The 41454-nt window shown below is 70.1% G+C and carries 39 protein-coding genes; 18 read left to right on the top strand and 21 right to left on the bottom strand.

Features of this window, described 5'->3' with window-relative positions; all coding sequences use genetic code 11:
• Positions 1–1311: protein adenylyltransferase SelO (locus HY68_RS34340; RefSeq protein WP_078864143.1), on the top strand; the 1311-nt coding region annotated here is incomplete at its 5' end.
• Positions 1312–1399: 88 nt separating this feature from the next.
• Here HY68_RS34340 and HY68_RS34335 read toward each other — a convergent pair.
• Positions 1400–1990 carry a DUF2147 domain-containing protein gene (locus tag HY68_RS34335; RefSeq protein WP_198533479.1) on the bottom strand — a complete coding sequence of 197 codons (591 nt, stop codon included), beginning with the start codon at positions 1988–1990 and terminating at the stop codon, positions 1400–1402.
• A 232-nt stretch (positions 1991–2222) separates the two neighbouring features.
• On the opposite strand from HY68_RS34335, the gene HY68_RS34330 reads away from it, so the two are divergent.
• The gene (locus tag HY68_RS34330) at positions 2223–2918 is read left to right on the top strand and encodes a TetR/AcrR family transcriptional regulator (RefSeq protein ID WP_041999377.1); all 696 of its coding nucleotides are present in this window, start codon (positions 2223–2225) and stop codon (positions 2916–2918) included.
• Between the two features lie 8 nt (positions 2919–2926).
• Here HY68_RS34330 and HY68_RS34325 read toward each other — a convergent pair whose 3' ends face one another.
• Complete coding sequence (locus tag HY68_RS34325) at positions 2927–4318, bottom strand: MFS transporter (protein ID WP_041999374.1); 1392 nt, start codon at positions 4316–4318, stop codon at positions 2927–2929.
• Positions 4319–4388: 70 nt separating this feature from the next.
• Between HY68_RS34325 and HY68_RS34320 the strand changes: the two genes are divergently transcribed.
• Positions 4389–4943: a hypothetical protein gene (locus HY68_RS34320; RefSeq protein WP_107070260.1), complete on the top strand. Its 555-nt coding sequence runs from the start codon at positions 4389–4391 to the stop codon at positions 4941–4943.
• A gap of 44 nt (positions 4944–4987) precedes the next feature.
• A complete protein-coding gene (locus HY68_RS34315) occupies positions 4988–5854 on the top strand; it encodes a serine hydrolase (protein ID WP_157874483.1) in 867 nt (288 codons plus the stop codon).
• Here HY68_RS34315 and HY68_RS34310 read toward each other — a convergent pair.
• Positions 5831–8770 carry a LuxR family transcriptional regulator gene (locus HY68_RS34310; RefSeq protein WP_078864081.1) on the bottom strand — a complete coding sequence of 980 codons (2940 nt, stop codon included), beginning with the start codon at positions 8768–8770 and terminating at the stop codon, positions 5831–5833. The two genes, HY68_RS34315 and HY68_RS34310, sit on opposite strands and share 24 nt — an antisense overlap.
• Positions 8771–9121: 351 nt before the next feature.
• Here HY68_RS34310 and HY68_RS34305 point away from each other — a divergent pair, with 351 nt between their 5' ends.
• Positions 9122–9796: a GNAT family protein gene (locus HY68_RS34305; protein WP_042000706.1), complete on the top strand. Its 675-nt coding sequence runs from the start codon at positions 9122–9124 to the stop codon at positions 9794–9796.
• Between the two features lie 14 nt (positions 9797–9810).
• On the opposite strand, the gene HY68_RS34300 is transcribed toward HY68_RS34305, so the two are convergent.
• The 4 genes from HY68_RS34300 to HY68_RS34285 form a co-directional block, all read right to left on the bottom strand.
• Positions 9811–10542 carry a 2OG-Fe(II) oxygenase gene (locus tag HY68_RS34300; RefSeq protein WP_041999368.1) on the bottom strand — a complete coding sequence of 244 codons (732 nt, stop codon included), beginning with the start codon at positions 10540–10542 and terminating at the stop codon, positions 9811–9813.
• Positions 10543–10574: 32 nt separating this feature from the next.
• Positions 10575–11189: a hypothetical protein gene (locus tag HY68_RS34295; RefSeq protein WP_041999365.1), complete on the bottom strand. Its 615-nt coding sequence runs from the start codon at positions 11187–11189 to the stop codon at positions 10575–10577.
• A 175-nt stretch (positions 11190–11364) separates the two neighbouring features.
• Positions 11365–11832, bottom strand: coding sequence for a nuclear transport factor 2 family protein (locus HY68_RS34290; RefSeq protein WP_041999363.1), 468 nt, complete (start codon positions 11830–11832; stop codon positions 11365–11367).
• Positions 11833–11846: 14 nt separating this feature from the next.
• Positions 11847–12809 (bottom strand): pyridoxamine 5'-phosphate oxidase family protein, encoded by a 963-nt coding sequence (locus HY68_RS34285; RefSeq protein WP_041999360.1) that lies wholly within the window; start codon positions 12807–12809, stop codon positions 11847–11849.
• 138 nt (positions 12810–12947) lie between these two features.
• Between HY68_RS34285 and HY68_RS34280 the strand changes: the two genes are divergently transcribed.
• The 6 genes from HY68_RS34280 to rph all read left to right on the top strand — a co-directional run bounded on the left by HY68_RS34280 (position 12948) and on the right by rph (position 20311).
• Positions 12948–13568, top strand: a complete 621-nt coding sequence (locus HY68_RS34280) for an ABATE domain-containing protein (RefSeq protein WP_041999357.1) — start codon at positions 12948–12950, stop codon at positions 13566–13568.
• Positions 13569–13744: 176 nt separating this feature from the next.
• Complete coding sequence (locus HY68_RS34275) at positions 13745–15001, top strand: hypothetical protein (protein WP_052457450.1); 1257 nt, start codon at positions 13745–13747, stop codon at positions 14999–15001.
• Between the two features lie 171 nt (positions 15002–15172).
• Complete coding sequence (locus tag HY68_RS34270; RefSeq protein WP_041999355.1) at positions 15173–15622, top strand: nuclear transport factor 2 family protein; 450 nt, start codon at positions 15173–15175, stop codon at positions 15620–15622.
• Between the two features lie 77 nt (positions 15623–15699).
• Complete coding sequence (locus tag HY68_RS34265; RefSeq protein ID WP_041999352.1) at positions 15700–16317, top strand: TetR/AcrR family transcriptional regulator; 618 nt, start codon at positions 15700–15702, stop codon at positions 16315–16317.
• Between the two features lie 97 nt (positions 16318–16414).
• Positions 16415–17308, top strand: coding sequence for an NAD-dependent protein deacetylase (locus HY68_RS34260; protein WP_041999349.1), 894 nt, complete (start codon positions 16415–16417; stop codon positions 17306–17308).
• Between the two features lie 396 nt (positions 17309–17704).
• A complete protein-coding gene (gene rph, locus HY68_RS34255; RefSeq protein WP_041999347.1) occupies positions 17705–20311 on the top strand; it encodes a rifamycin-inactivating phosphotransferase in 2607 nt (868 codons plus the stop codon).
• 64 nt (positions 20312–20375) lie between these two features.
• On the opposite strand, the gene HY68_RS34250 is transcribed toward rph, so the two are convergent.
• On the bottom strand, positions 20376–21134 hold the full coding sequence (locus HY68_RS34250) for a DeoR/GlpR family DNA-binding transcription regulator (RefSeq protein ID WP_041999344.1): 759 nt from the start codon (positions 21132–21134) through the stop codon (positions 20376–20378).
• A 143-nt stretch (positions 21135–21277) separates the two neighbouring features.
• Between HY68_RS34250 and HY68_RS34245 the strand changes: the two genes are divergently transcribed.
• Entirely contained in the window at positions 21278–21955 is a 678-nt protein-coding gene (locus HY68_RS34245) for an NUDIX domain-containing protein (protein WP_041999341.1), read from the top strand.
• A 48-nt stretch (positions 21956–22003) separates the two neighbouring features.
• Here HY68_RS34245 and HY68_RS34240 read toward each other — a convergent pair whose 3' ends face one another.
• Entirely contained in the window at positions 22004–22867 is an 864-nt protein-coding gene (locus HY68_RS34240) for an NAD(P)H-binding protein (protein ID WP_041999338.1), read from the bottom strand.
• 128 nt (positions 22868–22995) lie between these two features.
• Here HY68_RS34240 and HY68_RS34235 point away from each other — a divergent pair, with 128 nt between their 5' ends.
• Positions 22996–23448, top strand: coding sequence for a MarR family winged helix-turn-helix transcriptional regulator (locus tag HY68_RS34235; RefSeq protein WP_041999335.1), 453 nt, complete (start codon positions 22996–22998; stop codon positions 23446–23448).
• A gap of 43 nt (positions 23449–23491) precedes the next feature.
• Here HY68_RS34235 and HY68_RS34230 read toward each other — a convergent pair whose 3' ends face one another.
• Positions 23492–24616 (bottom strand): NAD(P)/FAD-dependent oxidoreductase, encoded by a 1125-nt coding sequence (locus HY68_RS34230; protein WP_042000700.1) that lies wholly within the window; start codon positions 24614–24616, stop codon positions 23492–23494.
• A 225-nt stretch (positions 24617–24841) separates the two neighbouring features.
• Between HY68_RS34230 and HY68_RS34225 the strand changes: the two genes are divergently transcribed.
• Positions 24842–25195: a VOC family protein gene (locus HY68_RS34225; RefSeq protein WP_041999332.1), complete on the top strand. Its 354-nt coding sequence runs from the start codon at positions 24842–24844 to the stop codon at positions 25193–25195.
• A gap of 93 nt (positions 25196–25288) precedes the next feature.
• On the opposite strand, the gene HY68_RS34220 is transcribed toward HY68_RS34225, so the two are convergent.
• Complete coding sequence (locus tag HY68_RS34220) at positions 25289–25861, bottom strand: TetR/AcrR family transcriptional regulator C-terminal domain-containing protein (RefSeq protein WP_277816789.1); 573 nt, start codon at positions 25859–25861, stop codon at positions 25289–25291.
• Positions 25862–25941: 80 nt separating this feature from the next.
• Here HY68_RS34220 and HY68_RS34215 point away from each other — a divergent pair, with 80 nt between their 5' ends.
• Complete coding sequence (locus HY68_RS34215) at positions 25942–27204, top strand: FAD-dependent monooxygenase (protein ID WP_042000697.1); 1263 nt, start codon at positions 25942–25944, stop codon at positions 27202–27204.
• A 4-nt stretch (positions 27205–27208) separates the two neighbouring features.
• On the opposite strand, the gene HY68_RS34210 is transcribed toward HY68_RS34215, so the two are convergent.
• Positions 27209–27697: a GNAT family N-acetyltransferase gene (locus HY68_RS34210; protein ID WP_041999326.1), complete on the bottom strand. Its 489-nt coding sequence runs from the start codon at positions 27695–27697 to the stop codon at positions 27209–27211.
• Between the two features lie 57 nt (positions 27698–27754).
• The gene (locus HY68_RS34205) at positions 27755–28294 is read right to left on the bottom strand and encodes an FABP family protein (RefSeq protein ID WP_041999323.1); all 540 of its coding nucleotides are present in this window, start codon (positions 28292–28294) and stop codon (positions 27755–27757) included.
• 189 nt (positions 28295–28483) lie between these two features.
• On the opposite strand from HY68_RS34205, the gene HY68_RS34200 reads away from it, so the two are divergent.
• Both HY68_RS34200 and HY68_RS34195 read left to right on the top strand, forming a co-directional pair.
• A complete protein-coding gene (locus HY68_RS34200; RefSeq protein ID WP_241778848.1) occupies positions 28484–29155 on the top strand; it encodes a GntR family transcriptional regulator in 672 nt (223 codons plus the stop codon).
• Between the two features lie 44 nt (positions 29156–29199).
• Entirely contained in the window at positions 29200–30408 is a 1209-nt protein-coding gene (locus tag HY68_RS34195) for an amidohydrolase family protein (protein ID WP_041999317.1), read from the top strand.
• A gap of 138 nt (positions 30409–30546) precedes the next feature.
• Here the strand turns inward: HY68_RS34195 and HY68_RS34190 are convergent, their stop codons facing one another.
• The 7 genes from HY68_RS34190 to HY68_RS34160 all read right to left on the bottom strand — a co-directional run bounded on the left by HY68_RS34190 (position 30547) and on the right by HY68_RS34160 (position 39223).
• The gene (locus HY68_RS34190) at positions 30547–31584 is read right to left on the bottom strand and encodes an oligopeptide/dipeptide ABC transporter ATP-binding protein (protein WP_041999314.1); all 1038 of its coding nucleotides are present in this window, start codon (positions 31582–31584) and stop codon (positions 30547–30549) included.
• The gene (locus HY68_RS34185; RefSeq protein ID WP_052457448.1) at positions 31581–32666 is read right to left on the bottom strand and encodes an ABC transporter ATP-binding protein; all 1086 of its coding nucleotides are present in this window, start codon (positions 32664–32666) and stop codon (positions 31581–31583) included. The genes HY68_RS34190 and HY68_RS34185 overlap by 4 nt, the downstream gene beginning before the upstream one ends.
• Entirely contained in the window at positions 32663–33610 is a 948-nt protein-coding gene (locus tag HY68_RS34180; protein ID WP_078864080.1) for an ABC transporter permease, read from the bottom strand. Before HY68_RS34180 ends, HY68_RS34185 begins: the two co-directional genes overlap by 4 nt.
• A complete protein-coding gene (locus tag HY68_RS34175) occupies positions 33610–34581 on the bottom strand; it encodes an ABC transporter permease (protein WP_041999311.1) in 972 nt (323 codons plus the stop codon). The genes HY68_RS34180 and HY68_RS34175 overlap by 1 nt, the downstream gene beginning before the upstream one ends.
• Positions 34578–36191, bottom strand: a complete 1614-nt coding sequence (locus HY68_RS34170) for an ABC transporter substrate-binding protein (RefSeq protein ID WP_041999308.1) — start codon at positions 36189–36191, stop codon at positions 34578–34580. Before HY68_RS34170 ends, HY68_RS34175 begins: the two co-directional genes overlap by 4 nt.
• A 301-nt stretch (positions 36192–36492) precedes the next feature.
• On the bottom strand, positions 36493–38151 hold the full coding sequence (locus tag HY68_RS34165) for a phosphodiester glycosidase family protein (RefSeq protein WP_041999305.1): 1659 nt from the start codon (positions 38149–38151) through the stop codon (positions 36493–36495).
• Positions 38152–38359: 208 nt separating this feature from the next.
• Entirely contained in the window at positions 38360–39223 is an 864-nt protein-coding gene (locus HY68_RS34160; protein WP_041999303.1) for a LysR family transcriptional regulator, read from the bottom strand.
• 94 nt (positions 39224–39317) lie between these two features.
• Here HY68_RS34160 and HY68_RS34155 point away from each other — a divergent pair, with 94 nt between their 5' ends.
• Positions 39318–40055 (top strand): SDR family NAD(P)-dependent oxidoreductase, encoded by a 738-nt coding sequence (locus HY68_RS34155; RefSeq protein WP_041999301.1) that lies wholly within the window; start codon positions 39318–39320, stop codon positions 40053–40055.
• A 108-nt stretch (positions 40056–40163) separates the two neighbouring features.
• Here the strand turns inward: HY68_RS34155 and HY68_RS34150 are convergent.
• The coding region (locus HY68_RS34150) for a discoidin domain-containing protein (RefSeq protein WP_078864079.1) at positions 40164–41454 on the bottom strand (1291 nt) is incomplete at its 5' end.

Genomic DNA, 41454 nt, shown 5'->3' with positions numbered 1-41454 from the left:
GATTGGCTGGCTTCGCCCGACGGCGTTGGCTTTCTGGCCGGCCAGGCCGTTCCGCCCGGCGCCGATCCCATCGCAACCGCCTATGCCGGGCACCAGTTCGGCAATTTCGTGCCGCAGCTCGGCGACGGGCGCGCGATTTTGCTCGGTGAAGTGGTCGACCGCCAGGGACAGCGCCGCGACCTGCAACTGAAGGGCGCCGGACCGACGCCATTCTCCCGGCGTGGGGATGGCCGCGCGGCGCTCGGACCCGTGCTACGGGAATACATCGTCAGTGAGGCGATGGCCGCGCTCGACATCCCGACCACCCGTGCGCTCGCCGCGGTGCTAAGCGGCGACCGGGTGCAGCGCGAGACCATGCTGCCCGGCGCCGTGCTGACGCGGGTGGCGTCGAGCCATATCCGGATCGGCACGTTCCAGTTTTTCGCGGCGCGCGACGATCGCGATGCAGTCCGCGCACTCGCTGATCACGTCATCGCGCGGCATTATCCGCAGGTCGCCACCGATGCATATCCCTATCGCGCGCTGCTGGCGCAGGTGATCGCGCGGCAGGCGGCACTGGTGGCGCGGTGGATGCACATCGGCTTCATCCATGGCGTCATGAACACCGACAACATGTCGATTGCCGGCGAGACCATCGACTATGGCCCCTGCGCGTTCATGGATGCGTACGATCCCGCCACCGTGTTCTCCTCGATCGATCAGAACGGGCGCTACGCCTACGCCAACCAGCCGCGCATCGCGCTGTGGAATCTGACCCGGCTGGCGGAATGTCTGTTGCCCCTGTTCGATGACGACCAGACCAAAGCCATCGAGATTGCCAAAGAACAACTGGCGACATTTTCCCCAGCGTTCGACGCGGCCTACACGCAGGGCATGCGCGCCAAGGTCGGTTTGTCCGGCGCTGAGGGCGATGATCTCGTCGGCGGATTCCTGCAGCTGCTGGGACAAGACGAAGTCGATTTCATCCTGGCGTTCCGGCGGCTATGCGATGCCGCCGACGGCGATGCCAGCGACTTGCGCACGATGTTTGCCGAGCCCGCGGCCATCGATGCGTGGCTCGACGCATGGCGCAAGCGCCGTAACGACGGGTCGCCGAACGGCGCGGCCCTGCGCCGGATCAATCCCGCCTTCATTCCGCGTAACCACCGGATCGAGGCAGTGATCACAGCTGCGGTCCGCGGCGACTACGCGCCGTTCGAGGAACTGAATGCCGTGCTGGCGCGGCCCTATGAGGACCAGCCGCAGTTCGCGGCCTACGCCGAGCCGCCGCGTCCGGAACAGCGCGTGCTGCAGACGTTCTGCGGGACCTGAGCTCGGAGTGTCTCGAACCGAGCACCATCTGCAGCGTTTGCGGGGGAGCCGTCCCGACATCGCACGGACCGGATCGGCTCCGCAGCAGCTATCGGCTCGCGCGCGCTATGGTCGGCGGCTTTGGCTGAGGCGACTTCACCTGCGAAACCTGCACCCACTCGTTGTCTGCCCGGGGGCCGGTCGGGTCGCCCGTCATGCCCACGAGTTGCCCGGACAGGACATCAATGGTCTGTGTCCAGGTCTGCGACAGGCAGAACACCGACAGCATGCAGCCCTTGACCTTCAGCCGGTCCGCGCTCTCGCGCCACAGCGAGATCTCATACGACTTGCCGCTCTCCGCGTCATAGATCTGGCCGGCGAAATAACCCTTCGGGTTCGGCGCCAGGCCGAGAATGAGCTGGTGCCCCAGCACGGGGCGCGACCGCTTCGCGCGATCCGGATTGTTCTGGTCCTTGAGCGGTTGCCGGTTGGCATCGAAAGGATCCTTCATCCAGACGATATAGCCGCAGACTTGCTCCAGCGCTGATCCGCAACGTTCGACGCGGATGCGGGCGCGGCCGTCTTCAGTCAGCCACGTGCCGCTGGGATCGGCATTACCTGAGGCAAGGCCTGATGTGACGAGAGCCAGCAAGCTCGCCACGCACACGGTATTTCGCATTATCGATGTCATCTGCGTCATCTCCAGTTCCTCGGGGCATGCAGAAGCTGCCGCGCGCGGCTCATGCGCCGCGCTCGCTATTAATCAAACTATATCGTACTATTTATACACTACCGTGCCCCGGCGCAAGCGGATATGCGGGGAAATCGAACGATTGCGATGCGGGCCATCGCGCCGCATGAGCTCCGCAAAGATGACTTGAAGGCGCAAAGATGATTTGTAGCTGCGAGGATGATTTGGAGAGACCACACGGATGACTGCTGCCAAAACGACTGCCAGGCCGTCGGCGAAGGTCAGGCCAGCCAAGGCTGCGCCGCGCAGCAGCGGGCGGCCGACCAAGGAACAGGCCGGCCGCATCACTGACCACATCATCGATGTCGCGATGCAGTTGTTCCTGGAGTCCAGCTTCGAGGCGGTCAGCGTTGACCTGATCGCGGCCACGGCACGGATCTCGAAGCAGACCTTCTATGCCCGCTTCGCCTCCAAGGAGGCCTTGTTTGCGGCCGTCATGCGCAAGGGCACGAACAATCTTCTGGTGCCCCTCACGGAATCCAATCGCGACGACCCGATCGAGGCGACCCTGGTAAGGCTCGGGCTGGAGCTTTCAAAACACGCGATCGCGCCAGCGGCCATCGCGCTCGAACGGCTGATTTCATCCGAAGCGCATCAATTCCCGGAGGTGGCTCAGGCCTACCACGAGAACGCCCTGCATGCGCGCGGGCTGGTCGCGAGCGTCTTCGCCAATGCCATCCGCGACGGACAGCTCCGGCCGGCTGATGCGAGTTTCCTGGCTGAGCAGTTCTCCTACACGGTCGTCGACGGCCCCGTCCGCGCCATGGTGCTGAGCGGCAAGATCGCGAAATCCGAAAAGGAACTGCGCGAACGTGTGGTCAGCGCAGTCGATCTTTTCCTGAACGGTTGCCGCGACCATTCCGCGCGACGCGGCTAGGACCCCGTTCATCCGATCGACGACCGCTCCGCTGCCCCATACGCGTGATGTCCGGCCTGCATCGTCGCGGCCGCAACCGCCGCGCACGCGATCTGCGTCAGTCCGCCCACCGCCATCGCGACGAGCAGTCCGTGCGGCCCTGCCCCGGCCAGCACATAGACCGAGCCGAGCACCGCAACGCCGAATGTCGCACCCGCGACACGAGCAACACTGACCAGCGCGGCCACGGTTCCGGAACGCGCCGCGGCAACGGCGCCGACCGCCGCGCTGGTCAGCGGGCCGAGCGCCATTCCGAGGCCAATCCCCGTCAGCACAAGACCGGCTTCGACCATGATGAGACCGCTGTGACGGGTACTCAAGCCGATCAACAGCAGACCCGTTCCCATCACGGCCACGCCGCCGCTTGCCAGCAGCCGCTCGCCGAATCTTGCGATCATCGCTCCCGTGAACGGAGACACCAGCGCGAACATGACGGCCATTGGTACGAGCGCCAGCCCCGCCCCCACGGTCTCCAGCACGCCGGTGCTCTGCCAGGCCAGCGGCAACACGAACAGCATGCCGTAGCCGCCAAAAGTCATCCCCACCATTGCGGTCATCGCACCGCGGAACTGGCGGACCTGAAAAATATCCAGCGGCACCAGCGCCGCCGCACCCTGCCGCGCTTCGACCTTGACGAACAGCGCCAGCGCCAACAGCGCGACGATCACCGCTCCGATCGCCACACCCGGCGTAACCGACGCGCGGATGGCCGCGAACGCGAGGCCTCCCAGCGCCAGCGCGCCGAGAACCTGAGCTGGTGCATCGATATGCCGACCCCGCGGCGAGGAGGATTCCGGCAGCGTTGGGATCGCAAGACCCAGCGCGGCGAGGCTTAGCGGAACGACGATCAAGAAAACACTGCGCCAGCCGAAGGCATGGATCAGCAACCCACCAGCGGTAGGTCCGACGGTCATAGCCAGGCCGTTGCACGCCCCCCAGATCCCCAAAGCGCGGGCGCGCTCGCCCGGGTCCTGCCACACCACCCGGACGATGGCGAGCGATGCCGGGATCAGCAGTGCACCGCCGAGCCCGGCAAGCGCACGGCCGGCAATCAGGATCGCGACGGAGGGAGCGAGCGCGCAGAGCATCGATGCCAGCGTGAAGACCGCGGCGCCGACCATGAAGATCCGGCGACGACCATAGAGGTCGGCGAGCAGTCCACCGCTCAGCAGCAGGACCGCATAAGCGAGATTGTAGCTGTCGATCACCCATTGCAGGGCGCCGATACCGGCGTCGAAATATGCGCCGATCGGGTGCACGGCGAGGTTGACGATGAAGGTGTCGATTTGCGCGACGACGACGGCCAGACAAAGCGTCAGCAACGTCGCCCACCGCGTCGTGGGGTGAGCAAACCAGTTCATGAGATGTCCCGAGATGTGTTAGTCGCCTGATCGGTTTGATCGCGTTCGAGGGCGCAGCCGCAGCCCGGCCGTGGCCGCCGCACCGGGCCGCGCCGGCGAGCGCACCCGGCTCACCGTCTCCACGGCCCCGACCGCCACGCTGTTGTCCGAGACCGCCGCAGGACGGCTCGACCTTGCGGTGATCCGGCACCCCGCGGTGCTTCCGGGGCTCGGCTCCGGCGCGGTGGTGCTCGTTCCGACCTGGCGCCTGACGCCCGCCCCGACGACTGCCGAGGCGGCGGCTGTGGACACCAGACGGCTGCCTGTCGCGGTACGGCCGCGCGAGGAGGCACCGGCAGCCTACGACCTGTTCGTCGACACCCTCGCCAGCCGCGGGCGCCGGGTGGAGACGGTCGTGGTTCCCGACGAACGCGCGGGGCTCGCCCTGGTGGCGGCGGGACAGGCCGTGCTGGTCACGGCCGACGCCGGGCTCTCGGCCGAGGGCGTCGACCGCACCCCCTCCACCGACCCGCCGCTCCCACTGCGGCTACGGGTGGTGTGGGACACCCGCCGCCCGGACGCCGAGGGAATGGCGTCCACGGCGCGCCTGCTGGCGGACGCCCTGGCCCGGCAGGCGGGGCGGTGAGCGCGGCGAGGCGGGACAGCGACGCACAGCGCGCCATTCGCGGCATGTTCGCGGACGCCGGTGTACGCGGCTGGCTGCACGTGGCGGAGCTGCGCCGGCCGACGGCCTGCGTGACGGTCGACCCCGACGAACCGGTGCCCGTCGGCTCGGTCTACAAGCTGCCGCTGATGGCGGCCTTCTGCCGGCTGGCGGAGACCGGCGGCCTTGACCCCCGGCAGCCGGTGACGCTCGGCGCCGACGACCGCATGCCCGGCTCGACCGGCCTCTCCATCCTCCGGGACCCGATCACCGTCTCCCTGCGCGACCTGGTCGTCCTCATGATGAGCGTCTCCGACAACACGGCGGCGAACGCGGTGCTACGCCACGTGGGCCCGGCGGCCGTCGACGCGCTGTGCCAGGAACTCGGCCTGCCGGACACCCATATCCTCGGCGGTGTGGCCACGACGTTCGAGCGGATGGTCTCGGAGACCGGCACGGAGTCGCTGAGCGCCGCGATGAAACGCCTCACCGACAACGACGCCACGGTGCCCGCCGGGGTCTACAACCCCCTGTCGAAGGCCTCCTCGACGCCGTCCGACATGGCCAGGCTGCTGCGGGCGATCTGGACGGACGACGCGGCCTCCGCCGAGAGCTGCGCCTGGATGCGCGAGACGATGGGCCGCCAGGCGTGGTCCCACCGCCTCGCCTCCGGATTCCCCTACGACGACGTCACCGTCTCGGGCAAGACCGGAACCTTCGGCACGATGCGCCACGAGGCGGGCGTGGTGGAACTGCCCGACGGGGCTGTCTACACCGCCGTCGTCTTCACCCAGGCAGCCCGTGCGGACAGCAGACTCCCCCGCGCCGACGCCGTCATCGGCACGGCGGCGCGCGCCGCGGTGGAGGAGCTACGGGGCAACGAAGGCACCTGAGCCCGGGCTGTTCGGCGGGCCGGTGGGTTCGACATCACGCCGACCTTGCGCAACTCCGGACTCGGATCCGACACGAGTTCGGCTCAACCCGTCCTTGATGAGGTCCCGCAGCTGGGAACGGGCGGTGATGCCCAGTCTGGGGAAACTGCGGTAGAGGTGCGAACCGACCGTGCGCGGGGAGAGAAAGAGCTTTTCGCCGATCTCCCGGTTGGTCAGTCCTTCGGCGGCGAGCCTGACAATCCGCTGTTGTTGTGGGGTGAGTTCGGCGAGCGCGTCGGGAGCCGAATCAGTGACGATGATGCCTGCGGCCCGCGATTCGGCCCGCGCGCGCTCGATCCAGGGGCGCGCACCGAGGCGTCGGAAGGTTTCCAGTGCCTCGGCGAGCGGTCCGCGTGCCTCCGCGATACGCCGACGACGACGCATCCACTCGGCGAGGTCCAGCAGGCTCTGCGCGCGTTCGAAGGGCCAGTACTCGAATACCGGATCCGCCAGGGCCGCCCGGAAGTGCGACTCGGCACCCTCGGTGTCCGCGGGGGCCTCGGTGTCCGCGGGGGCCTCGGGGGCCTCGGGGGCCTCGGGGTCCGCCAGCAAGCCACGGGCTCGGCTGATCAGGGCCTTCAGGCGGGGAGACGCGTTGTCGGCGAGTTCGCGAGCGGCACGCTCCACGATCGGTGTGGCCTCGTCGCGACGGCCGCAACGTACCGCGGCAGCCGCCAGATCGGCGAGGGCCGGGTATGAGGCGTGGTAGTGCACGGGCGCGCCGTCCGCCGTGAAGACCATACGGAGTTGCTCGTAGGCCCTCTCGTACGCCCCTTCCGCGGCCGCCGCGGCGCCGAGCGCCCGACGGGCATAGACGAAGACCGAGCGGCTCTCCAGCGGATCGATCAGTGTGAGCGCGTCCTCAGCCCGGGCCCGGGCGGCAGTCGAGTCCCCCTGGAAGGCCAGCACCACGGCATCGACAGCGGCCGCACAGGCAACCGCGTGGTCGAGGCCGGCCGCCTGGCCGATCGTGGTGATACGGGCGCAGGCGTCGCGGGCCTCTTCCCAGCGTCCTCGTTCCACATAGGCCCAGGCAACCGCGCCGCCCAGCCCGTCCGGCAGTGCTCCCCGCAGCTTCCAGCGGTCGAATGCCTCGTCGAAGGCACGGACGGCCAGCGGCGTTTCGTCCAGAAGCCACGCCATGATGCCGACCGTTGTGGACAGCTCTGGCCGGCCCTCCGCCTCGGCGAACAGTCGTGGCAGCAGGGAGACCAGTCCGGCCCGGTCGTCGAAGGGGTCCGACACGGCTCGCACCCACGTGCGCAAGTGCGCGCGCGAGCCGTGGGGGTCGTGTGAGCCGTGGGGGTCATCCTCGGGAAGGCGGGACAGGATGTCCCGGAGGCGCTTCCGCTGGGTGTCCTTGCCGGAGTAGAAGGAGACCACGGCGGCGCCGGAGACGAGGGCCAGCGCGGCAGCGGGCTGATCGACTGCCAACTGTTCGGCGGCTTCGGTCAGTCGGGAGTAGGCGACGGTGTGACGGGTGGTCAGGACCGCCAGCCGTCCGGCGTGCACCGTGGCTGCCGCGAGCAGGAAGGAGTCGTCGGTGCGCGCGCGTGCCGCCGCGACCAGTTCGTCGACCCAGCCGATGTCTCCGGTGAACACAGCCGTCGAGGCGGCTTCGACCAGCAGCCGGGCGCTGTCCTCGCGCCGCGGGGCAAGCTCCGCGGCGCGCTGGAGGGTCTTGGCCGCCGCCGCGTGGCCACCGCGCCGACGGGCGCGGGCAGCGGTCCGTTCAAGCTCGGCCGACACGGCCGCGTCCCGTCCCGGGGAGGCGGCAGCCACATGCCAGGCGTGCCTGTCCGGCTCGTCCAGAAGCAGCTCGGCGAGCGAGCGGTGAGCCTCGCGCCGGGCGTCGAAGGACGCGGCGTGGTAGACGGCGGACCGCATCAACGGGTGGCGGAAGCGCAGGTCCCGACCGGTGCGCCGGACCAGCCCGGCCTGTTCGGCGGGCAGCCAGACCCCGTCGTCCGCCGGGGCGAGCCCGGCCGATGCGACGATCGCGGCATCGACGCTGTCCATGGCGGCCAGGAGCAGCAGGTGACGAGTCGTGCGCTCGGGGAGTCCCGTCAAGCGCGCGGCGAAGATCCGCTCCAGGTGATCGGCGAGCGGGAGCGGACCTGCGGACGGCAGTGTCGCGGCCATGTTGTGCGTGACGGCCGACCTCGTCAGTTCCACCAGTGCCAGTGGGTTGCCGCCCGCCTGATCAAGGATCCGCGCCCGGGTACGGCCGGTGGGACTCTTCGGCTGCTGATCCAGCAACCGGTTGGCTGCGGCGTCGTCGAGCCGTCCGAGGGTGAGGGTCGGCACGTGACGGTCGACTCCAGGCAGAGCGTGGCCGCTGCGGGCCGCGACCAGCGTCGTGACCGGTTCGCCTTCCAGCCTTCGGGCGGCGAAGGACAGTACGTCCAGCGACGCGCGGTCCACCCACTGGGCGTCGTCAAGGATCACGAGCACGGGTCCTTGGTCACCCAGCTCGGAGAGCAGGCTCATAACAGCCACTCCGAGCAGCATCAGATCGGGCCCGGACGTGGCCGGGCCCTCGCCGGAGGCGGCCCGGAGCGCCCCGCGTTGCTGCTCCGGCAATCCGTCCGCCTCGGCCGACACGGGACGCAGCAACTGATGAAGTGCGGCGAACGCCAGGCTCGACTCCGACTCGCTCCCCTCCGCGCGCAGTACGCGAGCGCCGTCAGCTTCAGCCCGACGCACCACACGGTCGAGCAGCGCGGTTTTCCCGGTGCCGATGTCACCGATCAGCAGCACAACCGGGTCGGCCGACACCGACTCCACCGCACGAAAAAGGCGGGCCAATTCGGCGTCCCGGCCGACGAGCGGCTCCCCCGCATCCGTCGACTCCCCGGTATCCGCCTGCTTGTCCACGGAGTCTCCAGGGTTCGTGCATCGTGGTGGCTCTCGGTACAAAAGCCGTCTTCTCTTGCCCCCAGGCTACGGTTCGGACACACGTGACGACCACCGAGGCGCAGACCGAAGCGGACCGAACGGAACTCAGTCGAATCACCGGCCCCGACTTTCGTCGCGGGCGTTTCGAGACGCCAGGTGGATGTGGCGGCGCCGCCGTAGGGACAGACTTCCCAGAGACCACTTCTCTCGCGCATTCCACAGAACGGTGGGGGCCGTCCACGCGGCGTGCCCCCGGTCCGCGGCGCCGTACTCGGGACCGGGCCAAATATGTGGTGCGCGCCGGGACGGCCCGGCTCTATGGTGACGCGCATGCCGACGACCGCCGCGGCGCTGTCCGCGTATCCCCCGTTGAACGTGCAGGTGCAGACACCCCGGCTGTCCTTGCTGGGGGCGACGGACGAACTCCTCGAACGCCTGGTCCCGACGGTACGCAAAGGGGTGGCCACCGAGCCTCCGTGGCCCTTCGACGATCCGAGCTCCCTCTACGCAGACAGCCCGGAGCGCGAGTGGCGTTGGCTGCGGGCCGTATGGTCCGGCCGGGGCCGGGTGAGTGCCGGCTTCTGGCGCCTCTACTTCGTCGTGGTCGTCGACGGCGAGCCGGTGGGCATGCAGGATCTGATCGGCCGCGACTTCGCCACCTTCGGAACGGTCAGCACGTTTTCCTGGCTCAGCCCCGACGTGCGCGGCGGCGGCTTCGGGAAGGAGATGCGGCAGCCAGTGCTGCAGCTGGCCTTCGAGGGGCTGGGGGCCCGTGAGGCCGGCAGCGACGCGTTCGTCGACAACCACGCCTCGAACCGTGTCTCCGAATCCCTGGGCTATGTGCCGAACGGCGTGTCCTGGGATACGCGACGGGGCGAGCCGGCGCAGATCAAGTGCTGGAGGCTGACCCGCGAGCGGTGGGCCGAGCAGCGCCGTGACGACATCGAACTCACCGCTGTCGCCGACTGTCTGCCCGTGCTGGGGATCGACCCGTCACCGAGGTGACGAGGTCGCCCCGGTCAGGCCGCGTCGTGGAACACCAGGCCAAGAGTGTGCCTGGAGCCGGAGCGTACGGTGCTGACTCCGTGCCGCATGGGGGCGTTCGACCATCCGCGCTTCGACGGCACGGGCCTGTCTCTGGTGGTGAAGACGAGACCGTGGCCCTTCGGCACGCTGGTCGCCGAACCCCGGGACTGGGCGCGGGCCCGCTGCTCCGTCATGAGGAACTCGCCGCCCGTGTAGTCCACGCCGGGCGCGTCCAGGCCCACGACGACCTGGAGGGGGAAGACCATCTCCCCGAAGACGTCGCGGTGCAGGGCGTTCCAGTCGCCCGGGCCGTAGCGCAGCAGGATCTGCGCCGAACGCTCCTGTCCCGCCGCATGGCATGCGGCGATCCACTCGTCCAGCGAGTCGGGCCATGGAGCGGTGTGCCCGAGCTTGTGCGCCCACTCCCGCGCGAGGGGCAGCAAGTGCGGGTAGAAGGCCGTACGCAGACCGAGCACGGTGGTCGGCAGGTCGTGGGTGAAGTACTTGTACTCCCCAGAGCCGAACCGGTGGCGAGCCATGTTGATCGTGGTCCGGAAGGAGCCCTCGTCCTCGTACAGGTCCTTGAGGGCGGAGGCCTCGGCGTCCGACAGCAGCGGCCCGGTGAGGGCACTGCCGTACGCGTCGAGTTCGGCGCTGATGGCGTCCCAGTCCTGGCCGGCGACGCGCTCGTGGAAGCTGCTGGCGAGCTCGGGTGCGGTGGGCATGTGATCGTCCTTCGTAGATGTGGTGCCAGGGGTCACCGGGCGGACTCGTCGATCTGCACGGGGTAGCCGGCGCGCAGGACGGCCAGCGTCGTGGGAGGCGTGATGACCGGCGCCGTGCCCGCCGAGGGACGCTCGCGGTGCCGTCCGTAGCCCTCGCGCGTCCATTCGGTGAGGTGCCGGTCAACGGCGAGGGCCGGTACGCCGTCCTCGGTAAGGACGAACGCCCCCTCCGGCACATCGCGCCACGCAAGGTCGTGGTAGCGCCGACGGTGCGTGCCCCGGTGGATGCGTTCGTTGTGCAGCAGGCGGTTCATCTCGCCGGCGGTGGGTGGCGGGACGCCCAGGCCTTCGGTCCAGGCATCCCGGTACGCCCGGTAACTCTCGCGGCGGCACTCGGCGCACGGCCGGTGACCCGCGGCGAACGACACCGCCTCGTCGTGGAAGTAGAGACTCGTCCAGTGGCGCGGGGCCCACTGCTCGCGCCGCCGGTTCCGAAACCGCAGTGCGCAGGTGATCCAGAGGTTGCCCGTGTGGAAGCGGACGATGTCGTGCCCCTCGTGAAGGATCCCCCGGTTGCCGGTCCAGGCACCTCGGAGAGGCGTGGCGATGATCTCGCCGGTGGGCGTAACGCGGTTACGTTCGGGCATGGTCGACCTCCTGACCGGGCGCGGCCCGTCCGGGGCACATTCAGTAGACGCCGGCGGATCGCGTTTCGTGAGGTCGGCTCGTGCGGTTGGCTCGTGAGGTCGGCTCGCTCTCAACCTGAGCCCGGCGTCCTGACCAGTCACCGGATCAGCACGCCGGAGGGTGTTCAGCCCCAGTTCAGTCCAGAGGGATGTCGTGTCCAGGACCGCGCTCGGCCTCGGCGCGCGGGCCGAGGTAGCGGCGGTCGGACTCGTTGATGAGCACGTCGTTGATGCTGGCCTCGCGACGGCGCATCAGACCGTTCTCGGCGAACTCCCACAGCTCGTTGCCGTACGAGCGGAACCACTGGCCCTCGGCGTTGTGCCACTCGTACTGGAAGCGGACGGCCATGCGGTTCTCGCGGAAGCCCCACAGGCTCTTGCGCAGGACGTAGTCGAGTTCGCGCTCCCATTTGGCGGTGAGGAACTCCACGATCTTTTCGCGGCCGACGAGGAACACGTCCCTGTTCCGCCAGACCGAGTCCTCGGTGTAGGCGAGGGCCACGCGGTGCGGGTCGCGGGTGTTCCAGACGTCTTCGGCGGCTTGGGTCTTGGCGACGGCGCTTTCGAGGTCGAACGGCGGGACGGGCGGGCGTGTGTCGGTCATGGCAGGACGGTCCTTCACAGTGCGGAGTGCTGGTCGGTGAGCGGCGGATTGTCGGGCGCCGCGGACACAGTGTCGGCCAGAACGGGCAGCAGATGGCCCGCCACCACGCGCCGGGGGGCGAAATGGACGCGGCGCCCGGTCCGGTCGTCGTCCCCGGGGACACCGGGGTCGGTCCACTCCAGCTCGGCCCGACCGGACAGGTGGAGGGTGCGACCGGTGGTGAAGTCGCAGAAAAGCAGTGCGGATGTGGGGTCCGTCTGGAGGTTGCCGATGGTGTTGAACATGTTGTTGCCCCAGTAGTCGGGCCACCACAACTGTCCGTCCTCGACGCGGACGAAGCCCGGCGGGCCGCCGCGGTGCGAGGCGTCGCTGCCTCGGGTGGGATGGGTGGTCCCGATCAGGAACGTGTCCGACCGGCGGATCAGGTCGGTATCGGCCTGCGTGAGGGCGCCGGCGTGGCGGACCGGCTCCGAGCTGCGGGCCATGGTCGGCGCGAGGTGAAGGTGCCGACTCTGGATGTACTGGGGGCAGTTGCCGTACGCCTGCTCCACGTCGATGCGCAGCCCCTCGCCGTCTGTACGAGTCAGGGTGCCGTTGATCCGCAGGCGTCTGCGGGTGGCGAACTCGACGACGATCAGCCCGACCGGCTGGTGCACCGGGAGGTCGCGGAGCGGGTCCCCGTCCGCGGGCAGCGTCCGTACATCGAGGGCGACCGGCGAGGCGGCGTGGAGAAAGCCGGGCGGCCCTGCGAGCGGGGAGGTCCACAAGGTGCCTTCGGTGTCACGTGCGGTGATGGCGGCGAACGACCTGTCCCCCAGGAACCGGGTGACACCGCCACGCAGCTGGGCGGGGGCCAGCATGCCCGCGAGCCGGGCCGCGTCCCTCGCGACGCCCGCCTGGCGCTGTACGGCCAGCTCACCCTCGTGGAAGCCCGCGGTCGTCTGTCGTGCCGTGTCGCTGAAGGCGGAACCGGTCATGAGAGCAGCACTCCTTCGATCTCACGTTCTGACGGTTGACTTCGACCCCAACCGTTAGAGGCAGCCTCGCACGCTCGACCCACCGAGTCAAACGGTTGGAGCTATCCACAACCGTTAGAAGCGCGGTAGCCTCGCAGCGTGGACACCAATGCACCGCTCCTGGGCGAACCGCTCCCCGTCGAGCTGATGAACACCATCTGGGCGGACAGGGACGGCGTACACGACGCGCTGCACGACCCGGACAGCACCCGGGCGTGGCTGCACGCCGTCAGTTCCCGGACGGACCTGATGACGCCCGGCGACCTCGACACACTCACCGTGCCGGACCTCGACGGCCTGGCCGGGCGGCTGGTCGGCCTGCGCGACGCACTGCGCCGACTCGCCGCCGAAGCCACCGAGGACCCGCGCCCGGCGGCGGCCCCCGACACCCGGGAGCTCCGGGCGGCCGTCACCGCGCTCAACCGCGCCTCCGGCGACACACCCCGCTGGTCGACCCTCTCCTGGACACCCGGCCAGGAACCCTCCCGCCGCACCCGTACCAGCGGGCAGACCGCCTCAGCCGCCGTCTCCGCCATCGCCGAGGACGCCGTCTCCCTCTTCGGCGAGGACACCCGCCGTCAGCTACGCGCCTGCCTCGCCCCGGGGTGCGTCCTGTATTTCGTCAAGAACCACCCACGCAGGGAATGGTGCTCCGCAGGCTGCGGAAACCGGGCCCGCTCGGCCCGCCACTACCAGCGCCACCGCCACACGACGGACTGACCGTCCCCGCGCGAGCGCGCCGAGAGCGGCGACGACCTGCCGCCCGCCGTCGCATCTCGATGAATGGGACATGTATTGCGTTCGTACAACTGTCCAGCTTCCGAAGGAGTCTTCTTTCGCAACTGTTCATCCGTGCGGGGCGGTGGTCCGTGGCCGCATGTCCTCGAAGGAGCTCCATGAGACCCGTCTCCCTGGCCGCCGCGCTGCGCTGTTCGGCCGCAGTGGGCACTGCCACCGCGCTCGCCTGGGCGCTGGCCTCGGCTCCCGTCGCCACTGCCGCCGACCGCGAAGAGCCGGGCGCCGAGCTGGCGTTCGGTGTGACCGCGCCCATCGAGGGAGTACGCCCCGGAAGCGCGCAGGCCGTGTCGTTCACGGTGACGAACCGAGGAACCGCACCCGCGACGCAGGTGGCGCTGTACATCGACGGCTCGCAGGGACTCGCCTTCGCCGAGAAGTACGCGAACTGCCGCTACGAGAACACCCCGGCGCAGGACGAGGGGCCGGCTCAGGTGAACGCGGTCTGCGCCGTCGATCAGACCCTGGAACCGGGCTCGGTCTACGCGCTCGAAGAGCCTGTGGGGGTGACTCTCGCGGACCGTGCCCTGTACGAGCAGCTCAGCTTCACCATCCAGCAGGATCCGGCCGGCCTCCCCGGAGGAGCTGACGACGGCGGGGCCGGAAAGGCGGTCCTGCGGCTCGTCGAACAGCGGCCGCCGGCCGATCCCGGCGCCACCTACGGGTACGAGCGGCTGGACGTCGACATCACCGCGAAGAACACGGCAGACTTCGCCCTGACCGGCTCCACCGTGAGGGGCAAGGCGGGCGACACGGTCACGGCGGAGGTGTCGTTCGCCAACAAGGGTCCCGGCTGGGTCACCAACGACGTCTCCTCCCCCATCGGCGTCTTCGACGTCGGTGTCCCCACCGGTACGACGGTGGTGAAGGCCCCCGAGTTCTGCGCTCCGGCAGGCACCGGCAACAAGCCGACGGCGTACCACTGCACGACGCCGTACGACTACGCCGACGAACACAGCGAGCGCGCGTATCCGTTCCGGCTGCGGATCGACAAGGTCGTCAAGAACGCCACCGGAAAGGTGGCCTTCGTCAAGGGCGATCACCGCTCGGGCACACTGCCCTTCGACGAGAATCCGAAGAACAACGCGGCCCGCGTTGTCGTCAACCCCACTGCCGTCGGCGGCGGTTCCGGGTCGACCGGCGGCTCGGAGCCGACCGACGGCCCGTCGAGTGGCGCTACGTCGGGTGGCGCGACGTCGGGTGGGAGCACGCAGGGCACCGGGACGCAGACCGACACCCTGGCCGCCAGTGGCACCGACGGCAGCCTGCTCATCGGCGGGACAGCGGCAGCGCTCCTGCTGACGGCCGGCGGAGTGCTCGTCGTACGGCGTCAGGGGAAAAGCACCGCGGCGCGCTGATCGCCGGCGGCTTCCGCCAACCCGTTTCGTCCCGGCGCGGGACTGCGCGCTTGATCTTTGCGACAACCTGTCGTAATCTTTACGACAGGTTGTCGCATAAAGCATGCTCCGCGACCCCTGGTGCGGCAGAACGCTCTGACGTGCCGCCGTGAACGGAAAGGGGCTTTTCACATGAATGCGCTCAGTGATCGCGCCGATCTCATCGAACTGCTCGGCCGTTATGCCGATATCGCGGACCTGAAGGAATTCGCCGAGCTGCCCAAGCTCGTCTTCACCGACCCGCTCACGGTCGACTTCGAGTCGGTCGCCGGGATGCCGCCGATGACGGTGCCGCTCGCTGATTACGTCGAGAACGTCCGCGCCGCCTTCACGCCCTTCCTGGCGACCCACCATGCCATCACCGGCCATGTCGTCGACATCGACGGCGACAGTGCGACGATCCACGCGCACGTCCGCGCCGAGCACTGGCTCCCGGACGAGCTGACCAACGGCGGACCCAACCGCTGGCTCGTGGTCGGCTTCTACGACAACGAAGCGGTCCGCACCCCGGACGGCTGGCGTCTCAGCCGCGTGAAGCTCACCGCGACGTACCAGGAGAACGCGCCGCAGCCAGCCGCGTAGCCACCGAGGCTGACGTCGATCCATACGGCCCTCGCCCCTGGGCGACGGACAAGCCGCAGTGGGAGGAGAATGATCGGATGCCGCGGATCCGGGGAACCAGCATCGAGGAACACCACGAGATGGTGTGGGCCGACCTCGCCTCGGCGATGCGGGAGTTGCTGCTCGAACGCGACTACGACGCGATCAACATGGGCCATATCGCCGCCCGGGCCGGCCTCGCGCGCAACACGCTGTACAACTACGCGCGCGACAAGGGCACCCTGGTCCTGGCGCTGACCGAGCGGGCGAGCCGCCCCGCGGTCGAGCGGGTGGCCGGGATCGCCGCGCGGTCCGGCAGCCCGGCCGCCGAGCGGCTGCGGGAAATCATCGAGGCGTTTCTGGAGGCCTCGACGGACCAGTCCATGCAGCTGATGTTCCGGCCCGGTTCGGGTCCGCTGGTCGACGAGGTGCCGAAGGGGCCGGACAGCCCGTTCCACACGATCGTGGTCGAGGTGGAGAACGTCGTACGGGACGGCATCGAGCGCGGCGAATTCCGCGATGTGGGCGACGTGCCCCTCGCGGTGGAGCTGCTGTCCGGTGTTATGCGGGCGGGCGCCGAGCGCATCGGGCGGGACCCGGCCGCCTTCGCGACCACGGTCCGCGCGTCGCGGGAGATTATCCTCGCGTCCCTGGAGGCGCGGCGCGTGCGCGCATAGCCGTGGCAGAACGCACACGGAGCGTACCGGAACCCGGTCGACAGCCCTCGGCTGCGACGCCCACGTACCGCCGCTGCCCGGCCCGTATCCTGGCCGTATGCGCATGCGCCCCACCCTGAGCTGGACGCCCACCGAGAACCTGCCACCCGGCAGCACCCAATTGCAGCCGGTCGCTGACGCGTTGGCCGCCGGCGGCGTGCTGGTGCTGAGCGGTGCGGGTATCTCCACGGAGTCGGGCATCCCCGACTACCGGGGCGAGGGCGGGAGCCTGAGCCGGCACACCCCGATGACGTACCAGGACTTCACCGCCGGCGCCCAGGCCCGCCGGCGGTACTGGGCGCGCAGCCACCTCGGCTGGCGCACGTTCGGCCGCGCCCGGCCCAACGCCGGACACCGCGCTGTCGCCGCCTTCCAGCGCCACGGCGTCCTCTCGGGGGTCATCACCCAGAACGTCGACGGCCTGCACCAGGCCGCGGGCAGCCTGGACGTCGTAGAGCTGCACGGCAGCCTGGACCGCGTCGTCTGCCTCTCGTGCCGCACCCTCACCCCACGTCACGAACTCGCCCGACGGCTGGAGGAGGCCAACCCGGGCTTCGAGCCGTCGGCCGCCGCCATCAACCCGGACGGTGACGCCGACCTCACCGACGAACAGATCGGTGACTTCCGTGTGGTGCCCTGCACACACTGCGGCGGCATCCTCAAACCCGACGTGGTCTTCTTCGGCGAGAACGTGCCTCCGGCACGCGTCGAACACTGCCGGGCCCTGGTCCAAGCGGCGGCTTCCGTCCTGGTCCTCGGCTCCTCGCTCACGGTCATGTCCGGACTCCGCTTCGTCCGCCAGGCGGCCCAGGCCGAGAAGCCCGTACTGATCGTCAACCGCGACCCCACCCGGGGCGACCGCTACGCACACACCCGGGTCACACTCCCCCTGGGCGCAGCGCTCACGAGCATCGCCGACCAGCTCAACATCCCCATGGGAACCGGTGAGTGACCCCGCCGTCGCGCTTCCACGTGACCGACGCCGCCGTGTCCGACGCGGATTAGGGCACGGAAATCGCCCTGGCCGCTGACTTCACCGCGTTCGTGGAGGGGCTCACCGGTGCCGTGCGTCTCGGTGCTTGATCGTCGTGCGCCGATCGGTTCCGCAGGCCGGCAAAAGGAAAGACGAAGAGAACCCTCTCCTCGCCACTCCTAAGGTATAGCGCACCTGGGGGCTTGCGGCAAGGCCCCCGTGGTGCCGCAGAATCGTCGGCCGAGGCTACAACCTGCGGAAATGAGGGCACGACGTGCGTGTGTTGTCGACGTGTGGGGGACGCGGTGACGTCGGACCGGGGGCGGGGCCGGCCGGTGCGGTGCTGCGGTTCATGACCGCCCCGGAGGTGTCACGGTGAGCGAGCAGTACGTACTGGATCTTCGTGAGGTAGACGAGACGCGGGTCGCGGTCGTCGGCGGCAAGGGTGCGCAGCTGGGCGGGCTGTCGCGGATCGAAGGCGTCCGGGTGCCGGCCGGTTTCTGCGTCACGACCGAGGCCTTCCGGCAGATCGTGGCGCAGGTACCGTCGATCGGCGACCAGCTCGATCAGCTGTCGCTTCTGGACCCGGACGACCGCGAGGGGGTCCGTACGCTCAGCGCGGAGATCCGCCGGGCGATCGAAGGGATCGCCGTTCCGGCCGGTCTCGCGGCGGCGATCACCGCCGCGCTCGGCCGGCTCGGCGGGGAGGCCGCCTACGCCGTCCGGTCCAGTGCGACGGCGGAGGATCTGCCGACGGCGTCCTTCGCCGGGCAGCAGGACACGTACCTGAACGTCATGGGCACCGCGGCGATCCTTCAGCACATCAGCCGGTGCTGGGCTTCGCTGTTCACCGAGCGGGCCGTGACGTACCGCCGGCGCAACGGCATCGATCACCGTACGGTCCACATGGCCGTGGTCGTGCAGCGGATGGTCGTCCCGGATGCGGCCGGCATCCTGTTCACCGCCGACCCCGTCACGGGCAACCGGACGGTCGCCACCGTGGACGCCGGCTTCGGTCTCGGGGAGGCCCTGGTCTCCGGCCTGGTGAACCCGGACGTCTTCACGGTGCGGCACGGCGAGGTCGTCGCCAAGACCATCGCCGCCAAGGAGCGTGCCGTTCAGGCCCTGCCGGACGGCGGTACGCGGGAAGTGGCGGTCGACTCGCGGCGCCAGGAGCAGCCGGCGCTGACGGACGAGCAGGTCGTACGGCTCGTCCAGCTCGGACGGCGGATCGAAGCCCACTTCGGCCGCCCGCAGGACATCGAATGGTGCCTGGCCGACGACGCGTTCCAGATCGTGCAGAGCAGGCCGATCACGACGCTGTTCCCCGTGCCCGAGACCGACGACGAGGAGAACCACGTCTATGTCTCCGTCGGTCATGGGCAGATGATGACCGACCCCATGAGGCCCCTGGGGTTCTCCATGTGGCAGCTGACGGCCATGGTCCCGATGCACGAGGCCGGCGGGAGGCTGTTCGTGGATGTCACCCGGCGCCTGGCCTCGGCCGCCGGCCGCGCCGGTCTTCTGGACGCCATGGGGAAGGGGGATCCGCTGATCAGGGACGCGCTGGAGACCGTCCTCGACCGCGGGGACTTCGTCCCTTCGCTCCCGGACGCGAGTCCCGGCCGCCCGCCGGGCGGCGGTGCGCCCGCGCCGATCGCGACCGATCCGGCCGTCGTCACGGAGCTGATCGAGCGCAGCCGGGTGTCCCTCGCCGCGCTGAAGCGCGGCATCCGGCCGAAGGCAGGACCGGCGCTGTTCGACTTCCTGCTGGAGGCGTTCGAGGAGCACAAGCGCGTGCTCAGTGATCCCCTGAGCATTCAGGCGATCATGGCGGGGATGGAGGCCACCTGGTGGCTCAACGACAAGCTGATGGAGTGGCTGGGCGAGAAGAACGCGGCTGACACGCTCACGCTGTCCGCCCCCGACAACATCACGTCGGAGACGGGACTGGCGCTGCTCGATGTCGCCGACGTGATCCGCGCGCAGCCGGACGTGGTCGCGTTCCTCAAGGACGTCACGGACGTCACGGACGAGAACTTCCTGGACGAGCTGGCGAAGCTCTCGGGCGGGACAGCGGCGCGCGACGCCATCGAGGCGTACCTCGACCGGTACGGCATGCGCTGCGTCGGCGAGATCGACATCACGAGGCCGCGGTGGCGCGAACGCCCCCTCACGCTCGTACCCGCGATCCTCGACAACGTACGGAACTTCGAGCCGGGGGCCGCCGAACGGCGCTTCGAGCAGGGGCGGCAGAAGGCGCTGGCGAAGGAGCAGGACGTGCTGTCCCGGCTGCGGGCCCTGCCGGAAGGGGACCAGAAGGCCGACGAGACCAAGCGGATGATCGACCGGGTCAGGACCTTCATCGGGTACCGGGAGTATCCGAAGTACAACATCATCAGCCGCTACTTCGTCTACAAGCAGGCCCTGTTGGAGGAAGCCGAGCGCCTCGTGCGCGCCGGTGTGCTTCCCGAGAAGGAGGACATCTTCTCTCTCACCTTCCAGGAACTGCACGACGTCGCGCGCTCGAACCGGGCGGACGGCCGGCTCGTCCAGCAGCGCAAGGAGGCCTTCCGGTCCTACCACGCGCTCACACCGCCCCGGGTGCTCACCTCGGACGGCGAGGCCGTGGTCGGGGCGTACCGGCGCGACGACGTGCCGGACGGCGCCCTGACCGGGCTGGCGGTCTCCGCCGGGACCGTCGAGGGACGGGCCCGGGTCGTCCTGGACATGGCGGATGCCGATCTCGAAGCGGGCGACATCCTGGTCACTCCCTTCACCGACCCGAGCTGGTCGCCGCTGTTCGTCGGCATCGCGGGCCTGGTGACGGAGGTCGGCGGCCTGATGACGCATGGTGCGGTGATCGCGCGGGAGTACGGCTTGCCGGCCGTCGTGGGCGTGGAGCAGGCCACGCGGCTGATCCAGGACGGGCAGCGGATCCGGGTGTACGGCACCGACGGGTACGTCGAGATCCTGTCCTGACGGACCGCACCGCGCGGCAGCACCGGGACGTCAGCAGGCTGTCAGGTTCAGCGGGCTATCAGGATCAGCGGGCTGTCAGGATCTCCACACCGAACGCTCCGACCTCCGCGACGAGCCTGTCGCGGGGGTCGGCGTCGGTGATCAGGCCGCTGACCTCCGCCCAGGGCAGGACGCGGTACTGCGAAGCGGTGCCGATCTTCTCGGCGGAGGCGAGGATGTAGGTGTCCGCGGCCCGCGCGGCCAAGGCGCGCTTCATCGCCGCCTCTTCGGCGTCCGCGGTGGTCAGTCCCGCCTCCGGGTGTACGCCGGTGACACCGAGCAGGCAGAGATCGGCGGAGACGTTCTGCGCGGCCTCGACAGCGGCCGCGCCGCAGGCGACCGCCGAGTGCTTGAAGACGCGGCCACCGAGGAGGAAGAGCTCCACCCCGGGGTGGTCGAGCAGGGCCACGGCGACGGTCGGGCTGTGCGTGATCACGGTGCAGCTGAGGTCGTACGGGAGCGCGCGGGCGACCGCGAGGGCGGTCGTGCCTCCGTCGAGGATCAGCGAGCCGCCGGGCCGTACCAGCGCGGCGGCCACGGCGGCGACCTTCCGCTTGCCGTCGGGGGCGACGGCATGCCGGGCGGCGTAGTCGGCCACCGCTGGTGAAACGGGCAGCGCACCGCCGTAAACCCGCTGGCAGAGCCCGTCGGCGGCGAGTTCACGCAGGTCGCGCCGCACGCTGTCCTCGGAGATCCCCAGTCCTGCGGCGACGTCCTTGGCGACGATCTTGCCCTCGCGAGCGAGCAGAGCGAGCAGGTGGTCGTGCCGTTCAGCGGCCAGCATGCACATTCTCTCCTGTTCTTGCACGTTCCTGCATGTACGGTAGCGCACGTGAACGACAAGCCCCCGTCCGTCGCGTACGACGCCCCGTACGGCGTCTCGTACAGCGAGGCCGGGATTCCCCGCCGCACCCCGCAGGAGACCGCATGACTGGCCGCCCCGGCATCGACGTCCCCGATCACCGCGGCCGTACCGGCCTCGACCAGGCCGGGCGCGAGCTGGACCGCAACGGGGACGTGGTGGTCCGCGACGTCGAACTCACCTCGCAGGGCTGGCACGTGCTGCGCCGGACCACCTTCGACTACCGGCGTCGGGACGGGCGTTGGGAGACGCAGCAGCGCGAGACGTACGACCGTGGCAACGGCGCGGTCGTCCTGCCCTACGACACCGCGCGCGGCTGCGTCCTGCTCACGCGTCAGTTCCGCTACCCGGCCTACGTCAACGGCCACCCCGACGGCATGCTCGTCGAGGCGGCGGCCGGACTGCTCGACGAGGACGACCCGCACACCGCCGTCCGCCGCGAGGCCGCCGAGGAACTCGGCGTCACCCTCGGCCCGCTCACCCACGTCCTCGACGCGTACATGAGCCCGGGCTCCATCACCGAACGGCTCCACTACTTCGCCGCCCCGTACACCCCCGCCGACCGGACCGGGACCGGTGGCGGCCTCGAAGAGGAAGGCGAGGACATCGATGTCCTCGAACTGCCCTTCGACGAAGCGCTCGCCATGACCGGTGACGGCCGCATCACCGATGCCAAGACCATCCTGCTCCTGCAATGGGCGGCGCTGACCGGCCCGTTCGCCCCCGCTGCGGACGGCCGCTGACGCGGGGTGAGCCCCGGTCGCGCCAGGTCTCGGGCGGCGCTCGCAGCCTCACGCGTCGGCGGGCCGGCGGAACGCGTCGGCGTTGCGGGCGCACCAGTCCGCGAAGGTCCGCGGCTTGCGGCCGAGCAGGCGTTCCACGGTGTCCGTCCGGAATCCGACGGTGTCGGCCCGCATGACGGCGAATCCCTCCGTGATCGCCTCGGCGAGCGCCGGTGGCGCACCGTCGGGGAAGCGGGAGCGGACGATTTCGTCCACGGTGGCCGCCTCGCGCACCTCGATCGCGAGGCCGGTCGTCTTGGCGATGATCCGGACCTGCTCGGCGACGGTGAACGTCTCCTCCCCCGTCAGGACGTACTCCTGGCCCTGATGGCCGTCCTCGGTCAGGGCGAGGGCGGCGACCGCGGCGATGTCCGCGGGGTCGATCGGCGCGTAGCGGCCGGGGCCGATCGGGTCGAGTACGTAGCCGCCCTCGCGGATGGTGGGCACCCAGTCGAGGGCGTTGGTGGTGAAGCCGCCGGGGCGCAGGATCGTGGCGGGGATGCCGGAGGCGCGGACAAGCTTCTCGCGTTCGTGGTGCCAGTGGCCCATGGCGGGCATCGGGTCGCCGAGGACGTTGAACGACGAGAGGTGGACGACGCGGCTCACCCCTGCCGTCCGGGCCGCCGCGAGGGCGTTGGCGGTGTAGTCGGTGCCGATGCCCTGCGTGAGCAGGAACAGTGCGTCCACGCCGGCGAAGGCGGGTCTCAGTGTGGCGGGCTCACCCAGGTCTCCGACGGCGAGTTCCGCGGCCTGGGGCAGTCCGGCGGCACGGGCGGGGTCGCGGACGAAAGCACGCAGCTTGGCGCCCCTCGCGTTGAGCTCGCGGGTGAGTTCACGGCCTATGTTCCCGGTGGCACCGGTGACCAGTATCATGGTGACTCCTTGCGGTCGTTTGCCGTCTAACGAATACTCGAAAAACGTTAGCCGGTGAATCATTAGCCGTCAATCGATTCTTGACGGGCGCCCGAACTGCCGCTTGCCCACCTCACCGAGAGGCCGCGATGTCTGAGTTCCTGGACCTGCACGGCAAAACGTCGAAGGCGCTCCGGGCGCTGTCCGACCGGGCCATGCGCCGCTACGGGTTGCATCTGGGCCAGAACTACCTGCTCGCGGTGTTGTGGGAACGGGACGGCAGCGCGCCGGGCGAGATCGCCGCCGCGCTGAACGTCACGACGCCCACCGTCGTCAAGATGGCCGACCGGCTGACCACCGCAGGACTGCTCACCCGGCGCCGCGACGACCGGGACAACCGCCTCGTACGGCTGTGGCTCACCGACGCGGGCCGCGACCTGCGGAAGCCGATCGAGGCGGAACGGCGGCTGATCGAGGAGACCGTCACCGCCGGTCTCACCGGGGCGGAACGCGAACAGCTGTTGAGCGCGCTGGCGAAGGTCCACCGGTCGGCGCTCGACATGCTCGAAACCAACGGTTCGACAGGGCCGGCCGCCACCTGACGCCCGGCCGGCCTCCGCCGATGCCTTACCGGTGCCGCTCGGTCTACTGGGGCTGCGCGGCCTGCGTGAAGAAGTTGATCACCTCTTCGAGCGTGGGGTTGTCAGGGGCGTCGACCTCGGCCTCGCCGACCGCGGCGCTGCGCGGGAACATCGTCTGCTCGTACGCGGTGAGGGCCGCCTCGACGTCGTCGGGGTGCGCGGCGATGGCCTGACCGAGTTCGGCGCCGTCCAGCATGGCCAGATTGGCGCCTTCGCCGTTCGGGGAGATGAGGTGGGCGGCGTCGCCGACCAGGGTCACCCCGGGCACCCGGTCCCACCGGTGCCCGACCGGCAGTGTGTGGTGGGGGCGCAGGATCGGTGCGGTGTCGCTTTCGGTGATCAGGGCCGTGACCTCCGGGGCCCAACCCTCGAACTCCTCGGCGATCCGCGCGGTGGCCGCGGCGGAATCGGTGAAGTCGATGTCGGCGAACCACTCCAGCGGCTTGGTCAGCATCACGTACGCGTGGAGGGTTTCGTCCTTCTCCCGGTGAGCCGCGATCTGCGCCTTGTCCGGTTCGATCGCGAACATCGACCCGCCGCCGACCGCCTTCGCGACAGCGGGGTACCGGGTGTGGGCGTCGAACAGGTAGGTCTCCACGAACGACATGCCGGTGTACGTGGGTACGGAGTCGGAGAGCAGCGGCCGGACCCGGGACCACGCGCCGTCCGCGCCCACCAGCAGGGTCGTGACGACGGTGCCGCCGTCGGCGAAGGTCACCTCGTGGCGCGAATCGCCGAGGGTACGGACCCCGCTGACCTTGTGACCCCACCGCACGGTGCCGGCCGGCAGCGAGTCGAGCAGCAGCTGCCGCAGCTCACCGCGCTGCACCTCGGGGCGCCCACCGGTGCCGTCGTCGGGCTGGTCGAGCATGACGTTCCCGTCCCGGTCGAGAATCCGCATCGCCTGGCGGCCCTCCAGGACAATGCCGCGGAACTCGTCCATCAGGCCCGCCGCCTGCACGGCCAACTGGCCGTTGTAGTCGTGGATGTCGAGCATCCCGCCCTGCGTGCGCGCGTTCGGGGAGGGCTCCGCCTCGTAGACGGTGACCGGGATGCCGTGTACGTGCAGGACGCGGGCGAGCGTGAGGCCGCCGAGGCCGGCGCCGATGATCGTCGCGTCAGTGGTGATGGCGTCAGTGGTCATGGGAATTCCTTGCCTGTCGCAGGCCTGCCGGACGGACACCCGGCAGGATCTCCGACAAGGCTCCGGTCCCCCGCCGACAAACCGGCAACAGCGAACCGACAGCCCCGACAGGTGACCGACACCGCCACTCCGACCCGCCGAACGCCCCAGGTCAGGGCGCCGATACGCCAGGCCCGCGCGGGCGTCCGGGCAGCCTGGCAGGATGGCGGCATGGAACGTGTGACGGGAATCGGCGGGTACTTCCTGCGGGCCGCCGATCCGGCGGCCCTGAACACCTGGTACCGCGACTGTCTGGGCCTGGACGCCGACGAGAACGGTCTGTGGCAGCAGGGGGCCGGGCCGACGGTCTTCGCGACGTTCGAGTCAGGGACCGACTACTTCGGCTCCCGATCCCAGCAGGTGATGCTCAACTTCCGGGTCAGTGACCTGGAGGCGATGCTCGCGCAACTACGGGCCAGGGGCGCGGACGTGGCCGAGGAGACGCAAGAGATGGCGGGCGTCGGCCGGTTCGGCTGGGTCACCGACCCCGAGGGGAACCGGATCGAACTCTGGCAGCCCCTCTGATCCGACACGAAGCAACCCACCTGGCGTGACGCGTAGTCCGGGTGACCGGCGGGTCTTGTACGGCTCCGCCGGTGTCGTACGGTGCGACCTGATTCAGCCCTTCACGCGGCCCGCCAGGCCGTCCACGATGAGAGCCAGTCCGGCTTCGAATGCCGACTCGTGGTCGATGACCGGGATGTCGGCAGACTGATCCGCGCCGTCCGCCGGGCCGTTCGCCGGGCCGGTGTCCGCCTGTTCCTCCAGGACGCTGCCGACCGTGAAGCGACCGGCGGCCAGCATCGCCATCTGCGCGTCCCGCTCGGGCACGCCGGAGGCGATGAGGAATTCCATCTTGCGCGCGATCCGGTCGAGGTCCGCGGTGGGGATGGTCCCGGCGTGCAGCCGCGCTCCGTCGCGGCGCATCAGCAGGGTATGCCGGAAGCTGCGCGTGTTGTCGAGGAACCACGCACGCCAGTCGTCGGGGAGCGCCGGCAGCGGGACGGTCGCGTGGGGTGCCATGGCGGCCTGCGCCATGGCATTGAGCAGTTCCTTCTTGGTGCGGAAGTGCCAGTAGAGCGACGGCTGTTCGACGCCCAGTCGCTTCGCGAGCCGGCGTGTGCTGACGGCGTCCAGCCCGACCTCGTCGAGCAGGTCGAGCGCCTCGGTGATGACGGTCCCACGGTTCATCTTGGTCACATTGACAATCTATCGCTGATAGATGACTCTGAAAAGGAACCATTCACCGATAGATTTTGGAGCGGATGGCCATGACACAGATATCGGGACAGCAGTCCCTGCGGATCCTCGTCGCGGGCGGTGGCATAGCGGGACAGGCGCTCGCCTTCTGGTTGACGCGGGGCGGTCACCGGGTGACCGTCGTCGAGCGCTTCCCGGCGCTGCGGGCCGCGGGCGCCCAGGTCGATCTGCGGGGCCAGGGCATCGAGGCCGTCACCGCCATGGGGCTCCTCGACGCGGTGCGGGGCAAGCTCGTGGACGAGGCGGGTGTCGCCTTCGTGGACGCGCGCGGCCGGGCCAGGGCGACGATCATGGCCAACACCTCGGGGCGGGGCCGGCAGACGCTGACGTCCGAGTACGAGATCATGCGCGGGGACCTGGTGCGCATCCTCCACGACGCGACGAAGGACGACGCGGAGTACGTCTTCGGCAAGAGCGTGGACGGCTTCGACCAGGACGAGCACGGGGTCGTCGCGCACTTCTCCGACGGGTCCAGCGACGAGTTCGACCTGCTGGTCGGCGCGGACGGGCAGGGGTCACGCATCCGACGGGCGATGCTCCCCGGGGGCACCGATCCGTATCGGCGGCTCGGCATCCACATGGCGTACTGGTTCGTCCCGCGCATCGCGTCGGACAGCAACATCCGGGACACCTACATGGCGCCGGGCGGTCGCCAGATCATGCGGCGCAGCCACAATCCGACCGAGACGCAGGCGTACTTCGTGCTGCGGGAGGAGTCCGAGGAGGCGTCGACGGTTCACCGCGAGTCCGCCGAGCGTCAACAGGCCTTCTGGGCGGACCGGTTCCGTGATGCCGGATGGCAGACCGAGCGCTTCGTCGCGGGTATGCGGACCAGCCCGTTCTTCTACTCGCAGGAGATCGTGCAGGTGCGTACGGACACGTGGTCCAAGGGGCGGGTGGTCCTGGCCGGTGACGCCGCGCACTGCGCTTCTCCGTACAGCGGCATGGGGATCTCGGGCGGGCTGGTCGGTGCCCATGTCCTGGCGGGCAAGCTCAACCGGCATCCGCACGACCTGCCGACGGCGCTGGCGAACTACGACGCCGTACTGCGGCCGTTCGTCGACAAGATCCAGGCCGAGGTGAATCCACGCATCCTGCGCCTGGGCATGCCGATGACGCAGCGCGCGATCACCGCCTTCCAGTCCGCGACCGCCGTGGCCTGCTTCCTGCGTGTCCCCGACCTCGTCGCCCGCTACTCGAAGGAGGACCGCGGCGGCGACTGGCAACTCCCCCAGAACCCGGCACCGTTGGGCGTCTCTCGCCTCGGCCTCTAGGCCGTCAGAGGGCGCGATGCATGATGTGCAACCCGACGTAGCCGTGGGTCGGATGCCGGAAACCTTCCGGCAGCGTGCCCAGCACCTCGAACCCGAGGGACCGGTAGAGGTGCACGGCGGGCGCGTTCGTCTCCACGACCGCGTTGAACTGCATTCCCCGGAAGCCGGCTGCTCGCGCCCACCCCACCGTGTACGCACACAGCGCCCGGCCCACACCTTTGCCGGAGTGCGCCGGGTCAACCATGTAGCTGGCGCTCGCGATGTGCGAGCCGTTGCCCATCTGATTGCTGTTCATCTTGGCCGTACCCAGAACCGCTCCGGCTTCGTCGACGGCGACAACCGTACGGTTCGGCGACGACAGCAGCCACCACTCACGGCCTTGCTCCTCGCCGAGATCGAGCGGATAGGTAAAGGTCTCGCCCGCGGCGACGATCGCATGAAAGAAGGGCCAGATGGCGGACCAGTCGTCGGCAGTGGCTTCCCTGATCAGCATCGGGCCAGCATGCCGGTAGCCCCACACACCTGCCAACGCTTTTCGCTCCCCTGCCCGCTAGACGCGGCGGAGTTGGGCCGACAGGTGGTGTTGGAGGGGTTGGCCCAGGGCCGCCAGGTCGTGGGTGAAGTGCAGGGTGTCGTCGTCCGTCAGGTGGTAGCGGCGGCGGGTGGCGTTGACTTTCTTGGCGGTGGGGGTGAGGGCGACCTCGTGGGTGGTCAGGTCGACGGCGCCCGCGTCCGCGTGGCCGGTCGCGATTTCCGCGATGCCGGTGGGCTGGGTGATCAGCGCTTCCACCCGGCCGTCGGGCTGGAGCCGCCACCAGCCGCTTTCGCGGGCCGACGGGCGCAGTGGAGCGTCGTTCGCGTCGAGCAGCCAGGCGCGGGCCTCGTAGTGGAGGAAGGGGCGGCCGTCGTGGCTGAAGGTGACTTCCTGCCCGTAGCTGAATTCGTCGGCCAGCGTCGGGTATCCCCCGTGGCCCCGGCCGGTCCACGTGCCCAGGAGTCCGGTTACCGGCGCCAGCAGGGCGTGCGGTGCGGGCGTTTCGTCGGGGTCGAAGGCGTCGGGGTACGGGGGCGGTGGCGTGGGGAAGGACATGATGGGTGCTCCTGGGTCGGGGCCGCTGGCGCGTGCAGCCTATGGCAGTCACACAGGCCTCTTTGCCGGTATACCGATTCAGCCGGAGCAGAGTGAGAGAGCTGGGAAATATCGGAACTATGGCCGCTTATCGCTCGCTCTCTTGAGCCCTGGAACGTCACTGGTATGCCAAATGCTAAAGTGCTCGACGTGACCGCGAACCCCCACGACGGCGCATCCTCGCACGTCGACCACGCCGAACAGACTCTGCGGGCCGCCATTCTCGACGGTACCCAGCCGCCGGGCTCCCGGCTGCGGGAACGTGAACTGTCCGAGGCCCTCGGCTACTCCCGGGTCCCGGTACGGGAGGCCCTGTCCCGGCTCGCTGCCGACGGGCTCGTGGAAGTCTCGCCGCGCCGTGGCGCATCCGTGCGGCGGCTCACCCTGCGCGACGTGGACGAGCTGTTCGACCTGCGGCTGAGCCTGGAGGTCTTCGCCACCCGGCGCGCCGCCGAGGTGAGCGCCGCCGGTGCCAGCACGGCCCGGCTGAGCGAGCTGATGTCGATCGCCGAGGACGCCACCCACCGGGGTGACGTGCGGGTGATCCCGGCGGCGAACACGGCGCTGCACGAGGAGATCGTGGCGCTCACCGGGAACGAGCTGCTGCGTACGACGTTCCAGCCGTCCCTGGGTCTCCTCCAGTGGGTGTTCACCCTCACCAGCAACCGCGACCAGAGCGTGCAGTGCGCGGAGCACCAGGACATCTGCGCCGCGATCCGGGCGGGCAAGCCCGACCTCGCCGCGGCCCTCGCGTACACGCACATCGAGATGGGCCGCGCGCCCTCGCTCGACACGCTCACCGGCGTACTGCCGCCCGACTGACGGGCCCGTACCTGGCACCAACCCCGCAAGGAGCACCACCACCCATGCTGATCAGGAATGTCCGTCCCTGGGGCGGCGAAGCCAGCGACATCGAGATCCGCGAAGGCCGGATAGCCGCCGTCGCCCCGCACGACCCCGCCCGGCTGGGCAACGGTTCGGACGTGGACGGCCGGGGCCGGCTGGCGATGCCGTCCTTCTCCGACGTCCACTGCCACCTGGACTCCAACCGGATCGGTCTGCCGTTCCGCCCGCACACCGGCAAGCCGGGCGTGTGGGGTCTGACGATGAACGACCGCGACCACTGGCGCGAGGACCCGCCGGTCGCCGACCGGGCCACAGCGCTGCTGGGCCGCATGATCGAGCGAGGCACCACGCGCGTACGGAGCTACGCCCAGATCGACGCCGACTGCGGCCTGGAGCGCTTCGAGGGCGTCCTCGCGGCGAAGGAAGCGCACAAGGACCGGGCGCATGTCGAGATCATGGCGTTCCCGCAGGCCGGCCTGCTGCTGGAGAAGGGCGTCCCCGAGCTGATGGAACAGGCGCTCTCGTCGGGCGCCGCGGTGGTCGGCGGTATCGACCCGTGCACGCTGGACCGTGACCCGGTGCGTCACCTCGACATCGTCTTCGGTCTCGCCGAGCGCCACCAGGCGCCGATCGACATCCATCTGCACGAGCCCGGCCATCTGGGCGTGTTCAGCACCGATCTGATCCTGGAGCGCACCCGCGCCCTCTCCATGCAGGGCAAGGTGACGCTGTCGCACGCGTACGAGCTCGGCACCGTCGACGAGGCCACCACGCGCCGTCTCGTCGAGGAGTTCGCCGAGCTGGACGTCTCGATGGCCACCATCGCCCCCGCGCAGCAGCAGAACGCCCTCCCCCTCGCCGAACTGACGCGGGCCGGCGTACGGGTGGGCCTCGGTGAGGACGGCCAGCGCGACTACTGGTCGCCGTACGGCAACGGCGACATGCTCGACAGGACCTGGCAGCTGGCGTTCACCAACCGCTACCGCCCCGACGAGCTGATCGAGCACTGCTGGGCCGTGGCCAGCCGTGGCGGCGCCGCCATTCTCGACCCGTCGCTGGAGCGGCTGACGTCCACCGCCGACCGGCCCGGCGTGAGCGCCGGGGACGCGGCGGACCTCGTCCTGGTCGACGGCGACAGCGTGGCGGCGGCCGTCATGGACCGCGGCACCGACCGTACGGTCATCCACGCGGGCCGGGTCGTCGCCGACCAGCTGCGGCTCGTCGGCTGACCCACCGCCAACGGCTGAGGGCCGGACCGCACTGTGCGGTCCGGCCCTCGGCCGTTGTACGGCACCGTCACCTCGATGCCGGTACCCCCCGGGCGGGGAACGGGGCTTCGCTCCCGGCCCAGGGGCGTCTCTGCCCGGTCAGCCGGCGGCGGCCGCCGGGGCCGCCGTCGCGTCCGGTGCCGTACCGTCCGCCGCCACCAGGTGGCAGGCGACCTGACGCGGTACGCCGTTCCCCGCCACCGGCAGTGTGCGCAGGGCCGGTGCCTCGGTGCGGCAGCGGTCCGTCGCCAGCGGGCAGCGGGTGTGGAAGTGGCAGCCGGGCGGCGGATCGAGTGGGCTGGGCAGGTCCCCGCCGAGCACGATCCGGGTCCGCTCCCGCTGTTCGTGCGGATCCGGTACGGGCGCGGCGGACAGCAGCGCCTGCGTGTACGGGTGTTTCGGATCGGCGAACAGCTCGGCCGCGGGGGCCTGTTCGACGATCTGGCCCAGATACATCACGGCGATGCGGTCCGCCAGGTACTCCACGGCGGCCAGGTCGTGCGTGATGAACAGGCAGCCGAAACCGCGCTCGCGCTGGAGGTCGGCGAGCAGGTTGAGCACGGACGCCTGGACCGAGACGTCCAGGGCCGACGTCGGTTCGTCCGCCACGAGCAGTACCGGCTCCACGGACAACGCCCGTGCGATGGAGACGCGTTGCCGCTGGCCGCCGGAGAGTTCGTGCGGCTTGCGGTCGGCCAGCTCCGGGCGCAGCCCGACCTGACGCAGCAGTTCGTCCACGCGGCGCGACGCCTCGGCCCGCCCGGCGATGCCGTGCAGCCGGATCGGCTCAGCAATGATCTGACGGATCGTCATGCGCGGGTTGAGCGAGGACGACGGGTCCTGGAAGACCAGGTGGACGTCACGGCGCAGCGGACGCATGGCGCGGGCCGACAGGGTCGTGACGTCCGTACCCTGGATGACCACTTCGCCGCCGGTCGGCCGGTCGAGTCGGACGACGCAGCGGCCCACGGTCGACTTGCCGCTGCCGGACTCACCGACCAGGCCGACGACTTCGCCGGGGCCGATCGTCAACGAGACACCGTCGACCGCGCGAACCGTGCCGGTCCGCGAGCTGAAGTGGCGTCGCAGGTCGTGGACTTCCAGCACGGGGGTGACGGTGTCGTCGGGGGCGGTCATCGGGCACCTTCCTCTGCGGCGGGCGCGGGGACGGGAACGGGGCCGGGTACGGCCGGGTGGTGGCAGGCGATCCGGTGCGTACCCGCAGCCGTGCGCAGCGCCGGCCGTCCTGCCCGGCAGTCGTCCTGCGCGAAGGCACAGCGCGGTGCGAAGCCGCAGGCGTCCGGCTGGACGCGCAGATCGGGTACGAGACCGGGGATCTCGTTGAGCCGGGAGCGCCCCTCGGGGGTGCGGCTGCCCGGCCGGAGCACGGCGCCCAGCAGGCCGCGCGAGTAGGGATGGCGGGGTGCGGCGAACAGCTCGTCCACCGAGGCCTGTTCGACGGGCCGTCCGGCGTACATGACCAGCACCCGGTCGGCCGTATCGGCCACGACGCCGAGGTCGTGGGTGATGAGCACGATGGCGGTGCCGAGGCGGTCCCTGAGGGACTTGAGCACGTCGAGGATGCCCGCCTGCACCGTGACGTCCAGCGCGGTGGTGGGCTCGTCCGCGATGAGCACCGCCGGGTCACATGCCACGGCGATGGCGATCATCACGCGCTGACGCATGCCGCCCGAGAGCTGATGGGGGTATTCGTCCACGCGCCGGTGCGGGGCGGGTATGCCGACCAAGTCGAGCAGTTCGACCGCGCGGGCCTTGGCTTCCTTACGGCCGAGTTTCTGATGACGGACGAGTACTTCGCTGATCTGCCGTCCCACGGTGAGCACCGGGTTCAGCGAGGTCATCGGCTCCTGGAAGATCATGGACAACCGGCGGCCGCGTACGGCCCGCAGGGTGCGCTCGCTCGCGCCGACCAGTTCCTCACCGTCGAGGGTCACGCTGCCGCCGATCCGCGCGGTGGGCGGCAGCAGCCCCATGACGGCCATGGACGTCACGGACTTGCCGCAGCCGGACTCGCCGACCACGGCGAGCACTTCACCGGGCGCGAGGTCGTACGAGACGCCGTCCACGGCGTGCACGGTGGACTCGGGGCCGTGGAAGGAGACCGTCAGGTCGCGGACGCTGAGCACGGGAGCGTCGCCCCGCAGCGGCGTGGTGGCCGGTGCGGACCGCGATGCGGGGGACGGTGCGGTGGGGGTCATCGGGAGCCTCCACGGGGATCGAGGATGTCACGTACGCCGTCACCGAGCAGATTGAACGCGAGGGTGGCCAGCACGATGACGAGTCCGGGGAACACCGCCATCCAGGGGGCGGTGGCGATGAACGGCTGGGCGCTGGAGAGCATCACGCCGAGCGAGGGCGACGGCGGCTGTACGCCGAGGCCGAGGAAGCTGAGCACGGCCTCGCCGATGATCGCCGTCGGGACACCGACGGTGGCCTGGACGATCAGCGCCGATGTGGCGTTGGGCAGCACGTGCCGGAAGAGCAGTGTCCGGTCCCTCGCCCCGTTGGCGACGGCCGCTGCCACGTAGTCGAGGTGCTTGAGCCGCAGCGTCTCCGCCCGGGTGATGCGCACGACGGCCGGTATCTGGGAGATGCCGATGGCGATGGTGGCGTTCTTCAGCGACGGGCCGAGTACGGCGGCGAGGCCGACGGCGAGCACCAGGAAGGGAAAGGCCAGCATAGTGTCGGTGAGCCGGGAGACCACACTGTCGGCGACCCGTCCGTAGTACCCGGCGAGCAGACCCAGCGGGACCGCGATCACGAAGGCGAGGGCCACGGAGACCACACCGACCTGCATGGACGCGGTGACTCCCACGAGGATCCGGGAGAGCTGGTCGCGCCCGAGGTCGTCGGTGCCGAGCCAGTGCGCCCAACTGGGCGGTGCCAGCGCCGCGTCGAAGTCGGGCAGCGACGGGTCGTACGGCGCGACGAGTGACGAGAAGACGGCGACGAGGACGAAGACAGCGGCGAGCACAGCGCCGACGAGCGCCAGCTTGTTGCGGCGCAGCTTGCGCCAGCCGGCCGCGAGCCGTTCGGCGGCTCCGCCCGGCGCCGGGCGGTCCTTCGCCGTGCCGGGGCCGGCAGCCGGAGAGCCCGGAGAGCCCGAAGGCGCTGACAGGGGTGGGGAGTTGACGGCGGACATCAGGAGCCTCCCAGCCGGATGCGCGGGTCGATGACCGAGTACAGGAGGTCGACCAGCAGATTGATCAGGATGTAGGCGGCCGAGGTGAAGAGCACGACGCCCTGGACCATCGCGTAGTCACGGGTGAAGACCGCGTCGATGGTGAGTTTGCCGAAGCCCGGCAGGACGAAGACCTGTTCGGTGACGACGGCGCCCGAGATGAGCTGTCCGAGCTGGAGTCCGAGCACGGTGATGACCGTGACCAGCGAATTGCGCAGTGCGTGCGTGCCGATGACGGCGCGGTGCGAGAGCCCCTTGGCGCGGGCCGTGCGGACGTAGTCCGACGACATGGCGTCGAGCATCGCCGCGCGGGTCTGTCTCATGACCACGGCGGCGAGACCGGAGCCCAGCACGATCGCCGGGAGCACGAGTCGGCGCAGGTTCTCCACGGGGTCCTGTCCGAACGGGACGAAACCGGAGGCCGCGAAGACCGGCATGGCGATGGCGAAGGCGAGGACCAGCAGCATGCCGAGCCAGAAGGTCGGCACCGACATACCGAGGAGGGCGACCCCGTTCGCGAACCACTCCTCGGGACGGCCGCGGCGCACCGCGGCGACGATTCCGGCGCCGATGCCGACAACGACGGCCAGGATCAGGGCCAGCGCGGCGAGTTCGAGCGTGATGGGCAGGGCGTCGAGGATGGAGTCCAGGACGGGCAGCCCGCTGCGGGCCGAGGTGCCCAGGTCCCCGGTGACGGCGTGCCGCAGGTAGTCCCAGTACTGCACGACGATGTTGTCGTTCAGCCCGTACTCCTCGCGGATGGCGGCCAGCACCTCGGGTGAGGTCTGCTCGCCGGCCAGGGCCTGCGCGGTGTCGCCGGGCATGGCGCGGACGCCCGCGAAGACGGTGATGCTGACGAGCACCATGGTGAGCAGCGCCTGTCCGACGCGGCGTCCGAGGTACGAGGTCAGAAGTCCGGTGACGCGATTCATCCTTGGCCTCCCTTCACGTAACCGGCCTCCTTGACCCTGATGAGTCCGTCGCCGGACAGCGCGATGCCGCTGATGTCCTTCGATGCGACGGCGTAGTTGATGTTCCGGTAGAGGTAGATCACCGCGTGCTGGCGGTTGATGGCCCGGGTGAGCTGCTGGTAGATCACGCGCCGTTTCGCCGGGTCGGCGGTGGAGCGTCCCGCTGTGATGAGCCGGTCGATCTCGGGATCGGAGAGCTTGCCCTGGTTGTTGCTGCCGGTGGTGCCGACGAGGCTGTCGATGTTGCCGGCCGGATCGGGCTGGCCGCCCCAGCCGCCGGTACGGGCCTGGAAGTCGCCGGCGAGTGTGCGGGTGAGACCGGTGGCGAACTCGGTGGGCCGCAGCCGGACGTCGAACCCGGCGTCCTTGGCCATCGCCTGGATGACCTGGCCGAGCCGGTTGTCCTCCGGCGTTGTGTTGATCATCAGCTCCAGCGGCACGGGAGTGCGCACCCCGGCCGCCTTGAGCAGTCGCTTCGCCTTCGCGACGTCGCGCCCCGGGCAGGTGACGGGGGTGCTGAGCGGGGTGCCGGGCGGCACCGGGCCGCAGGCGGGCTCGTACATGTCCTGGAAGACCAGCTTGTTGATCAGCTCGCGGTCCAGGGAGAGGTCGAACGCCTCACGGACGCGCACGTCCCGGCCGAAGGGCGTGTCGACGTGTCCGGGCTTCTTGTCCACACCGTCCGTGTTGCCGACGTTGAGGGTGAGCGCCATGTAGCCCAGGGACGGGGTGTTGAGCAGTTGCAGGGCCTTGTCGCCCATGCCGCTGCGCACCTCGACGGGCCCCATCTGGTCACCGATCTGCACGTCGCCCGAACGCAGGTTGGCCAGACGGATGTTGCCGTCGGTGATGGTCTTGTAGACCACGTGGTCGAGATGCACCTTGTCGGCGTCGTAGTAGAGCGGGTCCTTGGTCAGCTCGATCCGGTCGCCGACGACCCGCTTGACGTACTTGAACGGGCCGACGCACGAGGGGTGCGTGGCGAAGCTCTTGCCGTACTTCGCGATGGCCTTGGGCGACATGACGAGCCCGGCCGTGTTGGCCAGCCTGCCGAGCAGCGGGGTGTCGGGGTGCTTGAGGGTGAGCCGCACGGTGTACGGGGCGATCGCCTCGACCTTCTCCACCGAGTCGATCTCCGACGCCCGGCCGGAGCCCGGCAGGTGGAGGTCGCGGTCGAGTGAGGTCTTGACGGCCTTGGCGTCGAGCTTCGCCCCGTCGCTGAACCGCGCGTCACGGCGGACGTCGAAGGTGAAGGTGCGACCGCCGTCCGTGATCTTCGGGAGTGTGGCGGCGAGTTGCGGGACGAAGCGGTTGTGCTGGTCGACGTCGTACAGCTGCTCGCACATCGACGTGAACACGGTCCGCGCGACCAGCGCGCCGGTCAAGGTGGGGTCGAGCTTGTCCGGGTCGGACTTCAGGCCGATCACCGCCGTGCCGCCGTCACGGACCGGCCGCGCGTCGACGAGCCGGGGTGCGGTGGCCGTGTTCGCACCTGGCGGTGGGAGCGAGCCGCACCCGGTGGCGAACGTCAGCAATGCGGCCACCGCGAGCGCGAGAGGTAGGCGACGCACGGGACCACACCTCCTTCACATATGGCGGGATGCGCGCCCGATCGAGCTGCGCCGTTGAGGCGACACGGTATACCGAAGCGATGTTTCACCATATGGATCGCGTCGCCATTCTGCGCATCAATGCCCCTTAATGCCCGCCATATACAGGACATTCTTCCCGCATCAGTCAATGATGATCGTTATGTTTTCGAGTCTTTGGTATACCAGATGCGTGCCTCGGCAGCCCACGCACAACGAACGCCGCCGCCCCGCGAGGTCATCGCGGGGCGGCGGCGTGGTGGGAGGGGTTAGCGGCGCATGCTCAGTGGTTCGTGCGGGGAAGCACCTGGAGTGTGTCGCCCACGGCGCGCTCGCCGGTGGCGTCCGACGTGTGGTTGACCAGTGCGCCGTTCACCGCCATGGCGGTGGAGCCGCCGCCGTCGAGGTTGAGCGCCTGGTCCGCGCCGAGCGAGCGCATGAACTCGGCCGCCTCCTGCAGGGTGAAGCCCTCGCTGCCGCCGGCCTGCCGCCCGTCCACCGTCGCCAGGATGAGCCGGCCGCGCCTGTCGATGCCCGCCATCGTGCGCGGCTGGCGGGTGTTGGCCCAGGCGTACCCGAACGAGAGGTCCTTCGGGTCCACCGTGCCCTCGGCTGCGGCGTCGATGCGCACCCGGCCGTTCTCGACCAGGGTCGGAGCGGCGCTCACGATGCTGTCGCCCTTGCCGAGGACGACCTTGCGCCCGCGCTCGTCGCGCACGGTCTCCTCGACGTCCACGCGCCGCTCGGGTGCCGCGTGTGCGGTCAGCCAGTCGGCGGCCGACCCGATGCCCTGCAGCACCGAACCGCCGGCGGGCACGAAACCGCCGCGCGCGCCCACCGAGACGACCTTGCCGGAGCGGTCCAGCACGGCCTGGCTGCCGGTGCCTGTCGGCAGGGCGGCCGTGAACTCCGGTGTGAACAGCACGAGATCGTCGGTCTTGTGACAGGTCACGTCCTGCCAGGGCCGCTCGCTCGGCGTGCCGCCGGGCCGCCCGCAGTCCCTGACCGTGCCGGGGACGCGGTTGATGCCCTCGACCGTGTACCGCGCGCCGCCGACCCGCGCGACGGCGGTGCTGGTCAGGTCGGCGATGCGGGCGTGCCGGCCGCCGTCGGTGAGGACGAGCGCGGCGCGCGCGCCCGCAGCCATCGACTCCAGGCGCCCGTCGTAGACGGCGATGCCCGACTGGATCCCCTGGACGCCGTCGCTGTCCGAGGTCACGAAGAAGCCCGCGTTGACCCCGACGAGCGAGCGCAGTTTCGCGGCCACGGACGACGTGGTCCCGCGCTGCGTCACACTGCCGTCGTGGGTGCCGGTGACCGTACCCGTGAAGGTGCGCGGGTCGACGATCGCGACGTGCAGGTTCTCCACGTCGGCCGGCTGGTCCGCGTCGTAACCCGTCCACTCCACCGCGGTGTGGAAGCCGGCGGCCGTGACGGCCTGGGCCGCCGCGGCCGCTTCGGCCTGGGTGGCGTACGAACCGACGCGTACCCGCAGACCCATGAGGCCGTGCGGAGTGTCGCTGTACGCCGGCCAGTCGATCCGGTCGACGCGCGGCGCGAAGCCGTTCGCGCGCAGCTGCCCCGCCGTGGTGTCGGCCCAGGATCGCGGACCGACCGTGGCCCAGGTGGCAGCGCCGGAGAGCCGTCCCGTAGTGGGCGCCTGCACGGTGATCGTCCAGGCGGGCGCGGCCTTGGCGTTCGTCACCGTGCCGGTGCGCACCTCGACGCCCCGGGCGACGTGCCGCGTCGTCCAGAGCGAGGTGACCGAGGTGCGGGTCGCTGCGGAGCGGGTGGTGCCGGGGGTGGCCGCCTGGGCGCTGCCGAGGGCGCCCAGCGATGTGGCCCCTACCAGGACCGCGGCCGTCGCCAGGGCGGCACGCGGACGCCTGGGACGACGGGACGGGGCCGAGGTGTTCCGGACTGCCGTGCGTGCTTGGTTCATTGATCCTCACCGGGACGAAGGCGACGACCCGGCCAGGGACCGCTTCGGCCGGGTGTCCGAACAGGTCACGATGAGAACCGTGAGGAGCGAGGGGGCGGACACGCCCGGCCGAAGGAGAGGCGAACATTGGACGACGCGGTGCCGTGCACGCTGTCGGGCACAGCTCTGCCGGTGCCGGTCTGCCGGTCCTTTCAGGGATCCATGCCGGTCAGAGCTGGGTGGCCGTACGGACCAGCCCGGCGAGGGCCACGGAGCGGCTGTGCGCCGGCCAGGCGATGTGGGTGACGACCGGGAGCGCGTCGGTCAGCGGGACCCCGGTGTGTTCGGCCCACAGCCAGGCGCGGGCGGACTCGGGGAAGACGGCGGCGGTGCGGCCGAGGGCGATCAGCTGGGCCAGCTGCGTCTGGTCGTGGACCTCGGGGCCGGGGCCTGGCGGGTACGTGTCGTGGCGCGGCCAGCGGGCGAGCGGCAGATCGGGCACGTCGGTGATGTCGGCCAGGGACAGCGTCCTGCGCGCGGCGAGGGGGTGCCCGGCGGGCAGGATGGCGATCTGCCCCTCGGTCATCAGCTCCTCGCTGTCGAACCCGGCGAGGGAGTTGAACGGCGCGTGCATGAGCGCCGCGTCGGCGCGGCCGTCGCGCAGCATCCCTTCCTGCTCGCACATGCCGCTCGGCAGCACTTCGAGCTCGGCGGCGTCGGGCTCGGCGGCGTAGGCGGCGAGGAGCTTCTGCAGCAGCTCGTGGGAGGCGGCGGCCTTCACCGCCAGCACCAGACGGTTACGGGGGCCGCCAGGACCGTCGGCGCCACCGGCCCGGCGCACGCGGCGTACGGCGGCGGTGGTCGCGTCGAGGGCGGCGGCTCCCTCGTACAGCAGCACCTCTCCAGCGCCGGTCAGCGACACGCCCCGGCGGTTACGGTCCAGCAGGGCGACGCCGAGGCGCCGTTCGAGCTGCTGGATCGCCCGGGACAGCGGCGGCTGGGCCATGCCGAGGCGCTCGGCGGCGCGGCCGAAGTGCAGCTCCTCGGCGACGGCCATGAAATACCGCAGTTCGCGGGTCTCCAAGATGTCCACACCTCAGAGCGTAACTCAGTGATACCTGCCGGGTATCACAGAGCACCGTATCGGTGTTGGCCGCACGGCTCGCCCGCGAGCGAGCATCGACGGCATGAGCGAAACGAAGATCGCGCTGGTGACCGGCGCGAACAAGGGAATCGGGTACGCGATAGCGAGCGGGCTGGGTGACCTCGGCTACCGCGTCGGCGTCGGAGCCCGCGACGAGGCCCGGCGCGAGAGCGCCGTCGGGAAGCTGCGCGCCGCCGGGGTGGACGCGTTCGGGGTGCCGCTGGCCGTGACCGGCGACCGGAGCGTCACCGACGCCGCGGCGCTGGTCGAGCGGGAGGCCGGGCGGCTGGACGTCCTGGTCAACAACGCCGGTATCTCGGGGGAGATGGGTCCGGGCTGGGTGCAGGACCCGACCGCGCTCGACCTCGACGTGGTCCGCACGGTCGTGGAGACCAACGTGATCGGTGTGATCCGGGTGACCAACGCGATGCTGCCGCTGCTGCGGCTCTCCGCGTCGCCCCGCGTCGTGAACGTCTCCAGTTCCGTCGGCTCGCTGACCAGGCAGGCGGATCCGAGCGTCGAGATCGGTCCGATCATGGCGGCCTACTCGCCGTCGAAATCCTTCCTCAACGCCGTCACCGTCCAGTACGCCCGGCAGTTCGCCGGTACGAACATCCTGATCAACGCCGCCTGCCCGGGGCTGGTCGCCACCGACTTCACCAGCTTCCAGGGGCCCCGCACCCCCGAGCAGGGCGCGGCCACCGCGATCCGGCTCGCGACACTGCCCGACGGCGGCCCCACCGGTTCGTTCTTCGAGGACGACGGCGTGGTTCCCTGGTGACCCCGGGTCTGTTGTGATCACGGACGACATGGGCCTGCCGCGCACCGGAATCCCTGGCCCTCCGAGGTGCGGGGGCCAGGGATTCGTTGAACTGCCGTTCCGGGCTGATCAGCTGCCGAAGACCTGGAACTCGTACAGCGAGTATCCGTACGGGGTGCCGCGCTGCGTTCCGTAGACGCGGACATAACGGCCCGAGCCGCTCACGTTGAGCGTCTGGGCACCGCCGGTCCCTGTGGTGGTCGAGTAGACGGTGGTCCAGTTGGTGCCGTCGGCCGAGGTCTGGATCTGGAACGCCTTGCCGTACGCGGCCTCCCAGTTGAGCTTCACCTGGTTGACGGTGTGGGTGGCGCCGAGGTCGACCCGCAGCCACTGCGGGTCGCTGAAGGCGCTGGACCAGCGTGTGCCGTTGTCGCCGTCCACGGCCGCAGAGGCGGGGGTGCCGGCGTTCTCGGTCGAGGAGGCCGTGACGGGCTTGCCCTGAGCGAGGTTGGTCGAACTCCCGCCGCCACCGGGCGCCTTGTTGTAGACGGCGACGTAGTCGATGTTCATCTGTCCGCCGGAGACGGTGGCGGCGTTGGGGCCGCCGCCGAACGCGGCCGGGAAGCCGCCGCCCATGGCGAGGTCGTAGATGATGAAGAACGGATGGTCGACGGCGTTGGTCCAGGTGGAGGCGCTCACCTGACTGGAGTTGACGGTGAAGTAGTTCGTGCCGTCGAGGTACCAGCGGATCTGCTCGGGCGAGACCGACCGGTCGATCTGCACCGCGTAGGTGTGATACCCGGTCTGGCAGCCGGAACAGGCACGTTCACCACTGCCGATGCCGGTGCTCTCGTTGCACGGGCCGCCGGGGTTGGTGCCGCAGTGCAGCGTTCCGAAGACGGAACTGCGGCCGTTGATGTCCTCCATGATGTCCACCTCGCCCGAGGTGGGCCAGGGGGTACCCGTACGCAGCGGGGCGCCCAGCATCCAGAAGGCGGGCCAGTATCCGGCGCCGTTGGCGGTGGTGACGTTCGGCTGCTGGATCGACGACTGCATCATCACGACACCGCCGGCCGGGGCGCCGTAGGTGGCGGCCTGGGTCTCGATGCGTCCCGACGTCCAGCCCGAGCCGGGATCGCTGCCGGAGTGCAGGGCTTTGAGTACGAGGTGACCGTTGCCGTCGTGGAAGACGTTGGCCGTGCTGTTGGTCATCGTCTCGATCTCACCGGTGCCGAAGCTGCTGCCCGGCCCGGTGTCGTACTTCCATGTGCCGGTGTCCACACCGATGTTGGCATTGCCGTTGAAGTCGTCGCTCCAGGTGGTGGTAAAACCGGCGGGAGGTGCGGGGACCGCGGCGGGGGCCGGAACGGCGGCGGGGTGTACCGCCTGCGCCGCCGCGCCCACGGGCGCGGACGCGGCG

The sequence above is a fragment of the Streptomyces sp. AcH 505 genome (assembly GCF_000818175.1).
Lineage (GTDB): Bacteria > Actinomycetota > Actinomycetes > Streptomycetales > Streptomycetaceae > Streptomyces.
The sequence above is the reverse complement of the archived record's forward strand: the minus strand, read 5'-3'. Positions and strand labels throughout refer to the sequence as shown.

Excerpts from the sequence above, each read along its gene's own strand:
- HY68_RS34335 (WP_198533479.1), bottom strand. The coding sequence starts at position 1,990 with ATGACGCAGATGACATCGATAATGCGAAATACCGTGTGCGTGGCGAGC.
- HY68_RS34330 (WP_041999377.1), top strand. The coding sequence starts at position 2,223 with ATGACTGCTGCCAAAACGACTGCCAGGCCGTCGGCGAAGGTCAGGCCA.
- HY68_RS34325 (WP_041999374.1), bottom strand. The coding sequence starts at position 4,318 with ATGAACTGGTTTGCTCACCCCACGACGCGGTGGGCGACGTTGCTGACG.
- HY68_RS34315 (WP_157874483.1), top strand. The coding sequence starts at position 4,988 with ATGTTCGCGGACGCCGGTGTACGCGGCTGGCTGCACGTGGCGGAGCTG.
- HY68_RS34305 (WP_042000706.1), top strand. The coding sequence starts at position 9,122 with ATGCCGACGACCGCCGCGGCGCTGTCCGCGTATCCCCCGTTGAACGTG.
- HY68_RS34300 (WP_041999368.1), bottom strand. The coding sequence starts at position 10,542 with ATGCCCACCGCACCCGAGCTCGCCAGCAGCTTCCACGAGCGCGTCGCC.
- HY68_RS34295 (WP_041999365.1), bottom strand. The coding sequence starts at position 11,189 with ATGCCCGAACGTAACCGCGTTACGCCCACCGGCGAGATCATCGCCACG.
- HY68_RS34290 (WP_041999363.1), bottom strand. The coding sequence starts at position 11,832 with ATGACCGACACACGCCCGCCCGTCCCGCCGTTCGACCTCGAAAGCGCC.
- HY68_RS34285 (WP_041999360.1), bottom strand. The coding sequence starts at position 12,809 with ATGACCGGTTCCGCCTTCAGCGACACGGCACGACAGACGACCGCGGGC.
- HY68_RS34275 (WP_052457450.1), top strand. The coding sequence starts at position 13,745 with ATGAGACCCGTCTCCCTGGCCGCCGCGCTGCGCTGTTCGGCCGCAGTG.
- HY68_RS34270 (WP_041999355.1), top strand. The coding sequence starts at position 15,173 with ATGAATGCGCTCAGTGATCGCGCCGATCTCATCGAACTGCTCGGCCGT.
- HY68_RS34265 (WP_041999352.1), top strand. The coding sequence starts at position 15,700 with ATGCCGCGGATCCGGGGAACCAGCATCGAGGAACACCACGAGATGGTG.
- HY68_RS34260 (WP_041999349.1), top strand. The coding sequence starts at position 16,415 with ATGCGCATGCGCCCCACCCTGAGCTGGACGCCCACCGAGAACCTGCCA.
- HY68_RS34250 (WP_041999344.1), bottom strand. The coding sequence starts at position 21,134 with ATGCTGGCCGCTGAACGGCACGACCACCTGCTCGCTCTGCTCGCTCGC.
- HY68_RS34245 (WP_041999341.1), top strand. The coding sequence starts at position 21,278 with ATGACTGGCCGCCCCGGCATCGACGTCCCCGATCACCGCGGCCGTACC.
- HY68_RS34240 (WP_041999338.1), bottom strand. The coding sequence starts at position 22,867 with ATGATACTGGTCACCGGTGCCACCGGGAACATAGGCCGTGAACTCACC.
- HY68_RS34235 (WP_041999335.1), top strand. The coding sequence starts at position 22,996 with ATGTCTGAGTTCCTGGACCTGCACGGCAAAACGTCGAAGGCGCTCCGG.
- HY68_RS34225 (WP_041999332.1), top strand. The coding sequence starts at position 24,842 with ATGGAACGTGTGACGGGAATCGGCGGGTACTTCCTGCGGGCCGCCGAT.
- HY68_RS34220 (WP_277816789.1), bottom strand. The coding sequence starts at position 25,861 with ATGAACCGTGGGACCGTCATCACCGAGGCGCTCGACCTGCTCGACGAG.
- HY68_RS34215 (WP_042000697.1), top strand. The coding sequence starts at position 25,942 with ATGACACAGATATCGGGACAGCAGTCCCTGCGGATCCTCGTCGCGGGC.
- HY68_RS34210 (WP_041999326.1), bottom strand. The coding sequence starts at position 27,697 with ATGCTGATCAGGGAAGCCACTGCCGACGACTGGTCCGCCATCTGGCCC.
- HY68_RS34205 (WP_041999323.1), bottom strand. The coding sequence starts at position 28,294 with ATGTCCTTCCCCACGCCACCGCCCCCGTACCCCGACGCCTTCGACCCC.
- HY68_RS34195 (WP_041999317.1), top strand. The coding sequence starts at position 29,200 with ATGCTGATCAGGAATGTCCGTCCCTGGGGCGGCGAAGCCAGCGACATC.
- HY68_RS34190 (WP_041999314.1), bottom strand. The coding sequence starts at position 31,584 with ATGACCGCCCCCGACGACACCGTCACCCCCGTGCTGGAAGTCCACGAC.
- HY68_RS34185 (WP_052457448.1), bottom strand. The coding sequence starts at position 32,666 with ATGACCCCCACCGCACCGTCCCCCGCATCGCGGTCCGCACCGGCCACC.
- HY68_RS34180 (WP_078864080.1), bottom strand. The coding sequence starts at position 33,610 with ATGTCCGCCGTCAACTCCCCACCCCTGTCAGCGCCTTCGGGCTCTCCG.
- HY68_RS34175 (WP_041999311.1), bottom strand. The coding sequence starts at position 34,581 with ATGAATCGCGTCACCGGACTTCTGACCTCGTACCTCGGACGCCGCGTC.
- HY68_RS34165 (WP_041999305.1), bottom strand. The coding sequence starts at position 38,151 with ATGAACCAAGCACGCACGGCAGTCCGGAACACCTCGGCCCCGTCCCGT.
- HY68_RS34155 (WP_041999301.1), top strand. The coding sequence starts at position 39,318 with ATGAGCGAAACGAAGATCGCGCTGGTGACCGGCGCGAACAAGGGAATC.